Source organism: Pseudoalteromonas sp. S16_S37 (assembly GCF_014694405.1).
Classification (GTDB): Bacteria; Pseudomonadota; Gammaproteobacteria; order Enterobacterales; family Alteromonadaceae; genus Pseudoalteromonas.
Genome location: NZ_JAAUWV010000037.1, coordinates 1 through 45,099, shown reverse-complemented (window position 1 = coordinate 45,099; position 45,099 = coordinate 1). Strand labels below are relative to the sequence as shown.

The 45,099-nt window shown below is 42.3% G+C and carries 35 protein-coding genes and 9 tRNA genes; 27 read left to right on the top strand and 17 right to left on the bottom strand.

Annotation, left to right across the window (positions count from 1 at the left end):
- Window positions 1-613 precede the first annotated feature (613 nt).
- From edd to gap, 3 genes are read left to right on the top strand one after another with little or no spacing between them, the layout of a single operon-like run.
- Window positions 614-2,467 (top strand): phosphogluconate dehydratase, encoded by a 1,854-nt coding sequence (edd, locus tag HC733_RS15350; RefSeq protein ID WP_190365889.1) that lies wholly within the window; start codon window positions 614-616, stop codon window positions 2,465-2,467.
- A gap of 26 nt (window positions 2,468-2,493) precedes the next feature.
- A complete protein-coding gene (gene eda / locus HC733_RS15345; RefSeq protein ID WP_190365888.1) occupies window positions 2,494-3,114 on the top strand; it encodes a bifunctional 4-hydroxy-2-oxoglutarate aldolase/2-dehydro-3-deoxy-phosphogluconate aldolase in 621 nt (206 codons plus the stop codon).
- Window positions 3,115-3,131: 17 nt separating this feature from the next.
- The gene (gene gap / locus HC733_RS15340; RefSeq protein ID WP_190365887.1) at window positions 3,132-4,136 is read left to right on the top strand and encodes a type I glyceraldehyde-3-phosphate dehydrogenase; all 1,005 of its coding nucleotides are present in this window, start codon (window positions 3,132-3,134) and stop codon (window positions 4,134-4,136) included.
- Window positions 4,137-4,235: 99 nt separating this feature from the next.
- On the opposite strand, the gene rnt is transcribed toward gap, so the two are convergent.
- Window positions 4,236-4,910 (bottom strand): ribonuclease T, encoded by a 675-nt coding sequence (gene rnt / locus HC733_RS15335; RefSeq protein WP_190365886.1) that lies wholly within the window; start codon window positions 4,908-4,910, stop codon window positions 4,236-4,238.
- A 204-nt stretch (window positions 4,911-5,114) separates the two neighbouring features.
- On the opposite strand from rnt, the gene HC733_RS15330 reads away from it, so the two are divergent.
- Window positions 5,115-5,945, top strand: a complete 831-nt coding sequence (locus HC733_RS15330) for a flagellar protein MotY (RefSeq protein WP_190365894.1) — start codon at window positions 5,115-5,117, stop codon at window positions 5,943-5,945.
- Window positions 5,946-6,025: 80 nt separating this feature from the next.
- Here HC733_RS15330 and mnmC read toward each other — a convergent pair whose 3' ends face one another.
- On the bottom strand, window positions 6,026-8,011 hold the full coding sequence (gene mnmC / locus HC733_RS15325; RefSeq protein ID WP_190365885.1) for a bifunctional tRNA (5-methylaminomethyl-2-thiouridine)(34)-methyltransferase MnmD/FAD-dependent 5-carboxymethylaminomethyl-2-thiouridine(34) oxidoreductase MnmC: 1,986 nt from the start codon (window positions 8,009-8,011) through the stop codon (window positions 6,026-6,028).
- Between the two features lie 178 nt (window positions 8,012-8,189).
- On the opposite strand from mnmC, the gene fabB reads away from it, so the two are divergent.
- Window positions 8,190-9,404, top strand: a complete 1,215-nt coding sequence (fabB, locus tag HC733_RS15320) for a beta-ketoacyl-ACP synthase I (RefSeq protein ID WP_190365884.1) — start codon at window positions 8,190-8,192, stop codon at window positions 9,402-9,404.
- 120 nt (window positions 9,405-9,524) lie between these two features.
- Here the strand turns inward: fabB and smpB are convergent, their stop codons facing one another.
- Window positions 9,525-10,007 carry an SsrA-binding protein SmpB gene (smpB, locus tag HC733_RS15315; RefSeq protein WP_190365883.1) on the bottom strand — a complete coding sequence of 161 codons (483 nt, stop codon included), beginning with the start codon at window positions 10,005-10,007 and terminating at the stop codon, window positions 9,525-9,527.
- A 140-nt stretch (window positions 10,008-10,147) separates the two neighbouring features.
- Here smpB and HC733_RS15310 point away from each other — a divergent pair, with 140 nt between their 5' ends.
- A complete protein-coding gene (locus tag HC733_RS15310) occupies window positions 10,148-10,582 on the top strand; it encodes a type II toxin-antitoxin system RatA family toxin (protein WP_190365882.1) in 435 nt (144 codons plus the stop codon).
- Window positions 10,582-10,902, top strand: coding sequence for an RnfH family protein (locus tag HC733_RS15305; protein ID WP_190365881.1), 321 nt, complete (start codon window positions 10,582-10,584; stop codon window positions 10,900-10,902). Before HC733_RS15310 ends, HC733_RS15305 begins: the two co-directional genes overlap by 1 nt.
- A gap of 66 nt (window positions 10,903-10,968) precedes the next feature.
- Here the strand turns inward: HC733_RS15305 and HC733_RS15300 are convergent, their stop codons facing one another.
- A complete protein-coding gene (locus HC733_RS15300; RefSeq protein ID WP_190365880.1) occupies window positions 10,969-11,328 on the bottom strand; it encodes an outer membrane protein assembly factor BamE in 360 nt (119 codons plus the stop codon).
- A gap of 85 nt (window positions 11,329-11,413) precedes the next feature.
- On the opposite strand from HC733_RS15300, the gene HC733_RS15295 reads away from it, so the two are divergent.
- The gene (locus HC733_RS15295; RefSeq protein ID WP_238937571.1) at window positions 11,414-11,770 is read left to right on the top strand and encodes a GIY-YIG nuclease family protein; all 357 of its coding nucleotides are present in this window, start codon (window positions 11,414-11,416) and stop codon (window positions 11,768-11,770) included.
- On the opposite strand, the gene HC733_RS15290 is transcribed toward HC733_RS15295, so the two are convergent.
- The 4 genes from HC733_RS15290 to ilvC all read right to left on the bottom strand — a co-directional run bounded on the left by HC733_RS15290 (window position 11,698) and on the right by ilvC (window position 17,624).
- Entirely contained in the window at window positions 11,698-12,636 is a 939-nt protein-coding gene (locus HC733_RS15290) for a M28 family peptidase (protein WP_238937570.1), read from the bottom strand. The two genes, HC733_RS15295 and HC733_RS15290, sit on opposite strands and share 73 nt — an antisense overlap.
- The gene (locus HC733_RS15285; protein ID WP_190365879.1) at window positions 12,578-13,756 is read right to left on the bottom strand and encodes a tetratricopeptide repeat protein; all 1,179 of its coding nucleotides are present in this window, start codon (window positions 13,754-13,756) and stop codon (window positions 12,578-12,580) included. Before HC733_RS15285 ends, HC733_RS15290 begins: the two co-directional genes overlap by 59 nt.
- A gap of 185 nt (window positions 13,757-13,941) precedes the next feature.
- Window positions 13,942-15,855 carry a methyl-accepting chemotaxis protein gene (locus HC733_RS15280; protein WP_190365878.1) on the bottom strand — a complete coding sequence of 638 codons (1,914 nt, stop codon included), beginning with the start codon at window positions 15,853-15,855 and terminating at the stop codon, window positions 13,942-13,944.
- A gap of 296 nt (window positions 15,856-16,151) precedes the next feature.
- Window positions 16,152-17,624, bottom strand: a complete 1,473-nt coding sequence (gene ilvC / locus HC733_RS15275; RefSeq protein WP_190365877.1) for a ketol-acid reductoisomerase — start codon at window positions 17,622-17,624, stop codon at window positions 16,152-16,154.
- A 123-nt stretch (window positions 17,625-17,747) separates the two neighbouring features.
- Between ilvC and ilvY the strand changes: the two genes are divergently transcribed.
- From ilvY to HC733_RS15250, 5 genes are all read left to right on the top strand, one after another.
- Window positions 17,748-18,662, top strand: coding sequence for an HTH-type transcriptional activator IlvY (ilvY, locus tag HC733_RS15270; protein WP_190365876.1), 915 nt, complete (start codon window positions 17,748-17,750; stop codon window positions 18,660-18,662).
- 282 nt (window positions 18,663-18,944) lie between these two features.
- On the top strand, window positions 18,945-20,684 hold the full coding sequence (locus HC733_RS15265; RefSeq protein WP_190365875.1) for a DUF4856 domain-containing protein: 1,740 nt from the start codon (window positions 18,945-18,947) through the stop codon (window positions 20,682-20,684).
- Between the two features lie 87 nt (window positions 20,685-20,771).
- Window positions 20,772-22,040 carry an imelysin family protein gene (locus HC733_RS15260; protein WP_190365874.1) on the top strand — a complete coding sequence of 423 codons (1,269 nt, stop codon included), beginning with the start codon at window positions 20,772-20,774 and terminating at the stop codon, window positions 22,038-22,040.
- Entirely contained in the window at window positions 22,033-24,258 is a 2,226-nt protein-coding gene (locus tag HC733_RS15255) for a TonB-dependent receptor family protein (RefSeq protein WP_190365873.1), read from the top strand. Before HC733_RS15260 ends, HC733_RS15255 begins: the two co-directional genes overlap by 8 nt.
- Window positions 24,259-24,324: 66 nt before the next feature.
- Entirely contained in the window at window positions 24,325-25,323 is a 999-nt protein-coding gene (locus HC733_RS15250) for a sterol desaturase family protein (protein ID WP_190365891.1), read from the top strand.
- On the opposite strand, the gene HC733_RS15245 is transcribed toward HC733_RS15250, so the two are convergent.
- The 3 genes from HC733_RS15245 to HC733_RS15235 form a co-directional block, all read right to left on the bottom strand.
- Window positions 25,320-25,538, bottom strand: a complete 219-nt coding sequence (locus tag HC733_RS15245) for a DUF3820 family protein (protein ID WP_171624723.1) — start codon at window positions 25,536-25,538, stop codon at window positions 25,320-25,322. The two genes, HC733_RS15250 and HC733_RS15245, sit on opposite strands and share 4 nt — an antisense overlap.
- A 167-nt stretch (window positions 25,539-25,705) precedes the next feature.
- The gene (locus HC733_RS15240) at window positions 25,706-27,724 is read right to left on the bottom strand and encodes a TonB-dependent copper receptor (RefSeq protein ID WP_190365872.1); all 2,019 of its coding nucleotides are present in this window, start codon (window positions 27,722-27,724) and stop codon (window positions 25,706-25,708) included.
- 101 nt (window positions 27,725-27,825) lie between these two features.
- Complete coding sequence (locus tag HC733_RS15235) at window positions 27,826-29,061, bottom strand: EAL and HDOD domain-containing protein (protein WP_190365890.1); 1,236 nt, start codon at window positions 29,059-29,061, stop codon at window positions 27,826-27,828.
- Between the two features lie 276 nt (window positions 29,062-29,337).
- Between HC733_RS15235 and putP the strand changes: the two genes are divergently transcribed.
- Window positions 29,338-30,816, top strand: a complete 1,479-nt coding sequence (gene putP, locus HC733_RS15230) for a sodium/proline symporter PutP (protein ID WP_190365871.1) — start codon at window positions 29,338-29,340, stop codon at window positions 30,814-30,816.
- 42 nt (window positions 30,817-30,858) lie between these two features.
- Here the strand turns inward: putP and HC733_RS15225 are convergent, their stop codons facing one another.
- The 3 genes from HC733_RS15225 to HC733_RS15215 all read right to left on the bottom strand — a co-directional run bounded on the left by HC733_RS15225 (window position 30,859) and on the right by HC733_RS15215 (window position 35,325).
- A complete protein-coding gene (locus tag HC733_RS15225) occupies window positions 30,859-31,758 on the bottom strand; it encodes a substrate-binding periplasmic protein (RefSeq protein WP_190365870.1) in 900 nt (299 codons plus the stop codon).
- Between the two features lie 119 nt (window positions 31,759-31,877).
- A complete protein-coding gene (gene cysK / locus HC733_RS15220; RefSeq protein WP_190365869.1) occupies window positions 31,878-32,846 on the bottom strand; it encodes a cysteine synthase A in 969 nt (322 codons plus the stop codon).
- Between the two features lie 139 nt (window positions 32,847-32,985).
- Complete coding sequence (locus tag HC733_RS15215) at window positions 32,986-35,325, bottom strand: carbohydrate binding family 9 domain-containing protein (RefSeq protein WP_190365868.1); 2,340 nt, start codon at window positions 35,323-35,325, stop codon at window positions 32,986-32,988.
- Between the two features lie 255 nt (window positions 35,326-35,580).
- Here HC733_RS15215 and HC733_RS15210 point away from each other — a divergent pair, with 255 nt between their 5' ends.
- The 13 genes from HC733_RS15210 (at window position 35,581) to HC733_RS15150 (ending at window position 41,380) form a co-directional block, all read left to right on the top strand.
- Window positions 35,581-36,726 carry a dicarboxylate/amino acid:cation symporter gene (locus HC733_RS15210; protein WP_190365867.1) on the top strand — a complete coding sequence of 382 codons (1,146 nt, stop codon included), beginning with the start codon at window positions 35,581-35,583 and terminating at the stop codon, window positions 36,724-36,726.
- Between the two features lie 176 nt (window positions 36,727-36,902).
- The gene (gene uvrY, locus HC733_RS15205) at window positions 36,903-37,553 is read left to right on the top strand and encodes a UvrY/SirA/GacA family response regulator transcription factor (protein WP_171624715.1); all 651 of its coding nucleotides are present in this window, start codon (window positions 36,903-36,905) and stop codon (window positions 37,551-37,553) included.
- A 12-nt stretch (window positions 37,554-37,565) separates the two neighbouring features.
- On the top strand, window positions 37,566-39,389 hold the full coding sequence (uvrC, locus tag HC733_RS15200) for an excinuclease ABC subunit UvrC (RefSeq protein WP_190365866.1): 1,824 nt from the start codon (window positions 37,566-37,568) through the stop codon (window positions 39,387-39,389).
- Between the two features lie 42 nt (window positions 39,390-39,431).
- The gene (pgsA, locus tag HC733_RS15195) at window positions 39,432-39,977 is read left to right on the top strand and encodes a CDP-diacylglycerol--glycerol-3-phosphate 3-phosphatidyltransferase (RefSeq protein ID WP_190365865.1); all 546 of its coding nucleotides are present in this window, start codon (window positions 39,432-39,434) and stop codon (window positions 39,975-39,977) included.
- Window positions 39,978-40,199: 222 nt separating this feature from the next.
- Window positions 40,200-40,275, top strand: a tRNA-Gly gene (locus HC733_RS15190).
- A gap of 15 nt (window positions 40,276-40,290) precedes the next feature.
- Window positions 40,291-40,364 (top strand) — tRNA-Cys (locus tag HC733_RS15185).
- 34 nt (window positions 40,365-40,398) lie between these two features.
- Window positions 40,399-40,485 (top strand) — tRNA-Leu (locus HC733_RS15180).
- Between the two features lie 123 nt (window positions 40,486-40,608).
- Window positions 40,609-40,684 (top strand) — tRNA-Gly (locus HC733_RS15175).
- Between the two features lie 24 nt (window positions 40,685-40,708).
- Window positions 40,709-40,795, top strand: a tRNA-Leu gene (locus HC733_RS15170).
- A 109-nt stretch (window positions 40,796-40,904) separates the two neighbouring features.
- Window positions 40,905-40,980: transfer RNA gene (locus HC733_RS15165), tRNA-Gly, on the top strand.
- A 113-nt stretch (window positions 40,981-41,093) separates the two neighbouring features.
- Window positions 41,094-41,169, top strand: a tRNA-Gly gene (locus HC733_RS15160).
- Window positions 41,170-41,184: 15 nt separating this feature from the next.
- A tRNA-Cys gene (locus tag HC733_RS15155) sits at window positions 41,185-41,258 on the top strand.
- A 35-nt stretch (window positions 41,259-41,293) separates the two neighbouring features.
- Window positions 41,294-41,380: transfer RNA gene (locus HC733_RS15150), tRNA-Leu, on the top strand.
- Window positions 41,381-41,580: 200 nt separating this feature from the next.
- Here the strand turns inward: HC733_RS15150 and HC733_RS15145 are convergent.
- The 3 genes from HC733_RS15145 to HC733_RS15135 all read right to left on the bottom strand — a co-directional run bounded on the left by HC733_RS15145 (window position 41,581) and on the right by HC733_RS15135 (window position 44,792).
- Complete coding sequence (locus HC733_RS15145; RefSeq protein WP_190365864.1) at window positions 41,581-42,522, bottom strand: hypothetical protein; 942 nt, start codon at window positions 42,520-42,522, stop codon at window positions 41,581-41,583.
- 270 nt (window positions 42,523-42,792) lie between these two features.
- On the bottom strand, window positions 42,793-43,848 hold the full coding sequence (locus HC733_RS15140) for a hypothetical protein (protein ID WP_190365863.1): 1,056 nt from the start codon (window positions 43,846-43,848) through the stop codon (window positions 42,793-42,795).
- 155 nt (window positions 43,849-44,003) lie between these two features.
- Window positions 44,004-44,792: a nucleoside-binding protein gene (locus HC733_RS15135; protein WP_190365862.1), complete on the bottom strand. Its 789-nt coding sequence runs from the start codon at window positions 44,790-44,792 to the stop codon at window positions 44,004-44,006.
- Window positions 44,793-45,099: the final 307 nt, after the last annotated feature.

Here is a 45,099-nt window from a genome sequence, read left to right as displayed (position 1 = left end):
TTCAGAATGACGAGATAGTTTCAGAATGACGAGATAGTTTCAGAATGACGAGATAGTTTCAGAATGACGAGATAGTTTCAGAATGACGAGATAGTTTCAGAATGACGAGATAGTTTCAGAATGACGAGATAGTTTCAGAATGACGAGATAGACTCAAAAATATAAGTTTAATAAGTGACAGCCGTGTCCAAACTCGTCTTCCTGACGAAGGTCAGGATCTTTTCTAGCCAATACAAATTTGCTAGACAGCAATTACGCACTGCGATAACCATCCACAGTAAACTCTCGGTTACACTCTTTTTTTCGTAACTTTCTCGTTCTCAAAATAATTCTTCTAAAGCGACCAAATTGTTCGCATTTTTATTCCAAACCCCGGTTTTGTTCATTATTTGGTCATTTATGATTTTTAGACTAAATTTATGAGTAAAGGTTGACACCGGTGTCACGGTTATGCGTTAATGCAGTGACACCGGTGTCAGGTTGAGGTGAGAGACAACCTGATAGCGTACCTTTGAACGGGTAAATCAAAATGTGCTCAGTGCAAGATTGGAGTGGAGTCTTTGGTCGCGCTGAGCCTTTTTCCTCTAACCTATATAGAGAATGAGTCGAATATATGTTGCATCCTCGAGTAAAAGAAGTCACCGAACGTGTTATTGAACGTAGTCAGCAAACGCGTCACGCCTATTTAGACCGCATCAATAAAGCAAAAAAACAAACGCGAGTTCGATCAGGCCTTGGATGCGGCAACATCGCCCACGTAATGGCGGCATGTTCAAGTGCCGACAAAGCACGTTTAAAAGCGGATGAGCAACCAAATTTAGCAATTATCAATTCTTACAACGACATGTTGTCTGCTCATGTACCTTACAAAGAGTATCCAGATTTAATTAAGCAAATTGCGCAAAAGTATGATGCCACGGCACAAGTAGCAGGCGGTGTGCCTGCAATGTGTGATGGTGTTACTCAGGGGCGTGATGGCATGGAGTTATCGCTGTTTTCACGTGATGTGATAGCGATGTCTACCGCTGTAGCGCTATCTCATGATGTGTTTGATGGCGTATTTTGTTTAGGTGTATGTGACAAAATTGTCCCAGGGTTATTAATTGGCGCTTTATCATTTGGTCATTTGCCGATTTATTTCTTACCTGCAGGGCCAATGCAATCAGGTATTCCTAACAAAGAAAAAGCGCGTGTACGTCAAAAGTTTGCCCAAGGTTTAGTGAGTCGTGAAGAGCTACTCGAAGCAGAAAGTGCCTCTTATCATAGTGCAGGTACGTGTACTTTTTACGGTACTGCTAACTCAAACCAAATGTTGATGGAAATTATGGGTCTACACCTACCGGGTAGCTCATTTATCAACCCTTACACAGAGTTGCGAGACGGTCTAACGGGTAATGCCGTTGAGCGTATGTTGCAGCAACTGATTCAGAGCAAAGATGCTAACTGTTTGGCTGATGTGGTGAGTGAAAAAACCATTATTAATGGTTTAGTTGGCTTGTTGGCCACAGGTGGTTCTACTAACCATGCGATTCACTTAGTTGCGATGGCAAAAGCAGCGGGCGTTAAAATTACTTGGAAAGACATGGCTGACTTATCAGAAGTTGTGCCACTACTTACGCGTATTTATCCAAATGGCTCTGCTGACGTGAATCATTTTCAAGCCGCAGGCGGCATGGGTTTCTTAATGCGTGAGCTAAGAGATGCAGGTTACTTGCACAACGATGTGAAAACCATTGTGGGTGAGGGTTTAGATGCGTACACCCAAGAGCCAGTATTAGCCAATGATGCCAGTTTAATAATGACTGACAGCCAAGGTCCAAGCAAAGTTAAGTGGGTACCGTGTCCAGAAAAATCACTTGATGAAGAAGTGCTTCGTCCAGTGAGTAACCCATTTAGCAAGCAAGGCGGTTTGCAGCTACTAACTGGTAACTTAGGTAAAGCGGTTATCAAGGTATCGGCTGTACAAGAGCAGCACCGTGTAGTCGTTGCGCCTGCAAAAGTATTTAGCTCACAAAGCCAGTTACAAGACGCGTTTGCCAATGGCGAATTAAACCAAGACTTTATTGCCGTGCTTAAAGAGCAAGGTCCGAAAGCCAAAGGGATGCCAGAGCTGCATAAGTTAACGCCAGTAATGGCAACATTACAAGATCAGGGCTTTAAAGTGGCCATTGTGACTGATGGTCGTATGTCTGGTGCGTCAGGTAAAGTACCTGCGGCCATTCACTTAGCCCCTGAAGCCGTAGAAGGCGGCATTATTGCCAAAATTCAAGATGGCGATTTGATCACCTTAGATGCGCCTGCTGGTGTTTTAAAAGTGCATGTGTCTGATGAAGAGCTGGCAAATCGTGAAGCGCGATTAACACAACCAGAAATGACGTATGGCACAGGCCGTGAGTTGTTTGCCGGATTTAGAAATATTGTAAGCAGTGCAGACTTAGGCGCTAGCGCCTTTGGTATTGAAGAATAATAAGTGCATTGGGAATGAGGAAGGTTATGAGCATAGAAAAGATTTTATCATCGGCACCCGTGGTTCCTGTCGTTGTTATCGACAACTTAGAAGATGCCGCGCCGCTTGCACAAGCACTCTATAACGGGGGCTTGAAAGCATTAGAGATCACCTTGCGCACACCTGTTGCAGCGCAAGCAGTAAAAATTATGAAAGAGACCGTGCCTGACGCCTACGTTGGCACGGGTACTGTTATTGACAGAGCAACCTTTGACGCCTCTGTGGCAGCAGGCGCTGACTTTATGGTCAGCCCAGGTGTAAACGATGAGTTGTTGGCACTGGCCAAAGAGTCTGACATCCCATTTTTACCGGGCGCAGCAACACCGAGCGAAGTGATGAAGCTAGCAGCTGCAGGTTTCAAATATTTGAAGTTTTTCCCAGCAGAAGCCGCCGGTGGTGCGCCAATGCTGAAATCAATCGGTGGTCCATTACCAGATATCACCTTTTGTCCAACTGGGGGAATCACCCTAGAAAGCGCACCTAAGTACTTGGCGCTTAAGAATGTAATTTGTGTTGGCGGCACCTGGATGTTAGATAAACAGCTTATCGCTAACAAAGACTGGCAAGCCATTGAAGCGCTTGCAAAACAAGCAAGTGAAGTTAAATAATCAAGGGGAATCGCAGCATGATCAACATCGCAATTAATGGCTATGGCCGCATCGGCCGCAATGTTTTACGAGCGCTTTATGAGTATGGCCAAAACGAACAAGTCAAAGTGGTTGCTATTAACGACTTAGCACCAGCAAACGTTAACGCGCACCTAACACAGTTTGATTCTGTGCATGGTCGCTTTAACCAAACGGTTAGCCTCAAGGACAATACTTTAGTCGTTGGCAATGATGAAATTACGCTCACACAAGAGCGTGACCCAGCTAACTTACCTTGGAAAGAACTGAACGTTGATATCGTGCTTGAGTGTACTGGCTTGTTCACTTCGCGTGAAGATGCAGCTAAGCACATCGAAGCGGGCGCTAAAAAAGTAATCGTATCAGCACCTGGTACGGATATGGATGCAACGGTAGTTCACGGCGTGAACAGCGATGTACTTAATGCACAAAGCAACATCATTTCTAATGCGTCTTGTACTACTAACTGTTTAGCGCCAATTGCAAAAGCGTTGAATGATACCATTGGTATCGAGCAAGGTAGCATGACCACTATTCACGCTTATACTAACGATCAAAACTTATGTGATGTTTATCACAAAGATTTATACCGTGCGCGTAGTGCAACTCAGTCAATGATCCCAACTAAAACTGGCGCTGCAAAAGCTGTGGGTTTAGTATTACCTGAGCTTGCAGGTAAATTAGATGGTATGGCTGTTCGCGTACCTACGATAAACGTATCGTTAGTTGATTTAACCTTTATCGCTAAGCGCGACACTACAACTGAAGAAGTTAATCAAGTGATTAAAGCGGCTTCTGAAGGCGCTATGGCGGGTATTCTTGAATACAATGAGCTACCACTTGTTTCTATCGACTTTAACCACAACCCAGCGTCATCTGTATTTGACGCATCGCAAACTAAAGCGGATGGCAAATTGGTTAAAGTAATGGCATGGTACGACAACGAATGGGGCTTCTCAAATCGTATGATCGACCAAGTGAAAGCACTGGGTCAGTTTTTATAATTTTTAGAACGCCAGTTAATGATAAAAAAGCCGCTTAATCGCGGCTTTTTCGTTTTAAATAGCTAACAGCTATGCACCGCTATCAGCGGGTTAGCAAGCTTAGTCTTGAGCTTGCTCTGGTACTTCTTGAGGCGCTTGCGCTTTTGGAGGCAAAGGCCAGCCGCCTAATTCTTGCCATCTATTCACAATGTAACAAAATAGCTCTGCGGTCCGCTCAGTGTCGTAAAGTGCTGAGTGGGCTTGGCTGTTATCAAATTCAATTCCAGCTGTACGACACGCTTTTGCAAGTACCGTTTGGCCTAACGCAAGGCCTGCCAGTGATGTGGTATCAAAGCTGACAAACGGGTGAAATGGCGTTCTTTTAATGCTGTTGCGTTCAATCGCTGCATTTAAAAAGCCGTGATCGAATGCTGCATTATGGGCTACCACCACTGAGCGTGAGCAGCCAGCCGCTTTTTGTGCCTTTCTAACCATTTTACATATTTCTTTGATGGCGTCTGCTTCTGCAACTGCGCCTCGAAGTGGTGAAAAAGGGTCTATCCCGTTGAATTCAATGGCAGATTGCTCAATGTTGGCACCTTCGAAAGGCGCAACGTGAAAATGTAGGGTTTGATCTAGAGTGAAGATCCCCTCACTATCCATTTTTAAAGTGGTTACCGCGATTTCCAACAAAGCATCGGTATCTTTATTAAAGCCTGCGGTTTCTACGTCGATAACTACAGGAAAGAAGCCACGAAAACGTTGTGAGTATAGAGTTTGCTGTTGATCTGCCATAATCTTATTGATTGCTAAATTTGAACCGCACATTATACAAGTTGCGCACAAATATGCGAATCAGAGTTTACGTAATTTAGGGTTGTTTGGGCATAGTTATTGCAGTGTTTCGTTGGGTAGTGTGGCCATGACAAGAATTTGGCAAAGCGGAGTAGAGCGGTGAGAGTAAGGTTAAGTTTTTTTGGGGCAGCAGTTTTGCTGGCAATGACTGGACAGTCATCCGCTGCAATGCGCCAATACAGTGCTGATGCAGATACGTCCCAGTGGGAGGTTGAAAAAAAGGCACGACTAGAATGCAGTCTAAACCATGAAGTACCTTATTATGGCGAGGCTGTATTTAGCGTTACTGCGAGTAAAAACAAAGACCTTACTTTTAACCTCGATATGGTTGTACGCCCTGAAACTTATGCATTCGCGGGTTTACAGTCAGTACCACCAGTATGGCGGGCGGGCGTTCCTGCGCGTGATATTGGCCGTATGCAGCTATTGAAAAAGTTTGATGGTGAACTCGATAATCGTCTGTCTTGGGAAATGCTCAGTGAGCTTGAAAAAGGCTATTATCCTACTTTTTATTATAAAGATTGGCAGAACAGCCAAGATAAAATAGCAGTTGCTTTGTCTTCGGTGAATTTTCAGCAAGCCTATTGGGCATTTTTACAATGTCGAGATAACTTACTTCCTTATAGTTTCGAAGATATTGCTTTTACGGTGATGAATTATCAGAAAAACTCGAGTGAATTAACTAAATCATCGCGCAAACGTTTAGATATGATAGGCGAGTATTTGAATAACGATCCAAATATCGAATCTATCTATATCTCAGCGTATACAGATAGCCATGGTGGACGTTGGCCAAATATGGAGCTATCGCGTAAACGGGCAAAAGCCATCAAAGATTATATGACCAGTAAAGGTGTTGAAGCCGATAGAATTATCACTGAAGGTTTTGGGGAAAAGCGCCACATAGAGCCAAATAGTAATGCCATTGGCCGACAACGAAACCGCCGTGTGGTTATTCAAATATCCAGGCCATAAATGTTGTACAAATACGCCGCATAAAATTGCGGCGTATTTGTATGTCGTATTCATTAATAAACCAAAGCTCAGGTTAATGGCTAAATATTACTACGAATAAGATCACGTACAATAAAGCGATTTGGGTGAATGGCTTGATGAATTCGCTCACTAAAAGGGCGTGGTTCATTACATAAACTTGCTACCAAATGCTCAGTGGCAAGAGGCGCGCTACATAACCCTCTGGCACCAAACCCAGTGACTATATGTAGCCCTTCAAAAGGTTGTTGTGATTCTCCAAAACCATAATATTTGCCCTTGCGAAGGTTTTTATAAGCACTTGTTAAGTCATGTTGTTCAGGAACTTGCCCTAACATAGGCAGGTGATCGGCAAAGCAGCAGCGTACGGCAGCTTTGGCACCGGTGATGTCTCCTAGGCTTTGTGCAAACTCGGTGTGCGCATAAAACTTATCAAGTTGGGCGCGATTGGTGATATTGTCTTGCTCGGTCACGGCTCTGCTTTTACTATCTTTATCGAAGGTTGCCCCCATGCAGTGCAGGCCATCTAGGGCCGGAGTAAAGTAGCCCTTATGACATAACACGGTTTTTAGCTCAGACGACACATTACCTGCTTGAACGTGAGAAACCTGACCTCTAACCCCTTGTAACCCAATAGATTGAGTTTGTTCAAATCGGTCGCTATGTTCTCCAGCGCATACAAACACCTCGCTAAAAGGACCAAATACTTGATTTTGGCTATGCAACAACCAACCTTCAGGGGATTGTTCTAGGTGTTCAATATCGGTATTAAAGTGTGCTTTACTGCAGCCGGATGCTTGTGCAGCATTAAACACCGCTTGAGTCAGTTGCGCGGGATTAACCCAGCCTGCTTGTTCAATAAATAAACCGCCGTAAGGGAGCGAGGTGCCAGCAACTTCTGTGGCTTGAGATGAGTCTAGTGGTCGAATAAGTGCATCAGGCCATTGCCCTTTGTCGACTAAGGTTTGTTGCTGCGCACCTTTTGACTTATTGACGGCTTGTAATAAAACACCACACCACTGATGAGTAAACTCAAAGCCAAGTTCACGTATGTGTTCATAAAAGCGTTTAGCATACAAAAAGCTGTGCGCGTAAAACTCGCTTTGCGGTGTGCAGTCAGCCTGTAAGTGTGGATAAATGGCACCTTGGCGATTGTGAGATGCCCCTTTTGCTAACGCGTCATCTTGGCAAAATAATGTGCTCTTTATCCTACGTTTACTAAGTTGAAATGCTAGACAAGCCGATGCTACACCACCGCCAATAATAGCAACATTAGTAAGCGTTGAAGGAGTCGTTTGGTAGTATGCCGGAGTGCTCGCGTAGCCATTTGTTTGCGGAAGGTGGCCTGTCACCATTTCTCGTTTACGGCCGTAGCCTTTTACTTTTTGACACACAAACCCTGCCTGTTGCAGGCCACGTCGCACAAACCCAGCAGCAGTAAAAGTGGCAAAGGTTGCATCTTTGCGGCTTAAGTTTGCCATCGCATCAAATAGTGACTGTTGCCACATGTCAGGGTTTTTGCTCGGTGCAAAACCATCTAAAAACCAAGCATCCACGATACCGTTAGACTGACAACTCATTTTGGGAATAGAGTCGTGTACGTCACCAAACCACAAATCTAGCGTGATATTACCATCATCAAACTCCAATCGATGGCATCCAGCTAATGCGATAGGGTATTGCTTACAAAGCTGTTTTGCGTATTGGGCCAAAGTTGGCCAAGCCGCAAGTGCGGTGCGTAAGTCACTATGGCTGATAGGGAACTTTTCGAATGAAATAAAATGGAGTCTAGGCAGTGTATGTGACGTTTTGAGATTGCTGTATTGTTGCCACGTATTGAGAAAGTTTAAGCCAGTGCCAAAACCTGTTTCAGCGATAACAAAGTGGTCCTGATCGTGATTAACTAAACGCTGTTCGATTTTGTTTTGCGTAAAAAACACATAGTGGGACTCGGCTAGTCCATCATCATTGGAAAAATAAACATCGTCGAAGTCATCGGCAACAGGGGTGCCCATTTCATTAAAATGAATTTGTGCGTTTTTAATCATATACAACAGCAATAAAACAAAAATATTTGCTATATTTTACGTGTTTTATTTGTCTAAGTCCGTTGTAATTTTCGCAAAATTAATTCAGAGTACGTGTGTACGCTGGAAAGCTGACCACTTCGTTGTTCATTTCAGCGTAGAATAACCGCAATTAAGTAAAGATTAAGGGAATTTACCCATGAGAAGAGCCGTAATTACGGGGATCGGTGTTGTTTCAAGCATCGGTAACAACAAGCAAGAAGTACTTGAGTCTTTAAAAGCTGGCAAAAGCGGTATTGTATTTAACCAAGAGTTTGCTGACTATAAGCTACGTAGTAATGTTTCGGGCAATCTTAATATTGATGTAACACAATTTGTAGATCGTAAGGCGCATCGCTTTATGGGTGATGCGGCTGCATTTTCTTATATCTCAATGGCTCAAGCGATTGAAGATTCAGGTTTAACAGCAGAACAAATTTCTAACGAGCGCACAGGCCTAATCGTTGGCTCAGGTGGCGGTTCGTCAAAGTATCAAGTCGAAGCGGCTGATATCTTACGTGAAAAGGGCGTAAAACGCGTAGGTCCTTATATGGTGCCTCGTACCATGGCAAGCACAACCTCTGCGTGTTTGGCTACACCTTTTAAAATCAAGGGCGTTAACTATTCGATTAGTTCTGCATGTGCAACGTCAGCACACTGTATCGGTAATGCTGTTGAGCAAATTCAATTAGGCAAACAAGATGTGATCTTCGCAGGTGGTGGTGAAGAGCTACATTGGACTTTAGCTATGGAATTTGACGCAATGGGTGCATTATCAACTAAATATAACGACACACCAGAAAAAGCCTCTCGTACTTATGATGCAAATCGTGATGGATTTGTTATCTCTGGTGGTGGCGGTATTGTTGTAGTTGAAGAGCTAGAGCACGCTTTAGCACGTGGTGCACACATTTATGCTGAAATTGTAGGCTATGGTGCTACTTCTGATGGCTATGACATGGTTGCGCCATCAGGTGAAGGCGCGGTACGCTGTATGAAGCAAGCGCTACAAGGCGTTGAAGGCCCAATTGATTACTTAAATACTCATGGCACGTCAACACCTGTGGGTGATGTGAAAGAGCTTGGCGCAATTCAAGAGCTATTTGGTGATAACTCACCGGCAATTAGTGCAACTAAAGCAATGACGGGTCACGCATTGGGTGCAGCTGGTGTACATGAAGCGATTTTCTCTTTGCTTATGCTTGAGAATAACTTTGTTGCTCCATCAATCAATATTGACGAATTAGATGAACAGGCGAAAGGGCTTGATATTGTGACCGAGCGTCGTGATGTTGAACTTAACACTGTTATGTCTAATAGCTTTGGTTTTGGTGGCACGAACGCTACATTGGTTATGCAAAAATATAAAGGCTAAGACTGTTAGGTTTGTAATGGAGCCTCGCATTGATGCGGGGCTTTTTATTGCCTGAAAATCAGCAAGGGCAATGCCTAGGATAATAAGACGGCATAAAAAAAGCCTCATTGGAGGCTTTTTTTATTTTGATTTGTGCTTCATTAAACGTTCTTTTTCACGAGACCAGTCTTTTTCTTTGGTATCAGCACGTTTGTCATGCATTTTCTTACCTTTAGCCAAGTGAAACTCTAATTTAACCCAGCATTTTTTCCAGTACATTGCAGTTGCAATCAGTGAATAGCCTTCGCGCTCAGTCGCGCCCACAAGGCGGTCAATTTCACGTTTGTTTAATAACAATTTTCGATAGCGCATAGGATCGCAAATAACATGCGTAGAGGCGCTATTCAAAGGTTGAATTTGGCTACCTAGCAGAAAAGCTTCACCGTTTTTTAGGTGAATATAAGTATCAGAGATATTTACCTTACCTTCACGGATACTTTTAACTTCCCAGCCTTGCAGTTCAATGCCAGCTTCAAATTTGTCGTTTAAAAAATACTCGTGACGCGCTTTTTTATTAAGTGCGATAGTATTGCTTGTTGATTTTGATGATTTTTTCTTTGCCATAATGGCCTAGTTTACCTAGAAAAGAGATTAGAAAACAGCGCTTTTTTAATTTTGCGGGTTATTTTCGCTTAGCGCGGTACAGCATACAAGATAAATCTTAAAAAGCTTGCTAAAATCGGCGCAAATGAATTGGAGTAACTATGCCACAAATAGAAAAAAGCGCATTGGTGATGTATAGCACCCAAGAAATGTTTGAATTAGTAAATGATGTAGATGCTTATCCAGCCTTTTTGCCTCATTGTTCAGATGCCAAAATTGTCCAAGCAAGTGAAGATGGAATGACTGCGAGCTTAGAAATATCTAAAGCTGGACTAAAAAAGTGGTTTACCACTAAAAACAGTTTTGATGGTACAACAGTCCATATGCAATTGGTGGATGGCCCTTTTAAATCTTTAACAGGACATTGGCAGTTTACTGAATTGGACGACCAAGCCTGTAAAGTGTGCCTAAAATTAGAATTCGAATTTGCCAGCAAATTGATTGAAATGGCGTTTGGTAAAGTATTTAACGAAGTGGCAAAAAGCATGGTTTCAGCCTTTACGCAAAGGGCTAAAGTTGTTTATGGAGCCAGATAATGATAAAAGTTGAAGTGGTTTATGCATTGCCTCACAAGGCTACCTGTTTGGAAGTAGATGTTGCCGAGGGCACTTCTGCCGAACAAGTCGTAATGCAGTCGGGCATTTTAGATAAGTGTCCAGATATTGATGCGACAAAACTCACACTTGGTATTTGGAATCGTACGGTTAAAAACAATCAGGTGGTCAAAGAGGGCGACAGGATTGAGATATACCGCTCGCTGATAGCGGATCCAAAAGACGCAAGACGAAAGCGAGCCGAAAAAGCCAAAGAAGAAGGGCGTGCTAACAAGGTCACAGGTGGCAGGCCTTTGAGTTAAATGTCTAAAAGATAAATTTTGGACATTAAAAAAGGGCGAAAACGCCCTTTTTTAATGGTGGTTTTACTATTGATCGAGTGGGATATTGAAAGACTCAGGTTGCTCGAAGTCGCCACTGATTTTTTTCAATTTATCGCCATCAAAATGTACGGTAAGAGATTTACGTTGTTCTGATTCGCGATCAATATTAAATACATATGCATAGTGCCATTGCTGGTCGTTAAAAGCGTCTTTGGCGATAGGAGTTCCTAGCACGAACAAAACTTGCTCGCGGGTCATATCGACACGTAGTTTATCTACATCTGACTGCTCTAAAAAGTTACCTTGTGGCACATTGATGCGATATACCCAGCTTGAACAGCCAGAAAGCATCACAGTAATTACAACAGCACTGAGCCATGAGCAAAGGGATTTATTAGACAGCATGTATTTGTGTATCCTTGTTTTATGTTATTTGCATGATACCGATTAAGAGCAGAAGGTAAAGCTTCTTGTCGAACTTCGACCATGCATGATGGAAAAAGTTTCTATTAATGAGAATTTTCAAATGACTGAGCAGCAGATAAGTCAAACTAGTTGGTTTATATATATCGTAGAAACTAGACTTGGGTATTGGTACACGGGGATCACAACCGATGTCGCGGCACGGTTTGCAGCGCATGAGGCAGGCAAAGGCGCAAAAAATCTCAAAGGAAAAGGGCCTTTACGCTTAGTCTTCAGTTATCCAGTTGGCGATAAAAGCCAAGCAAGCAAACTTGAATGGCAAATTAAGCGTTTAACCAAGGCACAAAAAATTCAGCTGGTACAATCGGAAGGGCAGTTCAGTAGCGCGACCATAAAGTCATTGATGAACTTAACAACCTGTTGATACTTATCGAAGTCTATCTCGCTCAATGTATCTTTTACGCTATGGTGGTTTTTATCGCTGCCAGCCCCAAAATACATATAGGGTATGCCTACTTTATGAAATGCGTAATGGTCGCTTGCTCTGAGCCAATCCACTCTATCATTGCCCAATAGGCGGCGCATTCTTTGTGGTGAATTAGCTAACTTCACTTTAAATGTTTCTGGCTTTTTTTTACTGAGCAAATCAGTAAATAGTTGAGCTTGACGAGAGTACATCACATATAAGGTGTTTTTTTGTGCTAAGGCTAGCATATCGAGATTAACATTAAGTGCATATTGCTCTGCGTTGGTTATTTGATCTGCATAGTACTTGGCACCATACAAGCCCTTTTCTTCGGCATCAGTAGCTAATAGCACTATTGGTGAATGTCTATTTACTCCCCTGAGTTTGTCGGCAAGCACCAGCAGTGCAGCCGTGCCAGAGGCATTGTCATTTGCGCCTGCGTAAATTTTACTGCCGCGCTCACCTAGATGATCATAATGTGCTGATACAACAATAGCCTTGCCACAAGGGTTTGCGTTACAAGGAAGCGTGGCTACAACATTATGGCCGAATGCATCTGACGTTAGCCCATTTTTAAATTTAAAGCGCTGATAATTTGCTTGCAAACCAAGTTGAGAAAATCTCTCAAAAATAAACTGAGCACTCAAATTAGGGGTGTCACTGCCAGCTTGTCTGCCGGCATGCTCTGCACTGGTGAGTATGGTAAGATCATGATAAAGCTGTTGCGACATCGCACTAGGCGAAGCGCAACACAATACAGCAAAACTAATTTTTAGCCACAGCTTGAAGCCATTGCAGTTTGCCCTGATAGCGGTGGCGGTCATGTTCAAACTCTGATAGTTGATATGCTTTGTTAAGATAAAGTTTTGCACGCTCTAGGTCATCTCTTAAATAGTATACTTTTGCCATGCCAAAATAACTATCATGAAGTTTGCTATCAAGTTTCTTGGCTTTACGGAAGTAGGATAACGCTTGCTCGTATTGATTGTCATTTATTGCTTCATTGCCCTTTACGATTAAGTAATAAGGGTTGTTACGGCGTTTTTCATCTAGTCTTGCTAGTATGCTGTCGCCCTCATGCTCTCTGTCAGTTAACTTATAAAGTATTGCCAAATTACCAAGCACATTGTTGTTATCTGGGTTTAGTGCTAAAGCTTGTTGATATGCTTGCTCAGCTTGTTGATGAAATCCGGCTAACCTGTATACGATCCCTAAATTACCCCAAGCGCCAGAGTGGTCTGGATCAGCAGTTACGGCCGCTCTAAAGTAGCTGTATGCGGTATCATAATCGCCGTCAACGATAGCCATAGCGCCTTTATTGCTATAAAACATTGACAAAATGCGTTTTTTTGAAATTTTTGAGGTGCTAAAAGCTTGCCTACGACTATTTGGATCGAAGTCGATAACAATTGAGTTTGGGCGAGTATAAAGAATGTGGCTGTTGTCTACGTTTCGATTGGTTTCAGACACGACTAAGTTAACATGTCCGGTTAATAGGCTGTATCCTTGGCTTTGGTCCCAATACTCAGGAATGTGCACTCGTTGAAATTGACCTTTAAACCCTAAATGTTCGGCAAGGCTATATGCCAAAATTGATAAAGATAAGCAATTGGCGTTTAAATTGTAATATGCCTGCGTTGCGGTCAAGTTGGCATTAGATTGGTAGGCAAGGGAAGACTCGCCATTATCTATCAGAAACTGCATGAGCGCTTGGGTTTGCATAAGCTGCGGCGTGCCGTTTTTAAAAAACTCCGTTAATTGAGACTTGATTTTCGAATCAAGACGGAAGATTTCATTTTCTGACTCAACGGGTTTTAAGTTAAAGACAGGATTAATGGCAACGCTTTTGTCCACATTAAAGGTCGATTGGGTACTATTGCAGCCTGCTAACGTTAAGCCACTGAGTACCAGTACACAGCACAACATTCTACTAATTTTTGGCATAATATACTTTCCTGATACTACTACATTCTCAAAGCATAGATGATAATTTGTCGAATTTGGCAAAATAAAAGTTACAAATTATTTCTAGCGCTATGATATTAGACCGACAACAAGGGGGAAAAATTTCGCTGCGATGTGATAAATGTAGTTAAGGATGGCGGCATTATCTGCCGCCGGGAAAGTTATTACTGTTCTTCAAAGCTTGCGACAAGTTTATCGAGAGACTTCGCCGAGTCTGCTAATGCTTGAATGGCTTTTTCAGTATCTAGCTGTGCGTTCATCACTTCATCGCTAATGGTGCTAATGTGCTCAATACTTCGGCCCACATCTGCCACTACGTTACTTTGTTGCTCAGTGGCTGCAGCAATCAAGGTAGTCATGTCGTTTATCTGATTTGCCGTTTCTGTCACATCGCTCATTAGCTCTACAGAGGTTTGCATACTACCCACACAATGCTCAGCTTGTTGTTTTGACTGATTGATTTGATTAACAATGGCGTCGGATGATTGCGTCAGTTCAGTGATTGTCGCCTGGATTTCATCGGTTGATTTAGAAGTTCTGCTGGCAAGCGCACGAACTTCATCAGCAACCACAGCAAAGCCTCTACCATGTTCACCCGCACGAGCGGACTCAATAGCAGCATTCAGGGCAAGCAAGTTGGTTTGTTCAGAAATGCCACGGATCACATCAACAATATTGGCAATTGATTGCGTTTTTTCTGCTAACGTCTCCACTTCATGTGCCATTGCATCAATGTCACAGGCCAGTGTTTGCAATGTGGTTTGACTTTCTTGTACGCGGTGGTGGCTTTGCTCAGAAGAGGCTTTACTTTGCTCCGTCAGCTTTGCTGAGTTATTGGCACTTCCTGCGATTTCCTGCACTGTTGCGCCCATTTGGTTGATGGCTGCAGCAACAGTAATAGTCTGTGATTTTTGGTCATCGAGTGCTTTAGAGTTTTTATGGCTTTGTTCAAACACCTGTTCACTGGCGTTACGAATGTCACGACTCTCATTAGCAACCATTTTAATTGCAGATTCAATCTTAGAAATAAACTCGTTGAAGCCATCAGCCAACGCTTGCAGCTCAGGTTGATTTGAGTTCGGTACACGATAGTGAAGTTTGGCATCACCACTGCCTAGGCGAGCAAATAGCTGCGCCATATTTGATAAAGGAGCGCTGAGGTTTTTAGCCATAATCAGGCTGGCGAAGCTGGCAATTAATGCCGTGATCAACGCGAATAATATAATTTGCCATTGCAAGGCGTTTATTTCGTCAAATACTTCATCAGCAGGCACTTGTGCAATAACATATAAATCGGTTTGCTCGATTGCACTTGCGGCGACAATGGTATCGTTGCCGTTAAGCTTGACGGTATCAACCGAAAAGTTGCTACCATTTAATAAAGCGCGACTGACGTTAGCGCCATAAAAGTCACTAAGATTGGATTTGGCAACTTTTGACGCATCCGGATGTAACTGAACCTGACCTTGTGAATTAACAACATAAACATAGCCTGTTTTCTCTATTCTCATGTTGCTTAGCATACGCTGCATGTCGTCGATGCTTTTTGCAAGGCCAGCTAAACCAATCCCATCGGTTTGCTGGTGGTTAACGAACATTTTTACGTCGCCAGGGGCTTCTTGATAGATGCTAATAGAATAGTCATTACCACTTTGCGTGAAACCAAAAAACCAGCCATCTTGTTGCTGATTTAATACTCTTAGAAAGCCATTTTGATTCCAGTATTGGGCACTTTTACGGTTGGCCCAAGAAGCAGTTACCAAATCATATTGGTTAGCGATACGTTTTAGCTCATCAACGAGTACTGATTCATCTAACTGACCTTGCTTGGCCATATTGAGAATAAACTGGTTACTAGATAATTGCTGAGCTGCACTTTTTAATTGCAGTATTTGTTGCGCAATAGACTTATTTATACTCTCTACCTTGCTAGGGAGTTCTGACTCTAACATCCTTTTTTCAGTCATGGCTTTAGCGCTATAAATCGCTCTTGCACCGATGACACTAGCAACAACTATTGCGATTAAGCTACCAAGTAGGGTGATCCTTTGGGTAATAGATAGGTTATACATCCGCATTTAATTACACTTTTTACCAAACTGAATTAATTATTCTAGCATATTACATAATCAGGTCACATTGTTTCATTTATTCGATAACCGCTCAAAAGTTTGTTAATTAACTTTTTATTATAATTACCTTTCAATTGGTTATATCACTCTAATTTATATTGCTGCACGCATGCTTAGGGCTATATTTGGGCATAGAAAAAGCCCACTGCATGAGCAAATGGGCTTTGGTTTCTAACAAGCGAACTGGTAAAGCAAGCCAGGCGTCGGGCTGACCCTGCTGTGCGCTTGCCTAGGGAGAAGGCCTAAACAATCTTTTTCATCGCAGACATGTAACCGCGCAGCGTTTCACCAATTTTCTCAACTGGGTGATTGCGAATTGCATGGTTTGCTTTGATCAAGGCCTGATTGTCTACATAGTTGTCAGTGCTCTCTAACCCTTTACCAATCACATCAGTGTTAATTTTACTCATAAATGGCTTTAATAGCGGCAAGCACGCATGGTTATATAAATAGCAGCCATACTCAGCGGTATCAGAAATCGTTCTATTCATTTCAAATAGCTTTTTACGTGCAATGGTATTTGCTATCAGTGGTGTTTCGTGTAGTGACTCGTAGTAAGCCGACTCATCGATGATACCTGCCGCAGTCATGGTCTCAAATGCTAACTCTACGCCAGCTTTAACCATAGCAACCATCAAAATGCCTTTATCAAAGAAGGTTTGCTCAGAGATTTCTTCATTGGTATTTTGTTGCTGCTCAAATGCCGTATTAGCGGTGTCGGCGCGCCATGAAAGAAGTTTGGCGTCGTCTTCGGCCCAATCTGCCATCATACCTTTTGAGAATTCGCCGCTGATGATGTCGTCCATATGCTTGTTGTACAAAGGACGCATAATTTGCTTTAGCTCTTCACTTAACTCAAATGCTTTTAATTTAGCTGGGTTTGACAGGCGGTCCATCATATTAGTGATACCACCGTGCTTTAATGCTTCGGTGATCACTTCCCAACCATATTGGATTAACTTTGAGGCGTAACTCGGTTCAATGCCTTGTTCGACCATTTTATCAAAGCAAAGCAATGAACCTGTTTGTAACATGCCGCATAGAATCGTTTGCTCACCCATTAAGTCAGATTTTACTTCAGCAATAAATGAAGAATATAATACGCCCGCTTTGTGACCACCAGTGCCTGCAGCATATGCTTTAGCTTGAGCAAGGCCTTTGCCCTCTGGGTCGTTTTCAGGGTGTACAGCAATTAAAGTTGGTACGCCAAATCCGCGCTTGTATTCTTCACGTACTTCAGTACCAGGGCATTTTGGAGCAACCATGATCACGGTAATGTCTTCGCGTACTTTCATGCCTTCTTCAACAATATTGAAGCCGTGTGAATAGGCAAGTGTTGCACCTTGCTTCATTAATGGCATTATGGCATTCACAACCGCGGTATGTTGTTTATCTGGCGTTAGGTTGAGTACCAAATCTGCACTTGGGATAAGCTGCTCGTAGGTGCCAACAGTAAAACCGTTTTCAGATGCATTTAAATAAGACTGGCGCTTTTCGCTGATTGCAGACTCACGCAGAGCGTAGCTTACGTCTAAACCTGAATCACGTAGGTTTAAGCCTTGGTTTAAACCCTGCGCACCACAGCCTACAATAACGAGTTTTTTACCTTCTAATACTTTAACCCCATCATCAAATTCCCTTGGGTCCATAAATTCGCATTGTGCTAACTGCGCTAGCTGCTCTCTCAAGGGTAATGTATTAAAATAATTCGCCATGATTAGTACCTTTAATAAGTTCACGTTTGTTAGAAATGTTTATGAGTTGAGCATAAGCGCTGTTAATGATTACGTAAAATGATATATTTGAATTACTGTATTTCATTTATTGAAAGATAAGTAATGGATCACAAACAACTTGGTTACTTTTTAACACTTGCGGAAACATTGCACTTTGCTCGAGCCAGCGAACAGTGCCATGTCAGTGCGCCAACGCTAAGTCGGCAAATTAAACAGCTTGAACAAGAACTTGGTACTGAATTGTTTGTTCGCGATAACCGCAGTGTGAAGCTCACCGCGCATGGCAAAGCTTTTGTCGAGTATGCTCAAGCAACGCTTGCGAAATGGCGGCAGTTTAAAAGCCAATGCCAAGATAGCGATGGTCCATTAACAGGTGAGCTAAGTATGTATTGCTCGGTAACGGCAACGTATAGCTTTACTTACGATTTATTTGCGGTATTTCGTAAGCAATATCCTGCTATCGAATTGAACTTAAATACCGGCGATCCTGCCTTTTCAATTCATCATGTACAAACTGGCAAAGAAGATGTTGCGGTAGCAGTTAAGCCAGAAAGTTTGCCGCAAGGTTTGGCATATTTACCATTAGGGCAGTCTGAGCTTGCTATTATTGCTCCAGTAATGGATTGTCCGCTTACTGATCTTATCAATGAATATTATCAAGATGCCACCTTGTGGGAGAGGTTGCCTTTTATCATGCCAGAGCATGGTGTGCTAAAAGAGCGCATAGATGGTTTTTGCGCTGCACAAAGTCTCACGCCGAGGGTATATGCTCATGTTTCAGGTCATGAAGCCATGGTGGCATTGGCCAGCTTAGGTTTTGGTGTGGCTTGTGTACCACAAATTGTTTTAGATCAAAGTCCGTTCGAAAACCAAGTGCAACACTTAGATACCAAAGGTTTACAAGGTCTGGATGCGATTGAAATAGGTTTAATTTGTAAGCAAAAACGACTTCAAGACCCTGTTGTCAGTGCACTTTGGCAATGTGCAACGGAGTTGTTTTCATTAGCCACAATTTAAAAGGTTGTTTCTTTTTTATCAATTATTGAGTCGGTGGTAGCGATGCTATTTTACGTATTCGCTACAAAAGCCAAAGGCCGAAAATGTCCTCATAACCTTTGTTCTGTATGCTTTTCATCGCTAATTATTAAATCGAAAATTTACACTATGACAACAAATAATAAATTGTAAGTGCGTTGTTTATGCTGACAACGCAAATAATATTGATTGTCATTTAGATATGTGTATACTTTACCCCCAGATAAAAAATACAAATTTTAACAATTTCAAAGGAAGTCATTGATGGTTTTACGTAAGTCTCTTCTCGCTACTTCTATTTTGGTTGCAACGCTGGGTTTAACGGCTTGTGGTGGTTCTAGCTCAGGTGGTAACGATTCAAATAAAGGCGACAACGGTACGAAAACACCTACTAACTCTGCGCCTACAGCTATTACTTTGACCGCGCAAGCGCAGATCCATGAAAACGTTGCGGGCCAAGTCATCGGTACATTGGCTGCTACAGATGCAGACTCAGGCGAAACATTTACTTTTGCAACTGCAGATGAACGTTTTGAAATTGATGCTAACTCTTTAAAACTAAAAAGCTCAGCGGTACTTGATTTTGAAACTGAGTCACAGGTGTCGGTAAACGTAACAGTAACAGACAGTGCCAATAATACGTTCTCGCAAGCCGTGACATTTGATGTAACAGACGCGAAAGACTATGACTTCAGAAATGCCCAGTCAGGAAAGTCGAGCGTTTCTTACTCAGGCCAAATTGCGCGTCATGTATTAATTAAAGAATTGTATAACTACATTGGTGGCGATTTAGCGACTGATGCACAAACAATGACGGCCGATTTATTACTTGCCAAGTTGATGCTTTTCTACAAGATGTCAGACGCTGAATATGAAGAGAATGCAGGAAATGTGGCAGTAACGTTCACAGCGAATGCCAAGCAAGTAACGCTTGCAGATATTTCAGGTAGCCATAAAGACCTAAGCGGTAAAATTGCAGGTAATGATGCAACGGGCCAGCATAAAAACTGGAATGATGGCACAAGCTTTGAGGGTTGGGAAGGTCTTACCACGAATACACCTGAAGGCTTGATGAATGCGTTATTTGCACAACTTGTAGAGCGTGTTCAGCAAACGACAGTTTTAACACCAAATGGTAAAGAGATTGAAACACGTTATGTGACGGCTGATGGCGTAGATCTTAAGCAATTAACCCAAAAATTCTTGTACGGTGCTGTTGCATTCTCACAAGGTACTGATGATTACCTTGATAATGCAACTGCAGGCAAAGGTTTGCTGACAAGCAATGTGCTAGGTGAAAAAGCCTATTCAGATCTTGAGCACCAGTGGGACGAAGGTTTTGGTTACTTTGGTGCAGCACGTAACTACGCAAGCTACAGAGATGAAGAAGTGGCAGGTAAAGGCGGCCGTGAAGACTGGCAAGGTCAAAACGATTTTAATGCGGATGGTAAAATCGACTTAAACGCTGAATACAACTTTGGTAACTCGACTAATGCCGCTAAGCGTGACTTAGGCTCAAATGGCGCAACTGATTACAGTAAGGAAGCATTTGATGCATTCTATGCAGGTCGTAAGCTTATTTCTGACAATGCAGGTACTGAGTTAACTGCTGATCAGCTAACAGCGCTTAAAGGCTACGCAGTTGCAGCAACAACGGCTTGGGAAAAATCAATCTCAGCAACGGTTGTTCACTACATTAATGACAGCATCGCTGATCTAGAAGAGATGAAAGCGGGTACATATGATGCTGATAAGTTTGTGACGCTTGCTAAGCATTGGTCGGAAATGAAAGGTTTTGCACTTAACCTGCAGTTCAACCCTGAGTCTGCGTTTAATGTGGCAGCGAACGCGGGCAAATTTGCACAAATGCACACACTAATGGGTAATAAACCAGTTGTAGGTGCTGAGGCAGATATGACGGCTTACATCGCACAGCTTAAACAAGCACGCGATATTTTACAGCAAGTATATAACTTTGATAGTGAAGTCGTTGCCAACTGGTAATACTTTCACGTTGAAAACAGTCAAAAAAGGTTAGCTTTTCGAAGCTAGCCTTTTGTCATATATGAAATCGAATAAAAGAGGCTATTGATGACACCAACATTAAAACCTTTGCTGCTGGCCACGACCTTGGCTGCACTGTTGAGTGGTTGTGGTGAGAGTACCTCAAGTTCCCAAGGCGAGAACTTCTCAAACAACAAAGGGAATGTCACGATTAACTTTGATCAGCAAGCATTGCTGGTAAATTTAACTGACAACGTAATTACCCCCACTTTTGAAGCTTTCGCAAGTAAAGCACAATCACTACCCACTCAAGTTAAAAGCTACTGCGATTTAGAAAGCAGCTATGATGCGAGCATGCAAGATGATGCGGCAAAAGCGGCGAGAGATAACGCCATGCTAGGTGCGCAAAATGCGTGGCGTGAAACCATGATAAGCTGGCAGCATGCAGAACTAATGATAGTGGGCCCGTTGCTTGAAAATGATAAATCGCTACGTAACGACATTTACTCTTGGCCAAATGCCAGTACTTGTAGTGTTGACCAAGACGTGGTGTTTTTTGAGCAGGGCAATATTAATGGTGTTGCTTACAACATCCGTAATCGCTCAGACAAGCGCCGTGGTTTAGACGCGCTGGAATATTTACTGTTCAACGAGAACCTAAACTATAGCTGTTCAAGCATAACGGCTGGCGAAATATTGGCTGATTGGAATACTCGCACAGAACAAACTCGTAAAGTGGCACGTTGTAAGTTTGCAGTTGAAGTAGCAAACGATCTAAGTCATTCAGCGCAAACCTTGCTAATTCAGTGGGGCGGAGAGCAAGGTTACGGTCAAGTGCTAAAAACAGCAGGCCAACCTGGCAACAAGTTTGAGTCAAAAACTAAAGCTATCAATGAGATCTCTGATGCGTTGTTCTATATGACCGAAGAACTTAAAGACTACAAATTGGCAACGCCGCTGGGGTTGTTTGCTAATAGCTGTGGTTTAGAGGCATGCCCAGAAGCTGTGGAATCGGTTTATGCCAAGCACTCAATCGAAAACATTAAAGCGAATATTGCTGCGTTTGAACAATTGTTTTTAGGTGGCAACACTGACGCAACAGCAACAGGTTTTGATGACTTTTTAGATGAGCAACAAGCATCGGATACCAAACAGAAAATGCTACAAGGCATTGCCGACGCTAAGGCCGCGGCCAATGCACTAGAGAGCAACTTGCAAACAGCGCTTATTGAAGATAAAGCTGGTGTTGCAAACACACATGGCAAAGTAAAAACGGTGACCGATCAGCTTAAAAATGACTTTATTAATAAGCTTGCGCTAGAACTTCCAAAAACGTCGGCAGGTGATAATGACTAAGGGACCTTTTATGCAAAAATCTATGTTAGCTCTGGCAGTAGCGATCGCCATGCCAAGTGCATTTGCAGCTGATAATGATGACAACTTAGAGCACATTCAAATCTTGAGTCATTATGACAAACTGCGCACTGAAGCAGGCTCTGCAACCTTGTTAACCGAGGAGCAATTAGCAAAGTATGAGTATGATGATATTCATCGTATTTTAGCCTCGGTGCCAGGTGTGAATATCCGTGAAGAAGATGGTTATGGACTGCGTCCGAACATCGGTTTTCGTGGCGTAACTCCTGAGCGTAGTAAAAAGATAACTATCTTAGAAGACGGTGTGTTAATTGGTCCGTCTCCTTACTCTGCACCCGCTGCATACTACTTTCCAATCACCACGCGTATGACGGCAGTTGAGGTATTTAAAGGCCCAGCTGCTATCAAGTATGGTCCACAGACAGTAGCGGGTACTATCAACTTAGTGACACGTCAGGTACCAGAGTTTACAGAAGGCGGTATTGATGTTGCCGCAGGCACCGATGGTTATCAAAAAGCCCATGGCTATTTTGGTTCGGTTGCTAATAATGTCGGTTTTTTAGTTGAAGGGGTTAACCTTAAAGCCGATGGCTTTAAAGACTTAGATGGCGGTGGTGATACTGGCTTTAATAAAAACGATATTTTAGCCAAGTTTAACTACAAAATGCGTGCCGCAGGGTTTGACCATACGTTTGGGGTGAAGCTGTCCTATTCAGATGAAGAATCGGATGAAACCTATTTAGGCCTTACGGATGCTGATTTTGCAAAAACGCCTTATAGACGTTACGCGGCATCTCAAGACGCATTAATGGATACTAAACATCAACAAGTGATGTTTTCTCATTACTTAGAAAGTGATGATATAAAAGTAACGACACGTATTTATCGTAACGATTATGAACGTGCTTGGCGCAAGCTTAATGGGTTGACTAACACTAGCGGATCATTATCGGCAATTTTAGCTGATCCTAGTTTGTATGCCGATGAGTATGCTGTGATAGCAGGTCAGCAAGATTCAGTGCAAGCGGGTCGCAGTGCTATTTTCTTAACGATGGGCACTAATGACCGCGAATACTTCTCACAAGGTGTTCAAGTTGATGCGTCAGTTAAGTTTCAATTATTTGACTTAGACCATAAATTAGCGGTTGGTGTGCGCTATCATGAAGATGAGATCGAGCGTAAGCACTTTGAGCAAACTTATGCAATGACTGCTGGCAAGGTTGCAGACACTGGTCAAGAGAAAGCATTTACCACGCTTGATATTGAGTCCACCGATGCATGGTCTGTGTATATGGAAGATCAAATTACGCTCGACGCTTTAACACTTGGTGTAGGTGTGCGTGGTGAATTGATGGATATGCACTACCAAAACAACAAAGATGCACTTGATTGGCAAGACAAAACAACTCGCATTTGGTTGCCAGGTGTGAGCGGCTTTTACAAGCTGTCTGAGCAGTCTGGATTGTTGTTTGGTGTACACCAAGGGTTTGTGCCGTTCTCACCTGCGCAGGAAAATGACATCAAGCTTGAGAAGAGCGTAAACTATGAATTTGGTGGCCGTTTTAACGATGGCGTTACCCAGTTAGAACTGGTTAGCTTTTATAATGATTACAGCAACTTAAAAGAAAGTTGTAGTCAATCAAACTGTGGCATTGGCGATCAAATCGACCAAGAGTTTAATGGTGGTGAAGTTGATGTGTATGGTATTGAAGCACAATTTTCACAAAGCTATCCATTAAATCTGCAGTTAGAAATTCCTTATGGCTTTGTGTATACCTACACCAAGAGTGAGTTTCAACATGACTTAGATTCTGAGTTTGCGCAGTGGGGTAGAGTGAAAAAAGGTGACGAGCTACCTTATTTGCCTAACCATCAAGCAACCTTTAATATCGGTTTAGCGGCGCAAAATTGGCAGCTGTCTATGGCCGTAAAATATGTTAGTTCAATGCCAGAAGCAGCCGGCGTGAGTTGGACAAATGCAGACACTGGCAAAGAGACTAAAATTCCTTTGGCTGGTAAAAAAGTGCCTTCGAATATGGTTGTGGACCTGTCGGCTAGTTATGACTTAGGTAACTATGGTCGTATCTATGCAAAAGTAGACAACCTACTGGATGAAACTGAGGTAGTGAGTCGTCGCCCATATGGTGCACGTCCGGGTAAGCCACGTCAGTTTTCGTTGGGGTATAAGTATCAGTTTTAAAATCGATAACTGAATACTTAAAAATAATGAAGGGTCACACGGTTGACCCTTTTTTTGAGGTAAATGATGTTAGAGCAAATGTGGCAAAGTTTTATTTCGTTGCCAACTTATTTGCTAGATGCAAATAAGCGTATTTATATTCCTTACCTGCTCAGTGCTGTGCTCATGGCCGTGCCTGTTTATTTTGCATCTCAAGAGAAAACTCGGCGCTCACTCGCTGGTTTTTTAATGTTTTTATTCCCCAAAAGTGTATGGCTTAGCCAAAGTGCAAAACTTGATTACTGTTTGCTCGTCACCAATGTATTGTTAAAAGCCGCTCTTTTTGCGCCAATCGTATTAACTATGGTGCCGGTTGCCATTTTTACTACAGATGCGCTGCAGTGGCTATTTGGTCAACCTTTACACCTTGCTTGGTCTGAAGCCGCTGTGATCGGTATATTTACCTTGATGCTGTTTATTGTTGATGATTTAACGCGTTTTTTACTGCATCTACTGTTACACAAAGTGCCTTTTTTATGGGAGTTTCATAAAGTTCACCACTCCGCTAAAGTGCTAACGCCGTTTACCATTTATCGTTCTCACCCAGTTGAAAGTTATCTTTATGCATGCCGAATGGCATTAACGCAGGGGCTTGTTGTGGGCTTTGGATACCATTTTTTTGGCACCGAGCTAAGCATGTACGACATTCTTGGCGCCAACGCGTTTGTGTTTGCGTTTAATATTTTTGGTGCCAATTTAAGGCATTCTCATATTCGCTTTAGTTGGGGTGATAAATTAGAAGGATGGTTTATTAGTCCAGCTCAACACCAGATCCATCACAGCGATAACCCCAAACACTTTGATACCAATTTAGGCTCAGCTCTGGCGATATGGGATAGAATGTATGGCTCGCTGATAAAGGCGTCTTCAGCGCCTAACATTAGCATCGGAGTAGGGCAATATGACGCAGGTCATGATTCACTCTCTGCTATCTATCTAAAGCCAATAAAAGCAGCCTTTACAACGCTAATCAGGAAAAAGGACGCATCCCAACATGCGTCTACAAAACTAGATAACAAGCTTTAATGTTTGTGTAATAGCGGCATCAGGAGCTTTTCAAGGCCATTGAGTTTCACCTCGTAGATCATCGCTAGTTGTTGGCCTAACTTTCCTTGAGGAAATCCCTTTTGTTTGAACCAAACGACATAAGGCTCGGGCAGTAACAATAATGGGGTGCCAGCATATTTTCCAAAAGGCATTTTGGTATTGATAGCGTCAACGAGTGCTTGTTGATTTTGCATCTGAAAACTTAGTGTATAGAAATATGCGTTAGTGTAACAAGTTATCCAAGGAGTTACACCGAAAGCCTGCGTAGGATTTCGGTGTTGGTATAATCACTTTATTGATAATATTCGCTTATCTAAAGCTGAAGTGAATTAACCTGAACTTGAATTAACGGCAGTAATATTTAAAAACGCCAGTTGATATTGCTCCATAGCGTCATGCCTGGTTCATTAACTTTATCAATTTGCTCATAGCCGTTTACCGCAGCGCCTGATTTACTTAAGTGCTGTGCATACGTTTTGTCTAGAAGATTATCAATTCCGACGCTCCAATCAATTCCTGATGACAAGCTGTAGCGCGCATTGAATGACAGCGTACCAAAGCCACTTGTTGGCCCCACATCTTGACCAGCGATGCTGCCTTGCCCTAGTGAAACACGATGTTGTGCGGTTGCTATAGTCCAAAGTAGGCCTGCATGCCAATTGCTTTGTTCATAGTTAAATGAAAGGCGAATTTGTAGCGGAGGTTGCTGAGCAAGGGGAGTATGATCGGTCAAATTGTTTGCGCGTACATAGCTTGCACTGCTACTGGCTTGCCAATTCTCGTTTATCTGATAGGACGCTTCGGCCTCAAAACCAATCGATTGTGCTTCGATATTCCGAGTGACATTGCGGCTGCTTGAACTTTGCTTGAAGTGGTTATCAATCAAAATAAAGTCGCTGATGCGGTTATAGAATAAAGATACGTTTGCTTGCCACTTATGGGCCTTATAAAGCATGCCTAAATCAAGCTGTTTGGTGTTTTCCGAATCGACAAAAAACGCGCTGGGGTTGTTGGTGGCTGCACGGTTTGCACCCATTAACTCCCAATAGTCTGGAAAGCGTTCAGTGTAACCTAACCCAATATAATACTGACTTTGGTTGTTTTGGGTGACTACTCGAGTAAAACCACTCCAAAGGTTATCTTTTCGAGTGATTGACGCAGTTGGGTTTGGTATGGTGCTTTTTATCGCTTTAATAAATTGGCGATCATCGCGTGCACGCCAGCTATCAAGTCGCAGACCAGAGATAATTTGTTGGTCGTTGTTGAACAGATAAGTATGCTCAGCAAATACGCCGACTTTATTAAAAACGGCATCGTTAACGCGATTAAGGTTTGTTACAGGGTTATTAAACTGGTCACGGCTTATTCGGTTTCGGTGCTTGTCTTGCTGCAGATCTACGCCAAATACAAGCTCGTTGAATGAGTTAAATTGAGCATTAAGTAGCACTTTAGCTCCCGAAGAGCGCCTGTCAGGGTTAGAAGCCGTGGGATTTTTCATCATCATGTTGGGCGTAAAGCTGCGAAGCGAATAATTGTCCATGATGTGGTCGACGTAATTGTAATACCACTGAGCTTCAATACGATTTACATAAGGTAGTTCTAACGCCCAATCTGTTGAAATAGCTGCATGTGTTCTGTCAAACAGACTGCCGTCCATCATTCTATCAGCATAAGCGACCTCGCCATCACTTCTGCCAAACGTTAGACTAATGGTTTTATCGTCGTCTGGCGTATAAGCAAGTTCAATATCATTGTTCCAACGTTTATAGTGCGAGTGTACTGGGGTGCCGCTGCCATCTATATAATCGTCGGCACGGTTATAACTGCCTGCTAAACGAACAAAGTAATCAGCTGTGCCCAGTTTTATGTCAGTGTTGAGTCCACGTCTGTTTGCGCTGCTGGCAACTGTATTGACGAATCCTGTTATATGGTCATCTACCATTCGCTCGGTTTCTCGCTCAAAAACTATCGTAGCGGCACTATTACCTGAACCGTAAATTACTGTTTGTGGACCCTTAATTACTTTTACCTTATCGTAAGTTTGTGGGGTGATATAAGCACTTGGCGGATCCATTCGTGAACCACAACCACCCAGCGTTAATCCGCCATCAGTGATGATATTTAATCGCGAACCTGCCATGCCTCTAAATACAGGATCGCTACTAGCCGCACCTTTTTTAACCATTGAGAATCCGCTGATGCTAGCAAGTAAATCAGCGCCATCTTGAGCAGGCAATGGCTGGCGAGGTAATTTAGGGTCTGTATTTACAGTTAAGGGTGATTGCATTGGTGCAATAACGATTATGTGCTCAAATGAGTCATCATAAGCGGCGCAGTTTAGGGCGCTTAATAACGTGATATTTAGAAGTGTTTTTCTCATGGGTCTCTACCAATCTGATGATTGGCGAGAATTTTATCTATTAACCGATGCTTTGGAATGTGACAGATTGTCGCACCTAATATGTGTTGATATGCAATTATTTAGTCTTGTGTCTCACAAGCAAGCACTTGCATCTGTTCATCGCACCAACTAAGTGCGTCATTGTAAATTAACGGTAAGATCTCAGGATTGATATTTAATACTCGACATTGTTTTTGAGCTGTAAGCCAGTCAGCTTGCTCATAGCTTTGCACAATCAGTAGTAAATGCGCCAATGGTCCTTCACGGACAACCAATGCCTGCTTTATCGAATCAACGAGCGGTAAGTGGCCCATGATATTTTCCATACTATCATCTCGAATTGCATCGATAAGCGACATCATGCCGGTTAAAAAAGCCGGGCCAACATATTTTTTACTGTCGGCATTAAGCGCTAGCTGCTCACAAAATCTCGCTCTGGTGAGTGACATTTTAATTAACTCTGCGGGTTTGTCTGGCGAGATTTGCGCTGCAAACATCAGTGACAAAAACTTCTTAAGCTCCTGATTACCTAGTGTTACTAACGCCTGTTTAATATTACTGATTTTGGTTCTACGCTTAAAAATTGCTGAATTGGTATAGCGCAATAGCTTGTAAGATAAATTTACATCGCGCTCAAATATGGGCGTTAATCTTTTTACGTCTACATATTCATTCGCTGTTTCGCTGAGTAGTTTGGTAATAGATAGCTCACTTGCACTGAACATTTTACTTTTGAGCATTTCAGGCTTCGCAAAATAAAAGCCTTGAAAAAACTCAAAGCCAAGCGCTTTAAGTTGATCTAATTGCTGATGGCTCTCTACTTTTTCAGCAATGAGTTGAATATGCTTGTGCGGCTGAATTTCCTTTTTTATTAGCTGGATTTCAGGCCAAGGTGTTGTTGCTACATCGATTTTAAGATATTTAATGTATGGATAAAAATGCCGCCAAGCAGCTTGGTGTCGATAATGATCCAAAGCAACACGATAACCCTTTTTATGCAGCGCTTTGGTGCAGTCTAGTAGCTTTTTACCGGGTTCAATAGACTCAACCACTTCGATCACCATGTGCTTTGGAGATAGCATAAAAGGATAACCAAGCAGGAGCGTGTTCAAAGTAAAATTGATAAAAGCGGGTTTGTGGTTGCTAAGCTCTTCAAGTTCAAAATAAAACTGGCTGCCTTCTAGTAACTGAGATGTGGCTTTATCGGCATTTATGCCCGGGAACTCGTTATTAGGCCCATTACGAAATAATATCTCATAGCCTATCGGTTTATTATCAATGTCAAAAATAGGTTGTCGTGCAGCGTAAAAGTTCATAAACACAAAAAATCGAACCTAACTGTTTAAATAATAGACTGCTTGGTTCTATTTCACTATTTTTAGCTTTTCCATTCATCCTTTTTTACGTGAGCATGCCTTTACAGTTGCTGAATAAAAGAGTGAGAAGTCTACTCTAACGACTATGCTGGGGTGCGAGGTTTATTCATGTTATAGTCAGACAAAACAAATAAGGCTCTCTTTTTAATGACAATAAGAAAGGTACGTGCTGGATAATTGTCATTGAGTAGGGTGCCCATAACGAAGGAGGTAACTTTGGAATTAGGCACGATTATTTCGTTAGTCATATACTTTGTGGTTATGTTGGGCATTGGCCTATACGCTTATCGTAAATCAACCAGTGACGTATCTGGTTATATGCTTGGTGGGCGAAGCTTGCCGCCGAGTGTCGCTGCGTTATCAGCGGGTGCATCTGACATGAGTGGCTGGATTTTAATGGGCTTGCCAGGTGCCATGTTTGTGTCTGGTTTTAGCAGCACTTGGATTGCGATTGGTTTGATAATTGGTGCGTGGTTAAACTACTTCTTGGTAGCGCCAAGATTGCGTGTTTACACTGAGCTTGCCAACGATTCAATCACCATCCCAGATTACTTTGCTAATCGCTTTGAAGACCGAGGCAATGCGCTGCGTATTGTGTCAGCACTTGTCATCATCGTATTTTTCACCTTGTATACCTCATCAGGGGTCGTGGCCGGTGGTAAGCTTTTTGAAAGCTCTTTTGGTATGAGCTACGAGTCAGGGCTTTATATCACCACAGGTGTAGTTGTGTTATATACCTTATTTGGCGGTTTTCTAGCGGTCAGCCTGACTGACTTTGTGCAAGGCTGTATTATGTTTATTGCCTTGATCTTAGTACCAGTTGTGACATTTTCATTATTAGATGCGCCGCTGTCCTCAACGCTAAACTCGGTGAATCCTAACATGATGACATGGGTAGGTGCTGGTGGTGCGATTGGTATTGTCTCGGCTATGTCGTGGGGATTGGGATATTTTGGTCAGCCTCATATCATTGTGCGTTTTATGTCGGTGCGCAGCGTTAAAGATATGCCAACGGCACGTCGTATCGGTATGACCTGGATGATTGTGGCCGCCTTAGGCGCTGTTGGCACAGGATTGTTTGGTGCGGCTTATTCTTATGAAAAAGGTATTGTTGTTGACGACCCTGAAACAATCTTCCTCATTCTCTCGCAATTGTTGTTCCATCCGTTAATTGCCGGGTTCTTACTTGCGGCTATTTTAGCGGCCATTATGAGTACAATCTCGTCACAACTTTTGGTGAGCTCTAGCTCTTTAACTGAAGATTTCTATAAGATTTTTGTGCACAGAGAAGCAACTGACAAAGAGCTGGTTTTTGTTGGTCGTCTAAGCGTTGTTGCCGTTGCACTGTGTGCTATTTATTTGGCTTACGATAGAGATAGTTCAATCCTAAGCTTAGTGAGTAATGCTTGGGCAGGGTTTGGTGCGGCATTTGGACCATTGGTGTTGCTAAGTCTATTTTGGCAACGAATGAACTTTTATGGGGCACTAGCGGGTATGGTGTCTGGTGCTGCTACCGTACTATTTTGGATCTATGCTCCTATTACAATTAATGGCGAAGCACTCAGTGCCATTATTTATGAAATTATCCCTGGTTTCATCGTATCGTCCGCGGCGATTATTGGTGTTAGTTTACTGACTTCTGAGCCAAGTGAGCCAGTTCAAAGTCTGTTCAAAAAAGTACAAACCGAACTCTAAGGCAATGCTTGATTAAAAAAGAGCGCCAGCTGGCGCTCTTTTTTAAAAGCACTCTAAATTACCCATTTCGATAATCCTTTGCGTTTCGCCCCGATTGCTAAATTGATACAAGCTTTTGTTTATATCTTCCAGTACCTGGCGCCATTGGCTAGACTCTTTACTTAACGCAAAATAGAGGTGGTTGTACTTGATTGGTTTACTCTCGTTTTCAATATTGCTGAGTAACTTAACCTTTTCACTTTTTGACAAATCTGAGTAATTAACCGTAAAGCGAAGTACTTTTGGGTCGCCAATAATCAAATCTACGCGTTTAGCGACTAATAGTTTAACAAGCTGTAAGTCATCAACGGCTTCCACAATCACAAACTCACCATTGTCCATCATGGCATCAAATTCCGGGGTATTTTGATAACCTCTAACGACCCCAATCTTTTGACCCTTTAGTGAGCTTAAATTGCCATCGAAACGATCCTTGTCGCCTTTTCTTTTTAAAAAGCCTATTTCTCCACCAGGAAAAGAATTAGATAGGGCTAAAACTTCACGACGTGTTTTGCCAGTAACATAATCTGAAGGCGCTGAATCTTCTATATAATATTCGGGCATGAGGATATCTGCTTTACCCGTTTCAGCGCTTCTCACCGCGCGCGCCCAAGGTAAAAACTCGATGTAAACAGGGTAATCTTGTTCAGCGAGAAGAGCGATAGTAAATTGGAATACCCAGCCTTTATTACACAACGCTTGTCCTATGTAGGGGGGCCAATCAAGCGTAACCACATGAAGCATTTTCTTTCGCCCATTGGCATTGTACAGGTAGCCATTCTTATAGGTATTGCCCTGCACAAGTTGGTAAGTGGCGTTTTTAAAATAGCCTACGTTGACGACATCCTGTGCTGCCGTAGTAAATGGAATAAGCGTTAATAGCAATGCCAGTATGGTACGCATATCTCTTTAATCGCTCTAGCAGATAGTGACTTAAGTTTAGAAAAATATTGTTATATTTCAAACTTTTTTAGGAACAAAAAAACCGGCATAAGCCGGCTTTTTAGAATTTGTACAGTGTATTACTGAACAAGTTCTTGCTCAGAAAACTCATCAGCAAACAGCGGGCTAGATAAATAACGCTCTGTTGCACTTGGCAAAATGACCACGATGTTTTTATCTGCATTTTCTGGTTTTTCAGCGATACGTTTAGCCGCGACTACAGCTGCACCTGAAGAAATGCCTACTAAAATGCCTTCGTCTTTCATTAATCGGTGTGCCATTTCGATTGCTTCTTCATTTGAAACAAGTTCCGTGCCGTCGATTAACTCAAGATCTAAGTTACCAGGAATGAAACCAGCGCCGATACCTTGGATTTTGTGTGGACCAGGCTTTACTTCTTCTCCAGCAAGCGTTTGCGTGATCACTGGTGAGTCAACTGGCTCAACAGCAATAGCTTTAACATCAAGTCCTTTCTCCTTTTTAAGGAAACGTGTAGTACCAGTGATAGTACCACCCGTGCCTACGCCAGCTACGAAATAATCAACTTTTCCGTCCATTGCATCAAAAATCTCTGGGCCGGTTGTTTCAAAGTGAATTTTAGGGTTGGCTGGGTTTTCAAACTGCTGTAGAAGAACATACTTGTCAGGGTTGCTTGCCTGAATTTCATTGGCTTTTTCGATAGCCCCTTTCATACCCTTAGCGCCTTCAGTTAGGACTAGATTTGCACCTAGTGCTTTTAACAGTTTGCGACGCTCTAAACTCATGGTGTTAGGCATTGTTAACGTTAGCTTATAACCGCGAGATGCAGCTACAAATGCCAGTGCAATACCAGTATTTCCAGAAGTTGGTTCGATAAGCTCTTTATCTTTTGTTAATAATCCAGATTTTTCAGCATCCCAGATCATTGAAGCACCAATACGACATTTTACGCTGAAGCTTGGGTTACGCGCTTCAATTTTTGCGTACACGTTACCGCCAGTTACGCGGTTTAATTTTACAATCGGAGTTTGACCAATAGTTAGGCTGTTATCAGCGAAAATCTTAGACATTGTGTTCCCTTAGGTGCTATAGGTTTTACTTAACATCACACTTTACTTGGCTTTGCGTAAAACTGAAGTAAGGAATGGCTATAAGATATATCAAATTTGCTTATAGCCAAAAGAAATATAAAATGTCTTACTTATTCTTTTACATTAGCCAAGCATAACTAAATTTGGCGAAGAATGTTTTTTCATCTTTGGTCAATTTAGACAAATCATCGTCTTGATATCCTTTGTCCGCATAGCCTGCAAAAAATACCGTTTGAGGATTTAGTTTGTATGAATATAAAAGCTGTGTACTTAAGCTTTTATATTGCGCATCTACATCGTCAATATAGTTTTCGATATTTCTATCTATATCAGTATGGATCACAGCGATACGTAAATAGCTGTTGATGTTGAACTGATAAGTTAAACGCACATCGGTTAGGTTAGCTGTGTACACTTGCGCACCATCAGCATTAAGCGTTTCATAGCTGTGTCTAAAATTAACTTCAAAGTGTTTCCCTAAGTTTAGATTAATAACAGGGCGAGCGAAACGCATTTGCCCAACTCGGTTATTAGCCAAGTCTACTTTATTACCTGTTCTTAAGTTTAACCCTGCAAATAAACCTGATACCGGTTTGAATTCCATGTATGTCCAAAGGGTATTTTCTGAGAAAAGATCACTATTATTATCAATTTTTAAGCTCGCTTTGTTGTGTCTTAATCCCGTGCGTTTACGGTGTTCTACACCAAAGTCAATAAAGCTTTGCAAGGGTCCATCAATGGCTACATTTGTTTGGATCTCTTTTTCCAATAATGCACCATCGTCATTATGTGTAATATCCCAATCGGTGTACCAACGAGCGCGGTTCCACCAGTTGTCTTGTTCGCCGTACCAACGATATTCAAAACCAGCTAAAAACTTGTTGAAGTCTACTTGAGACATGAAACCCATATCGGCTCTGAGTCCTTCATCATAGCTCTGATAGCTTGTGAATGTTCTCCAATGCTTAGTGTTGTGCTCATAATTTAAAAAGTAGCCTAAGCCATCTAAATCATCTTGATTGAGTGTACGCAAAACGCCTTCATTAAAATCACAGTCTTCACCTTGTACACATTCAGTGGCAGGAAGTTGTGCGCAGTCTCCATCATCTCCATCACATAACTCATCTGCAAATGCTTGGCTATATTGCGTATTTGAGCGAAGTAGTTGAACTTTGAAAGTATCGCTGGTTGTTGGCTTGTATTTCGTATCAAAACTTATAAGTTGGTTTTTATAGTCTTTTGAGTCTCGAATGGTGGCGCTAGAGCCAATTGAAAGGCCATCGTTGACATCATAGCGATAGCGAAGTGCTACGTTATCACTTTTTTGTTCTAGCGAAATAACACTAGAGCCTAAATTACCTGGTACTAACACGTTGAGTTGCTCATCGTTAGTGACAAACACACCATAAGTGTGTCCAAGCTTGTTGCCTGATAGCTTGATTCCATAATCGGGCGCGGCGATGTTTCTGGTATGAATTAAGTTTAAATGGGAGGAAAAGTAGTCGGCATTATCAAGGAAAAAAGCACGTTTTTCAGGAAAGAATAAACTAAAACTATTGTTTACACTGAGTTGACCTGTATCTGCTTCAACTTGTGAAAAGTCAGGATTAAGGGTGGCATTGATTGTAGTATCAGGGGTGATCGCCCATTTTACATCTAGGCCTGGCTCTGATTTATCATCATCTTGCCAATCTGGCACTTCACTGCCATCAATGTCTCTCGTTTGAGATTTACTCAGTACCAACGAAGGGATAATAGCAATGTTATTACCTTGCTTCGCTTTTGCAAAACCCGAATATTCAGGCATTTGACAGATCCAACAGCTGTTGGCATGAGATATCTGCATGTTTGACAACCTCAGGCGCTGATCGCGAGGTAAAAATCGCAAAAACTCCATAGCCATGTTTTTTACTTGCTTGCTGTCGTCAAAATTAAGCACACGCAGGGGTATTTCTATCTCAACTGTATAGCCTTGGTCATCAATTGTGCCGGCACTGTCCCAGATTCCGTTCCATGAACTATCTTCACTTTTGGTTAATTCATTTTCAATTGAATCAAGTTGTACACCCAAAGGGTTGATAAAAAACTGATAGGCACTACGTCCGCTATTGAATGAGTCTATTTTCAATCCAACTAGGTCGTCATTCCACACTCTATCTCTGTCTTTATAAAAGGCGCGGATCAGTTCAGGGGTTGGGTCGTTTGCTCTGTACGCCACAAACAACGAGGTGCCATTTTCATATACGTATGCGGTTGTAGAAACTGGGCTGGGTATGTTTTCTTGCGGCCAAGTTACATTGTTAATTGCTATCTTTTTTGCTTGTTGCCACACAGGCTCATCAAGCTTACCGTCAATTATTGCATTAGTACTTATAAAGGGCAGGGGTTCAGCTTGCTCATCGGCAATGGCGTTTACGGCTACCAGCGTGGATAAGGCGAGAATAACTTTACGTATCATACTGCTAAAACTATCTAGATTATGTAAACGGTATTAAATAACATGGTGCAGATGTAAACAAATTTTTCGCGCTGGATTGCAGTTAAATAGGGTGAATTTAAGTATGGATTAGGTCACTAAATCGGCTGGCAGCGCAATAATTACTCATGGATGCTTTGCGTGCTTTACATAAGTTTACAGGCAAGTTAATACATTTGTGGTAATTGCTTTACAAAACATGATACAACAACGAATCGATTTAGTTAGAGAAGTATTATGTCGTTAATTCTTAAACTTATAGCTGGTATATTAGGTGGTATTTTGGTTGGGTTTTACTTCCCAATGGGATTGGTAGAGCTACTGTACACAGCCAAAGTAATTGTGGGGCAACTAATCAATTTTACTATTCCGCTCATTATTTTATTTTTTATCGCATCAGGTATAGCTGGCTTACCACAGGGATCCGGACATTTACTAGGCAAAACGGTTGGTTTTGCATATGGCTCGACGATTGTTGCAGGGACTTTGGCTGTATTGCTCGTGAACGCGTTTATTCCTTTTTTTGACGGAGCCATTGGCTATGAAGCTGTGTCGGGCACTGAAGTTAAAAGTTACATTGATTTAGAAATAGCTCCATTGATGGGGGTGATGACAGCATTGGCAACCGCGTTTATTTTTGGCATAGGTATTAGTCAACTGAACTTAGTAAAACTTAAAGAAGTGGTTGATCAAGGGCGCGATGTAATAGACGCACTTCTGGCTAAGGTCATTATTCCTGCATTGCCAATTTACATTGCCGGTGTATTTGCAGAAATGGCGGTTGCAGGAACCGTTGCGGACACTTTAAGCACATTTGGTATCGTACTACTTGCAGCTATCGTTATGCACTGGTTGTGGCTGAGTCTGCTTTATATAGGTAGTGGTATTTTACTTAAGCGCAGTCCATTAGAACTTATCAAAAATATGTTACCAGCATATTTTACAGCTATCGGTACTATGTCGAGTGCTGCTACGATACCCGTATCACTGCAAGCAAGTAAAGCAAATGGCGTTAAAGAAGAAGTAGCAAACTTCTCTGTTCCTTTGTGTGCAACCATTCATTTGTCAGGGTCAACCATCACTATCGTAACTTGTGCTATGGCTGTTATGTTACTTTCACCAAGCATGGCGGTGCCTTCTTTAGTACAAATGCTGCCATTTGTACTTATGCTTGGTATCGTTATGATTGCAGCACCTGGTGCACCTGGTGGGGCTGTAATGTCTGCTTTGGGCCTGCTGACTTCAATGCTGGGATTCAATGAAGCAGCGGTTGCTTTGATGATTGCATTGTATTTAGCGCAAGATAGTTTTGGTACTGCATGTAATGTTACGGGTGATGGTGTTATTGCATTGTGGGTTAACCGTTTTTCTCAACGAGCGTAGAATAGGATATTGCACTAGACTTATATCTACGCCTAGCGTCACTAAAGTGTGATTATTTTGTAAATAAATTAACCTGTTTTTTGTGAATATTTAAAAATTTATATATTGGTATGGTAACTTGATACGTTGTAAAATAACAAACATAACGGCCAAGGTAACAGTGAGAGGGTGAGCTATTGATTAACGTACTTTTAGTTGATGATCATGAACTTGTACGAACAGGGATCAAACGTATACTTGATGACGTTCGTGGTTTTAAAGTGATCGGAGAAGCTAAAACTGGTGAGGAAGCGGTTACGTTTTGTCGTCAAAATGAGCCAGATATTGTGTTAATGGATATGAACATGCCAGGCATTGGAGGCTTGGAAGCGACAAAGAAAATCTGCCGATACTGCCCTGATGTAAAAGTGATTGTTTTAACGGTTCATTGCGAAGACCCTTTCCCTAGTAAAGTGATGCAAATTGGCGCACATGGGTATCTGACCAAAGGGGCTGGTCCTGATGAAATGATTAATGCCATTAGAGCTGTGAACGCAGGGCAACGCTATATCGCACCAGAGATTGCGCAACAAATCGCTTTAAATCAATTTAGTGGTCGTAATGACGAAAACCCGTTTCAGTCGTTATCTGAGCGAGAGTTGCAGATCATGCTGATGATCACCAAAGGTGAAAAAGCGCAAGATATTGCAGAGCGTTTGAATTTGAGTTCAAAAACGGTAAATAGCTATCGCTACCGAATGTTTGAAAAGTTAAATGTAGGTGGAGATGTAGAGTTAACACATCTAGCGATCCGTCATAAAATGATAGATATTGATACCACACGATAATCTATCACTTTAATGGCTGTATTCAATCATACCTCGTTTTTAAAAACCCTAAGTACTGAACCTGGTGTTTATCGTATGTACGACGATGAACATCAGGTAATTTACGTAGGTAAAGCTAAAAATCTCAAAAAGCGTGTTTCTAGCTACTTCCGTAGCAATATCCCTGATAGCAAGACCCGAGTTTTAGTTAGTAACATTTGTCATATTGAAGTCACGTTGACTAATACTGAGACTGAAGCATTATTACTTGAAAACAATCTCATTAAAAAGTATCAGCCAAGATATAATATCCTGCTGCGTGATGACAAATCTTATCCGTATATTTTCTTAAGTGGCCATAAACATCCTAGATTGGCTTTTCACCGTGGCGCGAGGAAGTATAAAGGCGAGTATTTTGGTCCCTTCCCGAGTAGCGCTGCAGTGTCGGAAAGCTTGCGGTTGATGCAAAAAATATTTCCTGTTCGCCAATGTGAAGATGCTTATTATCGAGCTCGTAGTCGTCCTTGCCTGCAGCATCAGCTAAAAAGGTGTTCTGCGCCATGTGTTGGCAAAGTGTCGGACGAAGAATATCAAGATCAAGTGGATATGGTTCGCCAATTTTTAAATGGCAAGTCCCAACAGGTTATCGCAACACTGGTAACACGCATGGAAAATGCCAGTATGGCGTTAAATTTTGAAATGGCGGCCAAGTATCGAGACCAAATCGCTTTACTAAGACAAATGCAAGAACAGCAGTCGGTGGCAGGGAACTTTGCGGAAATGGATGTGATTGGCTTTGTGCAACAAAATGGTATTTGCGCCATTCATATGCTGATGATCAGAGAACATAAAATTCTGGGAACGAAAACCTATTTTCCTAAAGTGCCTAAAGACTCTCTTGAGGATGAAATACTAACCTCGTTTATTGGTCAATATTATCTCAGTGGTGGTACCAATAGCCGAATAGCCAAAGAGGTAGTGTTGCCCTTTGCTTTGGTAGAGCAGGATGAGCTAGCCCATGCGTTAAGTGAAGTAGCACAAAGAAAAGTACAGTTAAGGGCGCAAGTTCGCTCAGAGCGCGCTCAGTACTTGGCTCTGGCAAATAAAAATGCAGCGAATAGTATTGCTGTAAAACAAAGCGCACAAGATTCTATTAATAAACGCTATGCGTTGTTAAAAGAGGCATTACAGTTAAGTGATATTCAGCGGATGGAGTGCTTTGATATTAGCCATACGATGGGTGAGAACACAGTGGCATCTTGTGTGGTATTTGATGCGCAAGGACCTAATAACAAAGAATATCGGCGCTATAACGTAACGGGTATTACACCGGGTGATGACTATGCCGCTATGGATTTTGCATTGAATAAGCGTTACGGCAAATTGCAAGATGAAGCAAAAGTACCAGACGTTATTTTTATAGATGGTGGTAAAGGTCAGTTGGGAAGAGCGGAAGCTTTTTTTGCTGATTGGCCTCTAGATAAGTTACCATTGCTCGTGGGTGTCGCGAAAGGTACTAGCCGAAAACCCGGATTAGAAACGTTGCTCATTGATGGGGGAAGAAGAACGGTCAACTTAGATAGTGATTCTCCTGCATTACATCTGATCCAGCATATTCGCGATGAGTCACACCGCTTTGCCATAGCAGGGCATAGAAACAAAAGACAAAAACAGCGTAATCAATCTGTTTTAGAAGAAATTGAAGGCGTCGGACATAAACGTCGTCAGGCACTGTTGAAGTATTTAGGGGGAATGCAGGGGGTAAAATCTGCTAATATCCATCAACTAAAACAAGTTCCAGGGATCAGCCCCAAAACGGCTGAAAAGATATTTAACCATTTGCATGACAAAGCTTAAGCATTCATGCGAACATAAAGAAAAAGACCTCACTAAGTAGTTATGTGGAATATTCCAAACGCGCTTACAACATTTAGGTTGTTACTCATTCCTGTATTCGCAGTGTTATTTTATTTGCCTTATTCGTGGGCGTTTTTTGCCGCTGCCTTTATTTTTTGGTTGGCTTCTGTGACAGACATCCTCGATGGCTATCTGGCTCGCAAGCTTGAACAATCAACTCCTTTTGGTGCATTTTTAGACCCTGTAGCAGACAAAGTTATGGTGAGTGTTGCGTTAGTGATGTTGGCAACTTACTACCAGAACTATTTTGTCACAGCTGCTGCAATTATCATTATTAGTCGTGAAATTGTGATCTCTGCATTACGTGAGTGGATGGCGGAACTCGGTAAGCGTGATGATGTGGCTGTTTCTTCACTGGGTAAATTTAAAACCGCAGCGCAAATGTTAGCCATCATAGGTTTGATTTGGCAATATGAGCCTTGGATGATTAATATCAGCTATGCATTATTAGCGATTGCAACACTACTTACAGTGACCTCAATGCTTGCTTATTTCTATGCGGCAAAATCGCAATTGACTAAATCTTAACTGAAAGTGTTTATAATCACGGCAGTTTAGATAATTTTTGAACAAACGATTCAAAACATTCATTTTTTATGTTGACGCGTTTTATAACTTCTGTAGAATGCGTCCGTGTTGAGAGGGCAGTACGCCTTTGAAGTTAAAGATTGCGAGTATAACTCAGCGGGAATTAGAAAGACGCGACCAAGTGTTTTAGTAATTTCAATTAAGTTAGAATGCATAAGTGATGCGAGTATAGCTCAGCTGGTAGAGCGCGACCTTGCCAAGGTCGAGGTCACGAGTTCGAACCTCGTTACTCGCTCCAATCTTTTAATAAGTCGGCGGAATGGCAGAGTGGCTATGCAGCGGATTGCAAATCCGTCTACCTCGGTTCAACTCCGGGTTCCGCCTCCATTTCTCAACACTCCACATGCGAAAGCAACCCGATGCCCGGGTGGTGGAATTGGTAGACACAAGGGATTTAAAATCCCTCGCTGGTAACAGCGTGCCGGTTCAAGTCCGGCCCCGGGCACCATTTAGATTAGAGATGTTTCTCTTTCTTCGTATGAAGAATATGATGCGAGTATAGCTCAGCTGGAATTTGATAGGCGCGACCAAGTGTTTACTGATTTCAACTAAGTTAAAACGCATTGGTGAAGCGAGTATAGCTCAGCTGGTAGAGCGCGACCTTGCCAAGGTCGAGGTCACGAGTTCGAACCTCGTTACTCGCTCCAATCTAACGCTTTTGTAGACCCGATGCCCGGGTGGTGGAATTGGTAGACACAAGGGATTTAAAATCCCTCGCTGCTAACAGCGTGCCGGTTCAAGTCCGGCCCCGGGCACCATTTGATTTGGGAATCGTTTCTCATAGAGATGCGAGTATAGCTCAGCTGAAATTAGAAAGACGCGACCTCGTCTTAGTTAATTTCACCTAAGTGATACGCATTTAGAGATGCGAGTATAGCTCAGCTGGTAGAGCGCGACCTTGCCAAGGTCGAGGTCACGAGTTCGAACCTCGTTACTCGCTCCAATCAAATATCAGGTCACCTTAGTTTTTGAAGTTTGTGAGTATGACTCAGCTGAAATTAGGCATGCACAGCAAGTGCATTGATAATTTCAACTTAGATAAACCGCATTAATGATGCGAGTATAGCTCAGCTGGTAGAGCGCGACCTTGCCAAGGTCGAGGTCACGAGTTCGAACCTCGTTACTCGCTCCAAACTTTAGATAATAAGGCGGAATGGCAGAGTGGCCATGCAGCGGATTGCAAATCCGTCCACCTCGGTTCGACTCCGGGTTCCGCCTCCATTTATCAAACTCTCCACATGCGCAAGCAACCCGAAGCCCGGGTGGTGGAATTGGTAGACACAAGGGATTTAAAATCCCTCGCTGGTAACAGCGTGCCGGTTCAAGTCCGGCCCCGGGCACCATTTTAAAATTCCACTAATACACTTTCAATTCGCTTAAAAACGTTTTTAGATTGATATATAGCATCTACTCTATTTTAAAAAACGTTTGAATTGAACAAAGTAAGCATTACAAATTAAAGGGTGGGTTAAGGAAAACTCAAGTGGGGAAATTATGCGAATTTTTCATTCGCATAATGTTTTTAGCTTCTCAAAGCGGGAAATTAGTAGAACTCACAGCTAACAAACTGTGTGTTCCTCTCTTTAATAAAGGAGCAAGCCATCCTTACAATTCCTCCTGCACCGCCGCCATTGCCACCTTCAATAACAACGTAGTTAGGTGTATATAAGTCAGAAAAGTGTCCACTCACTGAACGAGGTTCACCGCGTTCTTCTAGGTGTTTAATATCATCACCAATTAGGTCAAAATAGCGGTCGAGACCATATTTTGTTTTAGGTATGTGCGTTCCTTTTTTGTCAATGAAATTAAGGTTTTTCAACCGCATTTCTATGTGTGAATCCTTTAGGTGCATTGCCAAGTCAACATCCGCTTTGACTATGGTTCCATCAGAGAAGGTATGGGTTACGAGCAGCTCTTTTTCCGACAAACCAGCTGAAAATACACCAAAACTAAATCCAAACCTTTTTGAAGCCAACTTTGCAAACTCGGCATTAATCACACTAAACTGCTCTGCAAAGTGTTCTCTATGGTAATCAGCCAACCAGTCGCCAAACACGCTACTGTCCATTCTTACAGCATCAAAAGCAGATTTAAAATTATTGTTTTGATATATGAAAGTACCGGTTGTTTCATCCAATGCGGTACTTATTTTTGTATCGGCAGCTTTTATTTCGGAGCTGAGCGGGGAAAACCAAGAGTGAAGTTCACGCAGTATGACAGACGAACTAGCCATTGCAGGCCCTGGCGTGTCAACCCAATACTCATGTACTGTGTAGTTTCCAGAAGGAGAGCGATCTGCAACGTAGATGATTTGCCCTCGCATATAGGCTGCGTTTTCAGCAAGTTGCATCTTTTTATGGTCTGAACAGCCGTGGCATGGTAATACTAACTTTACATTGGGTAGAGGCCGTGCAGAAGCTGTAATTACACAAGAAATCAAAAATAACGCTGAGCACATCAGCCATGTAAGTATGTTTGATTTCATAAAATATCCTTTTTAGATTGATTAAAATCGAACCTATAATAGATACGTTGGTCATGAAAAAAAACATAAATTTAACCTTTCATTATCTTTTTGATCTCAATATCTTTTTTTAATTTGCGATAGTTATGAGGTGATAATTTTATTATAATCAATTGGTTATATTTAATAGAATCATATGAACTAGATAAACCACAACAAGATTTACGTCGTGGCTTATCTAATTCGGTTTGGAGTACAATTTGCAGTAAAAACAAATAGATGAGCTAATTACTACTGGTGTTTGTTAAATGATATGTCTCCTGCACACATATGTTGAATAGGTGCACTGTGTCGCAATGCCACTGTATTGGCTGGCGTATTAGCTAAAAATACAGTTTGTGCTCCTTGGGTAAAGCTGTCGTTGTGGATACATTGAGGGCGTATCGCTAAGGCGCTGCCATCTTGCGGAATTTCAAACATGCTAAAGTGGTATTCTTGTGTGTCTACGGTACGGTAGTAACCGTCCTCGTGTGTGGTATCGAGCCTGCGGCCAAGCAAAATTCTCGATACTGTTTTGCATCCAAATGCAGGGTCAATACCTTGCGCTGGCAGCCAAATGTGCGGGAATGGGTGATGTTCTACGAATAATCCGCCACCTTTTTGAGTGCCAAACTGATACTCAGTAACATACTGCGGCAATTTTTGGTCGTACTGGATCCCCCATAAGTCTTGTGTGAACCCTAACGCAAACTCTTCATTTGGCTTAAGGAGTGTGCCACCATAGTATGCAAGCGTATCTAGATACGCTTTTTTAGATTCATCAGTAGCACCATATGTTAATAGCGGGAAATGTAATTCATCAGTATCACAAATAAGTTGGCCTGTACTGCCAAACACATTTGCAGCGCCATCTAAGCCTTGTATACCAGCCCCATTTACAGCTGACGTCCAATAGCCGTTCACACTGAGTGCATGTTTTGCTGATGGTGGATGTCCTGTGTGTTCATCATGTAGTTTGTTAAGTCGAGTAACGAGGTTTGCTTCAGGGTTCATGGGGGCAAACTCACTTTGTACAACTTGATTGGGCAGCTCAGGGTCTAGGTGTACTAACGTGCCGGTACGAATTGGGCCAAAAAGCCCCGTGGTGGTTAAAAGTACCTCACCATTGACATCGCGATTAAGTACTGCGCCGTTTAAAAACTCAAAATTGTGATCAAGATCTGCATCTGATACACCAAGATTTTTATTAACGAATTCCCATCTTGGCTCGCTTCTTTGCTCATTGCGGTACTGCTCTAGAGTTTGTACGCCAAGTAGCGCAGTTAGTTTTGGTGTGACGTGTGACATGTCTCACTCCTTAGACGGTAAATTGGGTTTAAATGAATGCGCAACAAACACAATCAGCGCGACATTAATTAGAGCCTAAAATACGATAAGTTCAAATTACGACCCATTACAGCCACACAAGGAGTCACTCGTACAAAGATTAGCCCTGCAATATATTAAAACGTCCAAACAATATGCAGTTGGGTCGCTGACTCATTATGAGATGTGCCCATTTTATTTCGCCACACTTGCCATTCGACACCAAGCATAAGGGTATTGCTGGTAGTTGCGATAGCATGTCCTAGATCCCACTGAAAGGCCATCTGGGCTAATATCCAGTCATTTACATATCTTCCAACTTCATTGCGTCTTGACCCGATATACTCGGCGTGGCCTGTAAAATAAAACTTCTGGCTGCCCAGTGAATAGGGGTAACCCCAAGCGAGATCTAGCATAAACGTATTGTTAGTTTGCGGCGCGCCACCTTGTCCTATGCCAGCACTATCATCAAAATATGCGGTCGCTGTAGTGGTTAAAAAGTCAAACCCTGGAATATCCCAACTGAGCTTTATCCCAGGCAGGTACTTGAGCATTTTAGCATCGCCAGCGGCGTTATAGCCGATAACAAAGCCAACGTCTTGCAATCGCCAAAAGTTATATTGCCAATCAAACAGGGCTTTGCCACTGAAGGTTGCATACCCTTCGCTATAAAAATCTTTGTCATTAAAACCATCAACATAATCATCGTCTAAGTAATCTACAAAAAAGAACACATCGCCATAGTTATTGGTTGATGCGTGTTGCAAAGAGATAATATCGTTCATGGCTTTTTGTTTGGTAAAGGGGTGGTCAAACACTCCGCGATTGATATGTAGCTGTGTTTTACTCCAATTAGCAGCGTGTGTTGTAGATGACAGGATTGCGAGTATCACAGTGGTCAGTGCAGCGATGAATTTATACGTCATTAACATTGTCCTTAGGTGTAGGATTTGTATGGATTATAGTCAATGGTCAATGCGCGTGACGTGTTGTTGAAAATTTTCCTGATATGAATGAACACAGTAGCGATATAAGGGAAATGAAATGAAGGTAAAAACACTAAGCTTAAAGGAGAGAAAGGGCAGCAAAGCTGCCCGAAGAATGAATTAGCGTAGACCCTGTAACAGATTCTGTGTAACTGCCATTTAGTTGATATGTCTTTCGAGGCGTTCCTCGAATTCGATAATAAATCGACTCATCGCCTGACGCCAGTTTTGAATGGGCATTGTCCAT

Coding starts and splice junctions, on each gene's coding strand:
- edd (WP_190365889.1), top strand. CDS start 614: ATGTTGCATCCTCGAGTAAAAGAAGTCACCGAACGTGTTATTGAACGT.
- eda (WP_190365888.1), top strand. CDS start 2,494: ATGAGCATAGAAAAGATTTTATCATCGGCACCCGTGGTTCCTGTCGTT.
- gap (WP_190365887.1), top strand. CDS start 3,132: ATGATCAACATCGCAATTAATGGCTATGGCCGCATCGGCCGCAATGTT.
- rnt (WP_190365886.1), bottom strand. CDS start 4,910: ATGGCAGATCAACAGCAAACTCTATACTCACAACGTTTTCGTGGCTTC.
- HC733_RS15330 (WP_190365894.1), top strand. CDS start 5,115: ATGACTGGACAGTCATCCGCTGCAATGCGCCAATACAGTGCTGATGCA.
- mnmC (WP_190365885.1), bottom strand. CDS start 8,011: ATGATTAAAAACGCACAAATTCATTTTAATGAAATGGGCACCCCTGTT.
- fabB (WP_190365884.1), top strand. CDS start 8,190: ATGAGAAGAGCCGTAATTACGGGGATCGGTGTTGTTTCAAGCATCGGT.
- smpB (WP_190365883.1), bottom strand. CDS start 10,007: ATGGCAAAGAAAAAATCATCAAAATCAACAAGCAATACTATCGCACTT.
- HC733_RS15310 (WP_190365882.1), top strand. CDS start 10,148: ATGCCACAAATAGAAAAAAGCGCATTGGTGATGTATAGCACCCAAGAA.
- HC733_RS15305 (WP_190365881.1), top strand. CDS start 10,582: ATGATAAAAGTTGAAGTGGTTTATGCATTGCCTCACAAGGCTACCTGT.
- HC733_RS15300 (WP_190365880.1), bottom strand. CDS start 11,328: ATGCTGTCTAATAAATCCCTTTGCTCATGGCTCAGTGCTGTTGTAATT.
- HC733_RS15295 (WP_238937571.1), top strand. CDS start 11,414: ATGATGGAAAAAGTTTCTATTAATGAGAATTTTCAAATGACTGAGCAG.
- HC733_RS15290 (WP_238937570.1), bottom strand. CDS start 12,636: ATGACCGCCACCGCTATCAGGGCAAACTGCAATGGCTTCAAGCTGTGG.
- HC733_RS15285 (WP_190365879.1), bottom strand. CDS start 13,756: ATGCCAAAAATTAGTAGAATGTTGTGCTGTGTACTGGTACTCAGTGGC.
- HC733_RS15280 (WP_190365878.1), bottom strand. CDS start 15,855: ATGCGGATGTATAACCTATCTATTACCCAAAGGATCACCCTACTTGGT.
- ilvC (WP_190365877.1), bottom strand. CDS start 17,624: ATGGCGAATTATTTTAATACATTACCCTTGAGAGAGCAGCTAGCGCAG.
- ilvY (WP_190365876.1), top strand. CDS start 17,748: ATGGATCACAAACAACTTGGTTACTTTTTAACACTTGCGGAAACATTG.
- HC733_RS15265 (WP_190365875.1), top strand. CDS start 18,945: ATGGTTTTACGTAAGTCTCTTCTCGCTACTTCTATTTTGGTTGCAACG.
- HC733_RS15260 (WP_190365874.1), top strand. CDS start 20,772: ATGACACCAACATTAAAACCTTTGCTGCTGGCCACGACCTTGGCTGCA.
- HC733_RS15255 (WP_190365873.1), top strand. CDS start 22,033: ATGACTAAGGGACCTTTTATGCAAAAATCTATGTTAGCTCTGGCAGTA.
- HC733_RS15250 (WP_190365891.1), top strand. CDS start 24,325: ATGTTAGAGCAAATGTGGCAAAGTTTTATTTCGTTGCCAACTTATTTG.
- HC733_RS15245 (WP_171624723.1), bottom strand. CDS start 25,538: ATGCAAAATCAACAAGCACTCGTTGACGCTATCAATACCAAAATGCCT.
- HC733_RS15240 (WP_190365872.1), bottom strand. CDS start 27,724: ATGAGAAAAACACTTCTAAATATCACGTTATTAAGCGCCCTAAACTGC.
- HC733_RS15235 (WP_190365890.1), bottom strand. CDS start 29,061: ATGAACTTTTACGCTGCACGACAACCTATTTTTGACATTGATAATAAA.
- HC733_RS15225 (WP_190365870.1), bottom strand. CDS start 31,758: ATGCGTACCATACTGGCATTGCTATTAACGCTTATTCCATTTACTACG.
- cysK (WP_190365869.1), bottom strand. CDS start 32,846: ATGTCTAAGATTTTCGCTGATAACAGCCTAACTATTGGTCAAACTCCG.
- HC733_RS15215 (WP_190365868.1), bottom strand. CDS start 35,325: ATGATACGTAAAGTTATTCTCGCCTTATCCACGCTGGTAGCCGTAAAC.
- HC733_RS15210 (WP_190365867.1), top strand. CDS start 35,581: ATGTCGTTAATTCTTAAACTTATAGCTGGTATATTAGGTGGTATTTTG.
- uvrC (WP_190365866.1), top strand. CDS start 37,566: ATGGCTGTATTCAATCATACCTCGTTTTTAAAAACCCTAAGTACTGAA.
- pgsA (WP_190365865.1), top strand. CDS start 39,432: ATGTGGAATATTCCAAACGCGCTTACAACATTTAGGTTGTTACTCATT.
- HC733_RS15145 (WP_190365864.1), bottom strand. CDS start 42,522: ATGAAATCAAACATACTTACATGGCTGATGTGCTCAGCGTTATTTTTG.
- HC733_RS15140 (WP_190365863.1), bottom strand. CDS start 43,848: ATGTCACACGTCACACCAAAACTAACTGCGCTACTTGGCGTACAAACT.
- HC733_RS15135 (WP_190365862.1), bottom strand. CDS start 44,792: ATGACGTATAAATTCATCGCTGCACTGACCACTGTGATACTCGCAATC.